Genomic DNA, 55990 nt, shown 5'->3' with positions numbered 1-55990 from the left:
CGGTACCGAAGGTCAGCGCGTACATGCCGGCATCCAGAGTCTCGGGTCCGAGGGCGAGCCGGCCGTCGGCGTCGGTGAAGCCCTGGGCGATGCCCTCAGTGCCGCCGCCCGGAAGATGCCGGGCGAGAGAGGCGACGACGTTCACGGCGGGGCTGCCCGTCGTCGCGTCCAGGACGTGGGTGGTCAGATGCGTCATGACGGCATTCTCGCGCTCGTCGGGTCGGCAGCGCTCGGCGTGATCGCCGATCGCAGCCTGAGCACGGCGATCTCGGCGAGCTGGCCGGCCGCTTCGATCGCCTCGGCGGCGTCTGGGTTGCCGAGCCGGCGCTCGAGTTCGGCGAGCATCTCTTCGGGCGAGCGCCCCGCGGCGCGAATCAAGAAGACCCGTCCGAACCGCTCCTCGTACGCGATGTTGCCGGCAGCCAGGCGCGCGGCGACGTCGTCGGTCGCGTCGGCCATCGACGATTGTTCGGATCGGGATGCTGCCGCCTCCGCCCCGGATCCTTCGACCTTCCCGCCGATCCGCGGGTGGTGCGCGAGGGCGATGTCGAGGTCGTCTCGCGTCCAGGCCTGCGCGAGTTCGGCCGCTTCAGCCGCGAGGGCATCGACCGAGGGATAGGGCCGACCGCCGACCACCCCGTCGATCCACGCGGGGATCGCCGCCCAGACGCCGACGAGTGCGGCCGCGGTCGCGGCATCCGCGGCATTGAAGTCGTCGAGCTCCATCAGCTCACGGTAGCGCCGCCGCATTTCCCCCCGGTTACGGCTGCCGCCCCGCGTGAGCCGGCGATGCCCGCGGAGATCTCGATACGCTCGCAAGCTCGCTACTCGATCACCGCAAAACGTAACCCGGCCGAAACGGTGATGAGCGAACCTAGAGGAACCGAGCAAGGGGAAGACCGTGGCATCCAGCGAGTCATTGACGATCATCCGCGCGGCGCGCACGTGGGTCGATGGCGCATTCCGCCCCGCCGCCGTGCTCATTCGAGACGGCCGGATCGCCGATGTGCTCGACGCACGGGCGAAGGTCTCGGGCGCCGAGAAGATCGATGTACCCGACGATGCCGTGCTGCTGCCCGGCCTCGTCGACTCGCACGTGCACGTGAACGAACCGGGCCGCACCGAGTGGGAGGGGTTCCGGTCGGCGACCCTGGCTGCTGCCGCCGGCGGCGTCACGACGATCGTCGACATGCCCCTGAATTCGCTGCCGCCCACCACGGCGGCCGAAGCGCTCGCGGTCAAGAGGGCCGCGGCCGCACCGTCGGCGTTCATCGACGTGGGCTTCTGGGGTGGGGCGGTGCCCGAGAACCTGGGCCGGCTCGCGCCCCTGCACGAGGCCGGGGTGTTCGGGTTCAAGTGCTTCTTGTCACCGTCAGGCGTCGACGAGTTCGGGCATCTCGACCGTGCGCAGCTCGGAGAGGCGATGGAGGAGATCGCCGCCCTCGGCTCGCGCATCATCGTGCACGCCGAAGACCCGGCGCTGCTCCACGACAACGGTGCACTCGGCCGCGGCTACGACGCTTTCCTGCAGTCGCGACCGGCCGAGAGCGAGGCATCCGCAATCCATTCGGTGATCGACGAGGCACGGCGCACCGGCACACGCGCGCACATCCTGCACCTCAGTGACGCGCACTCGCTGCCCGCGATCCGCGCCGCAAAGGCCGAGGGCATCGCGCTCACCGTCGAGACGTGCCCGCACTACCTGACGATCATCGCCGAAGAGATCCCCGACGGGGCGAGCGAGTTCAAGTGCTGCCCGCCGATCCGCGGCTCCGCCAACCGTCACCTGCTCTGGGAGGGCGTCGTCGACGGCACGATCGACGCGATCGTCAGCGATCACTCGCCCAGCACCGTCGACCTCAAGCGTGCGGGCGGCGGCGACTTCGGTCTGGCGTGGGGCGGGATCGCCGGACTCCAGGTCGGCCTCTCGGCGGTGTGGACCGAGGCGCGCGGTCGCGGCATCCCGCTCGAACGCATCCTGCCGCTTTTCACGACCGGACCAGCCGCCGTCGCCGGCATCGCCGGCGCCGGGGTCATCGAGATCGGCGCGCCCGCCCACCTCATGGCGTTCGGCATCGACGACCCGCTGCTGATCGACGCGAAGCGGCTGCTGCACAAGAACCCGATCACCGCGTACGACCACCGGCAGCTCACCGGTCGCGCCCGCCGCACCTGGCTGCACGGGCTGTCGATCTACGACATCGCATCATCTGAAGAGGCAGCACCTGGAGCGGCAGTGGGCGGCGCCGGCGAGGCCCCGCACTTCCGCGGCGCCCCCGGCGGGCGCCTCCTGTCGGCACAAGTGCCGGCGAGCGCATGATGTCCCGCAATGCACCCTCGACGTTCGCAATGCACCCTCGCCGAGGGTGCATTGCGAGAACCGAGGGTGCATTGCGGGAACCGAGGGTGCATTGCGGGAACCGAGGGTGCATTGCGAGAACCGAGGGTGCATTGCGAGAACCGAGGGTGCATTGCGAGAGCCGAGGGTGCACTGCGAAAACCGAGGGTGCACTCCACACCGCGACCCCGATGCACTTGGATGGGACCATGCCGACCGACTTCGCGATCCTGCAACCCGGCACCGGCGCGCTTCCGGGTGACCACTACCTCCCGTCGAGCACCGAGACGGTGATGTGGGGACGGCTGCCGTGTGGAGCGGATGCTCCGGCCCTCACGATCGCGTCCGGCCAGACCGTGACGATCGACACCGTGAGTCATGAGGGCATCCTCGAAGACCACGGCAAGGACCCGCTCGCGTACTTCACGTCACAGGGTGTGGACGCGGCATCCGTCCTCCGCGACGCGATCCAGATCGCCGCAGGGCTTTCGCGCGACCCGGCGACCGACGGCCCGCACGTCGTGACCGGGCCGATCTTCGTCGAGGGTGCGCAGCCCGGTGACCTGCTGAAGATCACGGTCGAGACGCTCGTGCCGCGGGTGCCGTACGGCGTGATCTCGAACCGGCACGGCCGCGGGGCGCTGAAGGGCGAACTGCCCCGCGGCGATTACCACGTGAGTGTGTTCACCCCCGTAGAGGAGCGCGACGGAGCCCTGTTCGGCCTGCTGCCGATCATCGACGACGGCGAGCGCGTCGTCGCGTTCCCGCTCGCGCCGTTCCTCGGCACGATGGGCGTCGCCGTGGCCGGTGACGAGCGCCCGCACTCGGTTCCGCCCGGCCCGCACGGCGGCAACATCGACATCAACCTGCTCGTCGAGGGCAGCATCCTCTACCTCCCCGTGCAGGTCGTGGGGGCCCTCGCCTATGTCGGCGATCCGCACTTCGCCCAGGGAGACGGCGAGGTCGCGCTCACGGCGCTCGAGGCATCCCTGCGCGCCACGCTGCGCTTCGAGGTCGTGCCTCGTGATGAGGCGCTCGCCGAGTTCGGCCCGCTCGTCGGCCCGCTCGTGCGCACCCCCGAATACCTCGTGCCCACGGGCCTCGACGAAGACCTCGACGAGGCAATGCGCAAGTGCGTGCGCGCAGCGCTGTCGCTCATCGAGGCCCGGTGGGGTCTGTCCGAGCACCTCGCCTACGCCTACCTCAGTGCCGCCACCGACTTCGACATCTCGCAGGTCGTCGACATCGTGTGCGGCGTGCACGCCCGCATCCGCGAGTCGGATTTCGCGGCCATCGACCGGGGTGCGGGCCGTGGCTGAACCCGAAGTGCGGGCGACGCCCGGCGCCGACGACATCCCGGCAGACCTGCGCGCCGCGTTCGAGGCGTACGAGCGCGCGATCATCGCGAACGATCTGGATGCTCTCGATGCGGCGTTCGCGCCGGGTGAGGGCACCCTCCGGGGTGACGCGGCAGGGCTGCTCATCGGTCACGAGCGCATCAGCGCGTTCCGCGGAGTGCGCGGGGGAGTGGCGCCGCGGGTCATCTCGCACATCGAGTACCGCCCGCTCGCCGACGACGCGGCTCTGCTGGTCTCGGTGTCGCGGTTCACCGGCGGGGGAACGGGCCTGCAGACCCAGCTCTGGCAGCGGATCGACGGCACATGGCTCATCACGGCGGCCCACGTGACTTCCCGCCCGCAGGCGCTGGATCGCTCCGTGTGGCGGACGGTCGGCGACCCGCTCTGGCAGGGCGCGTGGGAGGGGCCGCTGGCCGGACTCACCGTTGCGGTGAAAGACCTGTTCGCGATCCGGGGCTATCGAATCGGCGCGGGCAACCCGGCCTTCCTCGACGGCGCACGCGCCGAGAAGACGACCGCTCCCGCCGTGTCCGACCTCATGTCCGGCGGCGCGTCCCTGCGCGGCATCGCCCGCACCGACGAGTTCGCGTACTCGATCGCGGGCGACAACGTGCACTACGGCACCCCGCCCAACGGGGCCGTCCCCGGAGCGCTCCCGGGCGGATCCTCCAGCGGCCCCGCGTCGGCCGTCGCCACCGGCCAGGCCGAGGTCGGCCTGGCCACCGACACCGCCGGCTCGGTGCGGGTGCCGGCGTCGTACCAGGGCCTGTGGGGTCTGCGGACCACCCACGGTCTGGTCCCCCGGCAGGGGCTGCTCCCGCTCGCCCAGTCGTTCGACACGGTCGGCTGGCTCACCCGCGACGGGGCGACCATGCAGCGCGTCGTCGACTGGTGCCTGAGCTACGACGGGTCGGACTCCACCGAGAGCGTGCTTGGCGAGTCCGGCGCCGACCTGCCGTGGCGCTTCGTCGTGCCCGATGAGGTGCTCGCGCGCGTCGAGCCCGAGACGCGCGTGGCGTTCGGCGCCGTGCTCGCCGCCCTCGAGGCATCCGGCGGGGGCGGGGCGGCAGCATCCGTCTCGATCGGCGATCTCGACGGGTACTACGAGCCGTTCCGCATCGTGCAGGGCGCCGAGGCATGGCGCAACAACGGCGAGTGGATCAGCGCGCACCCCGGTGCGGTCGGCGCCGCAGTGGCCGAACGATTCCGTATCGCGGCCGCCGTCACGCCGGAGCAGGAGGCCGCAGCACGCGCCGAGCTCGTCGTGCTGCGCGCGCGCATGGAGACCGTCGTCGCCGACGCGGTGCTGATCATGCCGACGGTGCCGGGGCCGGCACCGATGCGCACGTCGCGGGGCGAGAGAGTGGATGCTGTCCGCCAGGCGACCCTGCGCATGACCACCCCCGCGGCGATCGGGGGTCTCCCGTCGATCTCGGTGCCGCTGATGACCGTCGACTCCAACCCCGGCGCGGCTCTGGTCGGCGCGACTCGGGGCGGCGCGGCCCCCGTCGGGCTGAGTCTCACCTCGCGCTCCGGCACCGACATCGCCCTCGTGCGCTTCGCGCGCCGCCTCCACGACCTTCTTCAGGAGCTGTCATGACGATTCCCGGGCCCATCGACCCGCCCGCACGCCTGCTGATGGGCCCGGGCCCGATCAACGCCGACCCGCGCGTGCTGCGCGCGATGTCGGCGCAGCTCGTCGGTCAGTACGACCCGGCGATGACCGACTACATGACCGAGACGCAGGAGCTCTACCGGGGGGTGTTCGCGACCCGGAACGACGCGACGGTGCTCATCGACGGCACGAGTCGTGCGGGCATCGAGGCGGCGATCGTCTCGCTCGTCCGCCCGGGCGACCGCGTGCTCGTGCCGATCTTCGGCCGGTTCGGCCATCTGCTCTCCGAGATCGCCGAGCGCGCGATGGCCGAGGTGCACACGATCGAGGTTCCGTGGGGGCAGGTGTTCCCGGCATCCGTCGTCGAAGAGGCGATCGCGCGCGTGAGGCCCACCCTGCTCGCCCTCGTGCAGGGCGACACCTCGACCACGATGAACCAGCCGCTCGACGAGATCGGCGAGATCTGCGCCCGCCACGGCGTGCTCTTGTACACCGACGCGACCGCCTCGCTCGGCGGCAACCCGTTCGAGGCCGACGCGTGGGGAGTGGATGCGGCGACAGCCGGCCTGCAGAAATGCCTCGCCGGCCCCTCGGGATCGGCGCCGATCACCCTGTCGGAGCGCGCGGTCGAGGTCATCTCATCGCGCAAGAAGGTCGAGGCGGGCATCCGCGAGCCCGGTGATGTCGACGCGCCCGACTTCGTGCGCTCGAACTACTTCGACCTCGGCATGATCCTGGACTACTGGGGCCCACGTCGCCTCAACCACCACACCGAAGCCACGACGATGCTCTATGGCGCCCGCGAGTGCGCGCGCATCCTCCTCGAAGAGGGGCGGGATGCCGTCATCGAGCGCCACCGCGTCGCCGGAGCCGCGATGCTGGCCGGCGTGCAGGGGCTCGGGCTCTCGGTCTTCGGCGACATCGCGCACAAGATGAACAACGTCGTCGCCGTGGAGATCCCGCACACGGTGGTCGGCGACGCGGTGCGCGCATCGATGCTGCTCGACTTCGGCATCGAGATCGGCACGTCGTTCGGACCCCTCCACGGCAAGGTCTGGCGCATCGGCACGATGGGCGTGAACGCCCGCAAGGATGCCGTGCTCCAGACCCTCGCCGCCCTGGAGTCGGCGCTGCGCCGTGGCGGAGCATCCGTTCCCACCGGTGGCGGAGTGGATGCCGCCATCGACGTCTACGGAGGCGTCGATGTCTAGGATCGCGTGATGGCGGTTCGGCTGCAGGGACTCGCGCCCGATCACTTCGCGATCGCGTCGCGTCGGGTGATGGCGCGCTGCGAAGAGCTCGCGCGGGTCACGGCGACGCCGGGCGAGATCGAGCGCGTGTACCTCTCTCCCGAGCACGCGCGCGTCAACCGCCTCGCGGCGGAGTGGATGCGCGAGGTCGGGATGACGACGAGACAGGATGCCGCGGGCAACCAGGTCGGCCGGCTCGATGCTTCTCTCCAGTCGTCGAGCGAGGCCGCGGAGTTCGAGGGACCGGCCCTGATGCTCGGCTCGCACCTCGACACCGTGCCCGACGCCGGTCGCTTCGACGGCATCGTCGGGGTGCTCATGGCCCTCGAGGTCGTGCGGATCCTCCGGCCGCTGATCGACACGCTGCCTTTCGCGATCGAGGTCGTCGCGTTCTCCGACGAGGAGGGCACCCGCTTTGGCAAGGCGCTGCTGGGCTCGTCGGCGGTCGCGGGATCGTGGAACGACGAGTGGTGGACCCTCGAAGACGCCGACGGCACCACTCTGCGTCAGGCCTTCCTCGAGTTCGGCCTCGACCCCGGCCGCATCGGCGAGGCCGCCCGGCGGCCCGATGAGCTGGTGGGCTACCTCGAGGCCCACATCGAACAGGGGCCCGAGCTCGACCGTCGCGGCGAATCGCTCGCGGTTGTCTCGTCGATCGCCAGCGCCCGGCGCTTCCAGCTGTCTATCGAGGGCGAGGCCCGCCACGCCGGCGGCACGCCGTACGACCTGCGGCATGACGCGCTGCTCGGGGCGAGCGAGGCGGCGCTCGCGGTCGAGCGCATCTGCCGCGCCGAGCACCACATCATCGGCACGGTCGGTCAGCTGGAGGCATTCCCCGGCGCCGTGAACATCATCCCCGGCGAAGCGCGGATGAGCCTGGACCTCCGCGGCGAATTCGATGGCGCGCGCGACCGCGTCTGGAACGAGATCGAGCGCGAGCTCGACGAGATCATGGGGCGCCGCGGCCTGCGCTGGCGCGCGCACGAGATCCACAATGCGCCCGCCGTGCTGTGCGCTCCGCTCCTGCAGGACGTCGTACGCGAGGGCATCGTCTCCACGCTTCCTCGGGGCGCCGCCGCGCCCGCGTCGATCTTCAGCCGCGCCGGGCACGACGGCATGGCGATCGGCGCGATCACCGACGTCGGGATGCTGTTCCTCCGCAACCCCGACGGCATCAGCCATCATCCAGACGAGTCGGTGAGTGCGGGCGACGTCGCGGTCGGCATCCGAGCCCTGGCCGAGTCGGTGCTGCACCTGGCTGCCGAGCCCGCCTGACCGGGGCTCGTGCCGCGGCGTACCCCGGCGGATCTCGATACGCTCGCTGGCGCTCGCTACTCGATCACCGCGGCAGTACGCTCGCTCTCGATCACCGCGGCTGAACACGGACCACCTTTTACGCCCAGGAAACATCCGGGCACGTGTTGGCGAAATCTCCGTCGCCTACCGTCAGGATCATCCGCTTCGCCGAGCCCCGCAGGCGTGCGCGCACATCCACCCGATGCATCACAGCTCCTGGAGACACCGCACATGACTCTTCCTTCCTCCCGGCGCACCAAGCGCCTCGCGACCGTCCTCGCGACCGTCGCTGTCGCCGCCATCGCCCTCGCGGGCTGCGCATCGGGCAGCAGCTCGAGCACCTCCGCATCCTCCGCCGGGGCATCCGCCGGCTTCGGCGACCTCACGGTCCAGCTCAGCTGGATCAAGAACGAAGAGTTCTCAGGCGAGTTCTTCGCCGATTCCGCGGGGTACTACAGCGACGCCGGCTTCGACTCGGTGACGCTCGTCCCCGGTCCGTCGACCGGTGCTGCCGAGCTCATCTCCGGGAGTGCGGATATCGCGCTGTCGGATGCTGTGTCCATCGGCTCCGTCGTCTCGTCCGAGGGTGCGCCGCTGAAGATCATCGGCACGACCTACCAGAAGAACCCGTTCACCGTGCTGTCACTGAAGGGCGGTGGCAACATCGCAACCCCCGCGGATCTGAAGGGCAAGAAGATCGGCGTGCAGGACTCGAACACGGCACTGTTCAAGGCGCTTCTGGCCGCGAACGGAATCGCCGAATCCGACCTCACGATCGTGCCGGTCCAGTACGACCCGGCGCCGCTCCTGAACGGTGAGGTCGACGGCTTCATCGCGTACCTGACCAACGAGGCCATCACGGTCGCCGCGTCCGGTGTCCAGACGACGAACCTGCCGTTCGCCGACAACGGCCTGCCCTTCGTCGCCGAGACGATCACGACCACCGACGACATGATCGCGAACAACCGCGACGCGCTCAAGGCGTTCCTGGTCGCCGAGATCAAGGGGTGGACCGACGCGGTCAAGGATCCGGCCGCCGGCGCGAAGCTCGCCGTCGACGTCTACGGCAAAGACCTCGATCTGAACCTGGACAACTCGACCGCCGGCGCCAAGGTGCAGGCAGAAGACCTCGTCACCTCGGATGAGACCAAGACCAATGGGCTCTTCACGATCTCGGACACGCTCCAGTCCGAGACGGTCAAGAGCCTCGCCGGTGCGGGGATCACGCTCAAGGCATCCGACCTGTTCGATCTTTCGCTCCTGGACGAGGTGTACCAGGAGAACCCCGATCTGGTCGCGTACGCGGGCTGATCGGATACCCGACGATGTCGCAGCCCACTCTCACGACGGGCTCTGCCCAGGGCGATGCCCTGGGCACCGGCCTGCAGATCTCGGGTCTGAACAAGGTCTTCACTTCAGGCCGCAAGAGCGTCGTCGCACTCAAAGACGCCGATCTGCACACCGAGCAGGGATCCTTCCTCGCCCTGCTCGGCCCGTCGGGCTGCGGCAAATCGACCATCCTCCGCATCCTCGCGGGCCTGGAGTCGGCCACGAGCGGTACCACGCGCGTCGACGGCAAAAGCCCGAAGGAACTCCGCAAGGCGAACAAGCTCGGCATCGCCTTCCAAGACTCGGCGCTCCTGCCGTGGCGGAGCGTGATGACCAACATCCGCCTTCCGTTCGAGATCGCCGGCCAGCCTGTCGACAAGCACTACGTCGACGACATGATCTCGCTGGTGGGTCTGAAAGGCTTCGAGAAGGCCAAGCCCGCCCAGCTCTCCGGAGGCATGCGCCAGCGCGTCTCGATCGCGCGGTCGCTCATCCTCAAGCCCGAGGTGCTGCTGTTCGACGAGCCGTTCGGCGCACTCGACGACATGACGCGGCAGAAGCTCAACCTCGAGCTGCTGCGCATCTGGACCGAGAAACCCGCGACGACCCTTCTGGTGACGCACGGCATCTCGGAGGCGATCTTCCTCTCCGACTATGTGGCGGTCATGAGCCCGCGTCCGGGCCGGATCAAGGAGGTCATGACGATCGACCTGCCGCGTCCGCGCACACCCGAGATGATGCGGACGCCGGAATTCCATGCGTATGTGGACCAGGCATCCGAACTGCTCTTCGGAGAGGGCGGAGCGGCGACCGATGACCACTGAGGTCGCGCCGGTCGCGCCGCCCGGCCAGGGTCCGGGGCCGCAGCGGCCGCGGACGATCGTCTGGCAAGACATCACGCTGCCCGCATGGGTCACGGGTGTCATCGGCGGCGTCCTGATCGTGCTCCTGTGGTGGGTGATCGCGGAAGTGTTCGTCACCTCGACGGGCGCGCATCCGATCCCCACCCCGCTCGCCGTCCTCATGACGTTCGTCGACAACGGATTCGCCTACTACTGGCGCAACTTCGTGGTGACCATCACCGAGGCCGGCATCGGTTACCTCTGGGGCAACGGCATCGCCCTCATCCTCGCGGCGGTGGTGCTGGTGGTGCCGCGCCTGGAGGGCCTCGCGATGCAGCTCGCGATCATCACGTACTGCATTCCGATCGTCGCGGTCGGGATGCTGGCGATCGTCGTGATCCCGGCACCCGGTGTCGGCCAGCCCAGCGGTACGGCCATCCTGCTGGCCGCTCTCTCGGTGTTCTTCACCACGGTCGTCGGGGCTCTCCTCGGGCTCAAATCCGCCGATCGCTCGAGCCTCGACCTCATCACCGTCTACGGCGGGAGCAGCTTCACGCAGCTCGTCAAGGTGCGCCTGATCGCGGCCCTGCCCGCCATCCTGAACGCGCTGCAGATCGCCGTGCCGGCCGCCTTCCTCGGGGCGGTGCTCGGCGAATTCTTCGGGAAGATCGAGGTCGGCGTCGGCATCGCGATGATCCTGGCGCAGCAGAACTCCAATGCGCCGCTCGTCTGGTCGCTCGCGCTCGCCAGCGGCGCGGTCGCCCTCGCCGGCTTCGCACTGATCGGGCTGGTCGCGCGCGGGATCGCGCCGTGGTCGAAGGGGCAGTCCGCATGACCACGTTGACCGCTGCCCACGAGATGCAACTGGCCGCTCCCGCCGCGGCCGATCTGAGCCGCGACGTGCGCAAGGCCGCGACCCGGGGTGTGCTGACGGCCCTGGGCTGGAGCGTACTCACCTTCGTCCTGACGCTGGTGGCCGCGACCGCCCTCTGGGTGGGCGTGCTCTGGGTCTTCCAGATCTCTCCGCTCATCGCCAAGGGGCCGATCGATGTCTGGCGCTACTTCTTCGTCGTGCCGGCGGCCGCGGAGAACCGCGCGCTGATCATGGGAAACCTCGCGGTCACGCTCGGCGACGCGGCGATCGGATTCATCGCGGGCCTGCTGGCCGCGCTCATCGGGGCCGCAGTGTTCCAGCTCAGCAAGGGCATCGAGAACGCGCTGATGCCGGTCGCGATGCTGCTGCGCTCGGTGCCGCTGATCGCGATGGCCCCGGTGATCATCATGATCTTCCAGCGCGGCTGGGTGACCGTCGCCGTAATCGGCGGCATCGTCGTGCTGTTCCCGGCCCTGGTGAACATCTCGTTCGGCCTCAAGTCGGCCTCGACGCAGATGAACGACCTTGTCGAGGTCTACGGCGGGGGGTCGTGGTCGAAGCTCAACAAGGTCGCGATGCCGTCATCGCTCCCGGCGTTCTTCGCCGCGGTGCGCATCTCTGTGCCCGGCGCGATCACCGGTGCGCTGCTGGCCGAATGGCTCGCGGTCGGCGGCGGCATCGGCGGGTCGATCGGCGGCTTCATCCCGCAGGCGCAGTTCACGGCGCTGTGGGCCTCGGTGGTCGTGGTCACCGCCACCTCGCTCATCCTCTACAACGTCATCCAGATCGTCGAGGACGTCGTGCTGGCCCGCATGGGCATGCACCCGCAGAAGAACCTGTAGCGGAGCGGGGTTGTTCGTCGGTCCGGGGGGTCTCGGTACGCTCGCTGGCGCTCGCTACTCGACCCCCGCGGTTCTGCGGTGATCGAGTAGGCGCGCCAGCGCCTGCCCCGGCGGTGATCGAGTAGGCGCGCCAGCGCCGTATCGAGATCCGGGCCCGCGTAGTACGTCGGTCCGGGGGGTCTCGGTACGCTCGCTGGCGCTCGCTACTCGACCTCCGCCGGGGGCGCTGGCGCTCGCTACTCGACCTCCGCCGGGTGCCGGGCGGCCGCGGCCCGCCACACGCGATCGCGCGAGAACGGCTGCTCGTACGGCCGTGCCCCGAGAGCGCGCGCGATCGCGTTGCCCAGCGCCGGAGCGACGGGGTTGTACGGCGATTCGCTCATCGACTTCGCGCCGAACGGACCGAGGTCGTCGCTCGTGTCGGCGAAGTACACCTCCGTGTCGGGGATGTCGGCGAACTGCGGCACGCGATACGTGCGGAAGACCGGGTTCAGCACCCGCCCGTCTCCGCCGATCATGACCTCTTCGTAGAGCGCGCTGCCGATTCCCTGCGCGACCCCGCCTTCGACCTGCCCGAGCGCCTGCGCGGGATTCATGACGAAGCCGGCGTCGGAGGCGTGGACGGACTGGAGGATGCGGACCGTGCCGGTCGCAGCATCCACCGCCACTCGGAACGCCTGCACGTCGAAGGCCAGCGATCGCAGGTCGCCGTACTCGCTGCCGTCGGCGGTCAGCCCGTTCCGGTCGATGAACTGGGGCGGGGCGGCGGCGACGATCTCGTCGAAGCCGACGAGGCGCACAGCCGTCCGGACGCCGTCGGCTTCCAGGCGCGCGTCCGCGGCGGGGGTGGCGGTGAGCGCGGCGGCGGTGTGCAGCATCCGCTCTCTCAGCACCAGGCATGCCGCGTGCAGTGCCTTGCCCGCGACCGTGATGCCGGCCGAGGCGAAGGCTCCGGTGTCGTGGCGGACGGCGTCGGTGTCGGCGTTGTGGAGTTCGAGCCGGTCGAACGAGGCGGAGAGGACGGATGCCGCGATCTGGCGGTGCACGGTCGAGGTGCCGTTGCCGAATTCTGCCGTGCCGACGCCGAGCAGGAACGTGCCGTCGGGGCGCAGGGTCGCGGTGGTGTGCGCGATGTGGCCGCGCGGAGCCATCGTCGCGATCATCGCCACCGCCATCCCCTCGCCGATCGCCCAGCCCGGCGGCGCCTCGACGCCGTTGCCGCGGCGCAGGGCCGCGTCGGCGAGGTCCAGGCACTGGTCGAGGCCGTAGCTGCCCCACACCAGGTCTTCCTCGTACTTGTCGTCCTCGTCGTGCAGCCGATCGCCCTCGCGTACGGCGTTGCGGCGCCGCAGTTCGAAGGGATCGATGCCGAGCTCTTCGGCCAGCATGTCCATGGCCGACTCGACGCCGAGGATCACCTGCCCGAGCCCGTATCCGCGGAACGCCCCGGACGGCACGTTGTTCGTGTAGACGGCTTCGGCGTCGATCCGGCGCACGGGGCAGCGGTACAGCATGGTCGATTCGGCGACGCCGTGGAACATCACGCCGATCGCATGGTTGCCGTAGGCGCCGGTGTCGCTCAGCACGTCGACCTTCATCGCGGTGAGGACTCCGTCGGTGGTTGCGCCGAGTGTGACGCTCACGCGCATCGGATGCCGCACCGACGCCCGCTGGAACTCTTCGGTGCGCGAGTACTCGAATGCCGCCGGGCGGCCGGTGCGGAGCACCGCGAGGGCCACGAGGTCTTCGGTGAAGATCTCCTGCTTGCCGCCGAAACCCCCGCCGACCCGCGCCGCGTACACGCGGACCTTCTCTCGATCGAGGTCGAAGATGCGGGCGATCTCGTCGCGGGTGAGGAACGGCACCTGGGTGCTCGAGCGGATGACGAGCCGCCCGTCGTCGTCGAGCCACCCGACCGAGCCGTGCGTCTCGAGCTGCGCATGCGAGACGCGCGAGGTCTGCCACGTGCCGCCGACCGTGACGGGGCTCGCACGGAGCGCGATGTCGATATCGCTGCCGTCGTCGGCCCCGTTGCCGTCATGGAGCATCGCGACGACGTTGCGGGATGCGTCGGCCACCCGATCTTCGGGAGTCCGGTCGGGGTGCAGCAGGGGTGCGCCGGGCGTGCGCGCAGCCTCGGGGTCGAAGACCCCCGGCAGCACCGTGTAGTCGATCTTGACCAGGCGCCCCGCCTCTTCTGCTGCCGCGGCGGTCTCGGCGACGATCGCCACGACGCGCTGACCGACGAAGCGGACCGTGTCATCGAGCATCCTCGTGTCGTCGGGATCGTCTTCCCGATGCTCGTGACGTCCGGTGGAGTAGCGCCCCGCGGGGACGTTCTCATGCGTGTAGATGTCGACGACCCCCGGCACGGCCCACGCGGCGGTCGTGTCGATGCTCGTCACACGCGCGTGCGCGTGCGGCGACCCGACGACGCGGATGATGAGGGCCCCGGGCACGGGCTCGTCGAACGTGTAGGGCTCGAGGCCCTGCACGATGCGGCGGGCCGCCGGGGGGGAAACCGATCGGCCGACGCCGTCGGCGTTCCCTGTTCCCGAGCCTGTCGCGGTCCCTGAGCCTGTCGCGGTCCCTGAGCCTGTCGCGGTCCCTGAGCCTGTCGAAGGGTCATATCCCTCGCCGGTCTCGCGCACCGGCCCGAGCACCGACTGCGTGATCGCCGCACGGATCGGCCGGTACCCGGTGCAGCGGCAGAGGTTTCCCTTCATCCGCCGATCGAGTCTCGGCAGGTCTTCGGCGCCGAGAGTCGAGGCCGTCACGCTGATGCCTGCCGTGCAGAAGCCGCACTGGAAGCCGAAGTGCGCGACCAGGGCCTCCTGCACCGGGTGCAGCTCGTCGGTGGGCGCGAGCCCTGCCGCTGTGGTCACCGAGCGCCCCTCGAGCCGCACGGCCGGGATGATGCACGAGTGCACCGGCTCGCCGTCCAGGAGCACCGAGCACGCTCCGCAGTCGCCGGCGTCACAGCCCTTCTTGACCTCGGTGTGCCCGTGCTCGCGGAGCAGTGTGCGCAGGCATTGGCCCGGCGCCGGCTCGGCCTCGACGGTTTCGCCGTTCACATCGAACCTCATGCCGAATCCTCGAGCTCTGTGCGCAGTGCCTCGGCCAGCGCGATGCTCACCGCGCGGCGCCAGTCGGCGGGACCGAGCGGATCGGTGTAGTAGCCGGATGCTCCGCCCACCGCGGCCGCCAGGGTCGCAGCATCCGGAATCCCGGCGAAGCGCAGCACCTGTGGGGTGAGGGTCGCGGCGGTGATGACGAACGTGGTGGCGCCGTCGTCGTCCTGACGGGCGGTGAGGACCGCGCCTGACCGGCCGAGCTCGGCGAGAGCGATCTTGCGGAGCCGGGCACGAGAGCGGAGCGCGGCGGCGGGCAGCTCGATGGCCCGGAGGGCTTCGCCGGGTGCGAGCACATTCGCGGCGTCGCCGGTGGGGAAGTCGGCGACATCGACACGGCGCTCGCTGCCGTCGGGGCACCAGATCACGGCCACTCCGTCGAGGCCGGCCGTCAGCGAGATCATCGCGCCGGCCGCGAACGTGCGGCACAGGTTGCCGCCGACCGTGGCGGTGTTCCAGATCTTGAACGATGCGAGCAGGGCATCGGCCGCGTCAGGGACGATGTCGAGGGCGATCCACTCGGCGGGGCGAGATGCAGCATCCCCCGTCTTTTCGCCCTTCGACCAGGCCAGGAGGCGGGCGATCGTGCACGTGGCGCCGATGCGGAGCCCGGCGTCGGAGACCTCGATGTCGGGCCAGCCGAGTGTCGTGAGGTCGACGAAGCCGGTGGTCGCGGGCTGCGGCTCGCTCATGAGCCACGTGCCGCCGGCGATGAACACCTCGCCCGGTGCGAGCGCGAGGTCGTCGCGCGTCCGCGCGGCGCGGAAGCTCGTCACGGTGTTGATGTCCATGCGTGCCTCCCTTCCGCCGCTCCAGTCAGTCAATCAAACCGCGGTTTCCGCGGTGTTTCGGCCGTTCGGCTCGGATCCCTGTGTCACAACTCCGCCTCAGAATCTGTCGCATCGACGCAGGCCCGCATGGTCTCGCCGATACGCACCCCCCGCAGACCGCGCCCAGGCGGAGTTGTGGCACAGTGCCCGCGCACACCCTGGTCGCAGCCCGGTCACAGTCGCGCGGCGAGCTCGCGCGACGCGGCGGCGACCTCTTCGGCCACGACCTGCTCTTCGGCGGTCACGAGTTCGGACTCGTGCACCACGACGCGCCCGTTCACGAACAGCCGGGCCAGCGGCGGCAAGGCGCCGAGCCCGAGGGCGGCGACCGGGTCGAGGATGCCGGCATGCTCGACAGTGTCGATCCGCCAGACGGCGATGTCGGCGAGCTTGCCGGGCTCGAGCGAGCCGATCTCGCGCTCGCGCCCCAGCACCCGGGCACCGCCCATCGTGGCGATGCGCAGGCCCGTGCGGACGCTGAACGAGTCCGACCCGGTCTTGAGCCGGCCCATCAGCACGGCCTCGCGGAGCTCGACCCCGAGCTGCCCCGACTCGTTCGACGCGGCCCCGTCGACTCCGAGCCCGACCGCGACCCCGGCGCGCAGCAGATCGCGCACCGGCGCGATTCCCGACGCGAGCCGGGCGTTGGACGACGGGCAGTGCGCGACGCCCGTACCGGTGGCGGCATATCTCGCGATCGCCGGCTCATCGAGGTGCACGCAGTGCGCCATCCAGACGTCCGAGCCGAGCCAGCCGAGGTCTTCCAGATACTGCGTCGGGCTCTTGTCGAATCGCTCGAGGCAGTACGCGTCCTCCTCCATCGTCTCGGACGCGTGGGTGTGCAGCCGGACGCCGAGCGAGCGGGCGAGCAGCGCCGACTCGCGCAGCAGATCGGCCGTGACCGAGAACGGGGAGCACGGCGCGAGCGCCACGCGGGCCATCGAGGCGAAGGACGGGTCGTGGTAGGTCTCGACGGCGACACGGGATGCCTCGAGGATCGCGTCGGTGCTCTCCACGGCGAAGTCGGGCGGGAGCCCGCCCTGCGACCGCCCGAGATCCATCGAGCCGCGCGTGGCGTGCAGCCGCAGGCCGATGCGCTCGGACGCCTCGACGATCGACCCGACGATATCGCCCGACCCCTTCGGGAAGATGTAGTGGTGGTCGCCCACGGTCGTGCAGCCCGATCGCGCCAGCACCGCCATCGCGCCGGCCGCGCCGGCGCCGGTCAGGCGCGCGTCGATCCGCGACCACAGCGGATACAGGGCGGTGAGCCAGTCGAACAGGATCGCATCCTGCGCGTAGCCGCGGGTGAGCCACTGGTACAGGTGGTGGTGGGTGTTGACCAGGCCCGGGGTGACGAGGCATCCGCGACCTTCCACGATTTCGGCGCCGTCGCGCCACTCGGCGGGCGCCGGCCCTGCACCCACGGCGGCGATCGTCTCGCCTTCGATGACGACATAGCCGGTCGGATGCTCGGACTCGGCCGCGTCGACCGTCGCGATGTAGGCGCCCGCGATGATCGTACGAGCCATGTCAGAGCTCTTGTTCGCTGCGCCAGAACCCTGCGTGCACGGCCACCGCTTCGGGCAGCGGCACCGGGCCGACGACGTCGATCGAGCGGCCGCCGCGTGCGAAGACCTCGCGGCACGGCAGCGCGAGGGTCGGGATGCCCTCCTGTGCGTCGACCATCTGGATCAGCTCGAACTCGGCCAGCGCGTAGACGACACGGCCGATGCCCGACCAGTAGATCGCTCCCGCGCACATCGCGCAGGGTTCGGTGCTCGTGTAGAGAGTGGATGCTGTCAGCACCGACGGCGCAAGCGCTGCGGCCGCGAGGCGCACCAGGTTCGTCTCGGCGTGGCCCGTCGGGTCGGTGGCGCTGACGACCGAGTTCAGGCCCTCGACGATCGTGCCGTCGGGAGTCACGACGATCGCGCCGAACGGGTGGTCGCCGCGTTCTCGTGCCGCGCCCGCGAGTGCGATGGCGTGGCGGAGATGCGCGCGATCGATCGCGGCCGATTCGACGGCGTGAGAGGTCATCGCAGGGCTTCAGGGGTGAGCGCCGAGTCGGGCGCGCACGAGCGGTCGACAGGCGTCGCGCGGTGCACGGCGCCCGACAGATCGCGGAGCGCGAGGCCGGTGCCGCGGTGACGTGCGGCGATGATCTCGGCGAGCACCGAGATCGCCGTCTCGTCGGGAGTCGTGCCCTGGAGGTCGAGGCCGAGCGGCGAGTGCAGGCGAGCGAGACCGGCGTCATCGACACCCGACTGCCGCAGCAGCTGTGCGCGTCTCGCGGCCGTTGCGCGCGACCCCATCGCCCCGACGAAGCCGATCGGCAGACTCAGCGCGATCCGCAGGGCGGGCACGTCGAGCCGCTCGTCATGGGTGAGCACGCACACCGCGGTGCGCTCGTCGAGCTCATCGAGGGGGATGCTGCGCAGATGCTCGTGCGGAAGGCCGGCGACGAGCCGGTCGGCGTCGGGGAAACGCTCGCGGGTGACGAGGAGCTCCCACGGATCGCATACCGTGACCGCGAATCCGGCGGCGGAGGCGACCCGGCAGAGGGCCGCGGCGTGGTCAGCGGCGCCGGCGATGATCAACCGCGGACGCGGCAGGTGGGCGATGACGACCACGTCGGATCCATCGTATGCCGCAAGAAGCATGCCGCCGGTGGCTACCGCTGATTCGTCGAGGGGGAGGCGCTCCGGCAGAACGAGTGAACCCGGGTTCGACCCGCTGCAGGTCACGCCGATCGTGATCCGCCGGTCGGCGGCGGCCAGTTCGAGGGTCGAGAGCGCCGCGGAATCGGCAGGATCGATCCGGTACACGACGACGTCGATCGAGCCGCCGCAGGCCAGCCCCGCGGCGTGCGCCGCTTCATCGCTGAACCCGAATCGTGCCGTGCGCCCGACGCCGTCGCGCAGCACGGCGTGCGACAGCAGCACGGCATCGCCCTCGACGCATCCTCCCGAGATCGAGCCGATCACGCGCCCGTCCGCCGCCACGGCCATCGATGCGCCCACCCCGCGCGGAGCGCTGCGCGGCACCGCGGTGATGGTCACGACGGCCACCGCGCTCCCGGCGCGCAGCACCGGGAGCAGTTCAGACGCGAGATCGAGCATCCCGTCACGTTACCCGGACCGTGTTTCCTGCGCGCTACGCGGGGATGATTCCTGGCCGCCACAACGGACCGCCGCGGGCCGTCACGGCTACGCTCGATGCTCGTGGAGGCTCCTCGGCTGTGCGGACTCGTGCTCGCCGCCGGGGCGGGCACGCGGTTCGGTGGGCCGAAGGCGCTCGCGCGGTCGGCGGACGGCACGCCGTGGGTGCATGCGGCCGTGCGGATGCTGCGCGCCGCCGGCTGCGCGGAGGTGCTGGTCGCTCTGGGTGCGGGTGGCGACGAGGCGGCCGCGCTCGTGCCCCCGGACGCGACGATCGTGCGGGTCGCGGACTGGGCCGATGGGCTCTCGGCAACCCTGCGTACAGGCCTCGCGGCGGCGGAGTCTTCGGCGGCGGACGCGGTGGTCATCACCCCGGTCGACACTCCCGCCGCACCCGCGGCGGCGGCGGTCCGGGTGATCAGCCTCGCCGGGGCGCGGGCAGGTCTCGCTCAGGCGATGTACGACGGCGAGCCGGGGCATCCGGTGTTCATCGGCCGCGACCACTTCGCCGCCGCGGCGGCGTCGCTCTCGGGCGACCGCGGGGCCGGGCCGTACCTGCGTGCGCACGGAGCGCTCGCGGTCGAGTGCGGCGACCTCTGGTCGGGCGCCGACATCGACCACGACCCCGGTCTCAACCGCCGATGACGACGTTCAGCGGCGGCTCACCCGCCAGCGCCCGCTCGATCTGGGTACGCACGAGGCGCGCGATGCGCGGCCGCATGGCGGTGGATGCTCCACCGACGTGCGGGGCGATGAGCACCCCAGGGAGGCTCCAGAGCGGGTGGCCGGCCGGGAGCGGCTCGGGATCGGTGACATCGAGCGCGGCGCGGATCCGGCCCCGCTCGATGTGTGCGACGAGGGCATCGGTGTCGATGAGCGAGCCGCGGCCGACGTTGACCACGAGTGCGCCGTCGGGGAGGGCGCTGAGCGCGGCGTCGTCGATGATGTGCGCGGTGGCGTCGCCGCCCGGCAGGCTGACGATCAGGATCTCGGCCGCCCCCAGCAGGTCGGGCAGCTCGTCGACGGCGTGCACCCGCATCCCGTCCTCGTCGCGTGCGCGAGAAGCGACCGCCGTGAGCTCGACCTCGAAGGGCGCCAGGCGCGCGGCGATCGCCTTGCCGACGCCGCCGTAGCCGAGCAGCAGCACCCGGCGGTCGGCGAGGCTGGTCGCGAAGTCCGGCGCCCAGCGGCCCTCGTCCTGCGCGTGGACGTAGTCGGGCAAGTGGCGCTGCGAGGCCAAGGTCAGGGCCACCGCCAGCTCGGCCGTCGAGGTCTCGTGCACCGTCGCGGCGTTGGCGAACACCGTCCCGTCCGGAAGGGCCGCCTCAACGCCTTCGTACCCGATCGACTGGCTCTGCACGAACCCGACGTCGACACCGGCCAGGCGCGAGACGGCGGTGCTCATGCTCATGTACGGCGGCACCACGATGTCGATGCGATCGCGGGGCGCGGGGCCCTCGAGGGCCCACACGTGCAGCTCGACGCCGTCGGGCAGAGCACCGAGGTCGGAGGCGAGCTCTTCGGTGGGGACGGATACGACGAGTTTCGGGATGCCGGAGGTCACCCTTTCACGCTACCCGCGACTGGCGAAGGTCAGGCGGCGGCGCCCACCACCGCGGCGATCGCCGAGGTGAAGAACCCCAGCCCGTCGGTGCCCGAGCGCATCGCGGCGGCCGTGTCGGGCCCGAAGCCTTCTTCCACCGCGTGCTCGGGGTGCGGCATGAGTCCCACGACGTTGCCGCGCTCGTTGGTGAGCCCGGCGATGTCGTCGAGCGACCCATTCGGGTTGACGCCCACGTACCTGAAGGCGACGAGGCCTTCGGCTTCCACGCGGGCCAGGGTCTCGGCATCCGCGATGTAGCCGCCGTCGGCGTTCTTCAACGGAACCACGATCTCTTGACCGACCTCGAACTCCGAGGTCCAGGCGGTCGAGGCGTTCTCGACGCGAAGCCGCTGGTCGCGGCGGATGAACTGCTGATGGGCATTGCGGATCAGGCCGCCCGGGAGCAGATGTGCCTCGACGAGCATCTGGAAGCCGTTGCAGATCCCGAGGATCGGCATGCCCTTGGCCGCAGCATCTTTCACTTCGCTCATGATCGGCGCGAGGGCGGCGATCGCGCCGGCCCGGAGGTAGTCGCCGTAGCTGAAGCCGCCGGGCAGCACGAGGGCATCGACGCCGTCGAGGTCGTGCGCGCCGTGCCAGAGGGCGACGGGTTCGGCGCCGCCGATGCGGATCGCGCGCTGCGCGTCGCGGTCATCGAGCGACCCGGGGAAGGTGATGACGCCGATACGGGCGGTCACTCCACGACCTCGATGCCGATCACGTCTTCGATCACCGCGTTGGAGAGGATCTCGTCGGCGATCTCGCGGGCCTTGGCGAGGGTGTCTTCGCCGACGGGGCCGTCGACGGTGAGCTCGAAGCGCTTGCCGATGCGGACGGAGGTGAACTGGTCGACTCCGAGCCGCGCGAGCGCCCCAGAGACCGCCTTGCCCTGGGGGTCGAGCAGCTCGGCCTTGGGCATGACGTCGACGACGATGGTGGCCATGAGAACGCTCCGGATGTCGCGGGCAAGGGGTGTCCGTCCATCCTACGGCCGCGCCCCCGGCACGCCCCGACCATCCTTCGAGATGTTCACGAGGGGACGTGACCGAACCGTGACCCCGCTCGTGAGAGCGCTTCCTTGACTTCATGGGAGCGATCCCATAGCGTGACTGCTCGTCCGGTGAGAGCGCTCCCATGCCTAGGTCGAGGTCCTCGATCGAAGCACAGCGCGATGCACGGGGCGCACCGCACCACCCCCACACCACAAAGGAGTGACCGTGAAATCACGCGCACTGCAACGGACCGCCATGGTGGCGGCCGTCGCATCCATTTCCGCCCTCGTCCTCGCGGGCTGCGCCTCCGGCGGCAGCTCGACCCCGACGGCCGACCCGAACAAGCCGGTCACCCTGACCGTCTCCACCTTCAACGACTTCGGTTACACGCAGGAACTCGTCGACCAGTACACGAAGCTCCACCCGAATGTGACCGTCGAGCTCACCAAGGCGGCCACGTCCAACGACGCCCGCGCGAACTACTTCCAGAAGCTCGGCAAGTCGGGCCTGGCCGACATCGAGGCCATCGAGGTCGACTGGCTGCCCGAGGTCATGAAGTACTCCGACCTCCTGGCCCCCGTGCCCGCAGACCTGAAGAGCCGCTGGCTCGACTGGAAGACCGCCGCTGCCACCGACACGGCCGGCAACCTCATCGGCTACGGCACCGACATCGGGCCCGAGGGCATCTGCTACCGCTCCGACCTGCTCGCGGCCGCCGGCCTGCCGAGCGACCGCGACTCGGTCGCGAAGCTCTTCGAGGGCGACTGGTCGAAGTACTTCGAGGTGGGCGACAAGTACACCGCCGCCACCGGCAAGGCCTTCTTCGACTCCGCCGGAGGCACTTACCAGGGCATGATCAACCAGGTCGAGGCCGCGTACGAAGACCCCAAGACAGGCGACATCACCGCCACGACCAACCCCGAGGTCAAGGACATCTACGACCAGGTGCTCAAGGCCAGCGCGACGCAGTCGGCACACCTCGGCCAGTGGTCGGACGACTGGATGGCGGGTCTGTCCAACGGCGCCTTCGCCACGATGCTCTGCCCCGGCTGGATGCTCGGCGTCATCTCGGGCAACGCCAAGGACGTCACCACGTGGGACATCGCGAACGTGTTCCCCAACGGCGGCGGTAACTGGGGCGGTTCGTACCTGACCGTCCCCGCCAACGGCGCGAACGTCGCGGCCGCGCAGGAGCTGGCCGACTGGCTGACCGCCCCCGCGCAGCAGATCACGGCGTTCACCAACGCGGGCACGTTCCCGAGCCAGAACGACGCACTCACCGACCCCACGCTGCTGGATTCGACCAACGCGTACTTCAACAACGCCCCGGTCGGCCAGATCCTCTCCGACCGCGCGAACGCGGTCACGGTTGCTCCGTTCAAGGGTGCGTTCTACTTCCAGATCAACGACGCCATGCAGAAGGCCCTGACCCGTGTCGAAGACGGCACGCAGGACGCCACTGCTTCGTGGGACCAGTGGGTCTCTGAGGTCGGAACGATCAAGTAGCAGATCGGATGCCGCGGGCCTGGGCCTCTCCGGGCCCGCGGCGTCCTTCTGCGTTTTGAGCGAGCGAAGCGAGACGGAACGAAGCCCGTGCGCGACAAGCGAGGAACCCCGTGACAACGACAATGCAACCGCCCGCCGCGAGGGCGGCGACTCCCGATCAGGCCCCTCGCCGGCCCAAGCGGATCGGCTTCAGCCAGCGCCGCAGTGCGTGGGACTTCAAGCTCGCGCCCTACCTGTACATCTCGCCGTTCTTCCTCCTCTTCATCGTGATCGGGCTGTTCCCGATCGCGTACACCGCGGTCATCTCGTTCATGGACTGGGACCTCGTCCGCGGCCGCGGCACCTTCATCGGGTTCGACCAGTACATCTACGTGCTGACCAACCCCAAGTTCTGGATCGCGCTGCGCAACACGTTCAGCATCTTCCTGCTGTCCACGATCCCGCAGCTGATCCTGGCCATCTTCATCGCCGCGATGCTCGACCAGAACATCCGCGCCAAGACGTTCTGGCGCATGGGCGTCCTCGTCCCCTACGTCATGGCGCCCGTCGCAGTGGCCCTCATCTTCAGCAACATGTTCGGCGACCAGTACGGGATCGTGAACACGTGGCTCGGTGACATCGGGCTCGGCCCGGTCAAGTGGCACAGCGACGCTTTCGCGAGCCACATCGCCATCGCCACGATGGTCAACTTCCGCTGGACGGGTTACAACACCCTGATCCTCCTCGCCGCGATGCAGGCGATCCCGCGCGACTACTACGAGGCCGCGGCGATCGACGGGGCGAACAAGTTCCGCCAGTTCCTCTCGATCACCGTCCCGAGCCTGCGTCCCACCCTCATCTTCGTGATCGTCACCTCGACCATCGGCGGGTTGCAGATCTTCGACGAGCCCCGCATGTACGACCAGTACGGCACCGGCGGCGCCGATTCGCAGTGGCTGACGATCACCCTCTGGCTCTACAACATCGGCTGGGGCGAGTGGAACTTCGGCCGGGCTGCGGCCCTGGCCTGGATCCTGTTCCTGATCATCCTGGTCATCGGAGTCATCAACCTGTTCGTCACGCGCGGGCTCGTCCGCGATGAGGGCACCCGAGGGGCGCACCTCTCGCGCCGCGACCGAAGGGCGGCGGCGCGCAGAGCGCAGGAGTCCGTGGCAGCGGATGCCGCGGCATCCGCTCACCGAAACCGAGAGGAGGCGGCGCGATGAGCTCCGTCACCCGCGTTCCGTTGCACGTCGACGACGATCAGATTCCCGGCGAAGAGAAGCGCCGGTCGCGCAGGATCAAAGGCAGCCGCCCCGGCTGGTTCGTGTACGGCTCGCTCGGCGTCGTCCTCGCCGCCGCGCTCTTCCCCTTCTACTGGTCGTTCCTGATCGGGTCGGGCGACTCGTCGACGATCCGCGACCCCAACATGTCGTGGCTTCCCGGCGGCAACTTCATCGCGAACGCCGTGTCGGTCATGAACGACCCGGCCGTGAACTTCTGGCCGGCACTGTGGAATTCGATCTACAGCTCCGCGCTCATCGCACTGTCGGTCGTCTTCTTCTCGACGCTGGCCGGCTGGGCGTTCGCCAAGCTGCGCTTCCGCGGCAGCCGCTGGCTGCTGGTGTTCGTCGTCGCGACGATGGCCGTGCCGATGCAGCTGGGTGTCGTGCCGCTGTACATCCTGTTCAGCGACCTCGGCTGGACCGGCCAGATCGGCGCGATCATCGTGCCCGCCCTGACGAGCGCCTTCGGCGTCTTCTGGATGACCCAGTACCTGCAGCAGGCCGTTCCTGACGAGCTCCTCGAGGCGGCCCGCGTCGACGGGGCGAGCGCCTTCCGTACGTTCTGGACGGTCGGCGTCACCGCCGCGCGACCCGCGGCCGCGATGCTGGGTCTGTTCACCTTCGTCTCGGCATGGAACAACTTCTTCTGGCCGTTCATCGTGCTCGACCGCTCCAACCCGACACTGCCGGTGGCGCTGTCTCTTCTGCAGTCGAACTACTTCGTCGACTACTCGATCGTGCTGGCCGGCGTGCTGCTGGCCACCATCCCCCTCCTCATCCTGTTCGTCTTCGTCGGCAAGCAGCTCGTCAGCGGGATCATGGCCGGGGCGGTGAAGGGATGACCTCGATCGCCGGCGCGCTGCAGACCGTGACCGAAAGGACGACCTCCGTCGCGCCATCCTCGCCGCGCTCGTTCCCGCCCGGATTCCTGTTCGGCGCGGCGACCGCCGCGTACCAGATCGAAGGCGCCGCGCACGAGGACGGCCGCCGCGACTCGATCTGGGATGCATTCAGCCGGGTGCCGGGCGCCGTGATCAACGGCGACAACGGCGACGTCGCGTGCGATCACTACCACCTGTACCGAGACGATGTCGCGCTCATGAAGAGCATGGGCCTGCAGACCTACCGGTTCTCGACCTCGTGGTCGCGCGTGCGGCCGGACGGCGGGCGGATCAACCCCGCCGGGATCGACTTCTACAAGCGCCTGACCGACGAGTTGCTGGATGCCGGCATCCTGCCCTGGCTCACGCTCTACCACTGGGACCTCCCGCAGGCGCTCCAGGAGCGCGGCGGCTGGACCAACCGCGAAACCGCCGAGCTGTTCACCGAGTACGCCCTCGACATGCACGATGCTCTCGGCGACCGCGTCAACGTGTGGACGACGCTGAACGAGCCGTGGTGCTCGTCGTTCCTCAGCTACACCGCCGGCGTCCATGCGCCCGGTCACTACAGCACCACCGAGGGGATGCTCGCCGCCCACCACCTGCTGCTCGGTCACGGCCAGACGGTCACGGAGCTGCGCGCGCGCGACTCGTCGCTCGAGCTGGGCATCACGCTCAATCTCACGGTGGCCGACCCCGCCGACCCGACCGATCCCGCCGACGTCGCCGCAGCGCGCAAGATCGACGGGCGCTTCAACCGATGGTTCCTCGACCCCGTGTTCCGCGGCGAGTACCCCGCCGACGTCATCGACGAGATCAGGGCGGTGGATGCTGCGGCCGTCGATGCTCTGGAAGCCGCCGTCCACCCCGGCGACCTCGAGGTCATCTCGACCCACATCGACGCCCTCGGCGTGAACTACTACCACGGCGAGCTCGTCGGCGCCCGGCCGCCGGCCACCCCCGCCCGCAGCGGTGAAGCTCCGACCGACCGGGCCACAGCATCCCCGTTCCCGGCATCCGACGGCATCCACTCGTACGATCGCGGGCTCGCTCAGACGGCGATGCACTGGGACGTTCAGCCCGAAGGACTCACGCGCCTGCTCAGCCGGGTGTGGGAGGAGTACGCAGCCCCGGCCGGCACCGTCCTGCTCGTCACCGAGAACGGCGCCGCGTACGACGACGAGCTCGTCATCGAGGACGGCGAGAAGCGGGTCCACGATGCGGATCGCACCGACTTCCTGCGGGCGCATCTGGGAGCGATCCTGGATGCCGTCGACGCCGGCGTCGATGTGCGCGGTTACTTCTACTGGTCGCTGCTGGACAACTACGAGTGGGCGTGGGGGTACGAGAAGCGGTTCGGCATCGTCCGAGTCGACTATGAAACTCAGGAGCGCACGCTCAAAGACAGCGGGCGCGAGTATCGTCGCATCATCACGGATCGGGCGCTGAATGTGAGCCCGACCTCGGCGAGGTAGAGCCCTTGGGGGCGGCAATGAGCACTGAGGGGCTTCAGCGCGCCATCACGATCGAAGAGGTGGCCGCCGCATCGGGCGTGTCGCGCTCGACCGTGTCGCGCGTCGTGAACGGATCGACGGCGGTGAGCCCGAGCGCGCTCGCGGCCGTGCAGCAGGCGATCGCCGACCTCAACTACGTGCCGAATCGCGCCGCGCGGTCACTCGCGAGCCGCCACACCCACGCCGTCGCGCTCGTCGTACCGGAAGACACGACCCGGTTCTTCGGCGACCCGTTCTTCGCATCGGTCGTCTCGGGGATCAACACGGTGCTCAGCCGCTCGGACTACGTGCTGAACCTCTTCATCGCGAACGATGACCCGGGCGACAAGACGACGAGCTACGTGCGCAGCGGCAGCATCGACGGCGCGTTCATCATCTCGCACCACACCAGCGACACCTTCATCGACCGCATCGCATCGTCGGTGCCCGTCGTCTACGGCGGCCGGCCTCTGCGCGAGCGCGACAACGACTATTACGTCGACGTCGACAACGTCGCCGCCGCACGGGATGCCACGGCCTACCTCATCGAGAAGGGACACCGCCGGATCGCGACCATCGCAGGGCCGCTCAACATGGCGGCGGGTATCGACCGTCTGCAGGGCTATCGCGACGCGCTCGCCGCCGCCGGCCTCGCCGAGGACGGGATCGAGGAGGGCGGCTTCACGAGCGGCGGCGGAGCGGACGCGATGCGACGCATCCTGCAGCGGGGCGAGGCGCCCGATGCCCTGTTCATCGCGAGCGACCTGATGGCGCGCGGCGCCCTGGCGGCGCTGGCCGCGGCGGGCCTTCGCGTGCCGCACGACGTGGCGATCGCGGGGTTCGACGACTCGCCGGTGGCGACCTCCGTCATCCCCCATCTCACGACGATGCGTCAGCCGTCGTTCGAGCAGGGCGCGAAGATGGCCGGCGTGCTGCTCGACCTTCTCGCGGGCCGCGAGCCGCAGCGCGTCACGATCCTCGACACGGAGCTGATCGTCCGCGACAGCGTCTGACCGCGCGCTCCGCGGTGATCGAGTAGCGAGCTTGCGACCCCCCCTGCGGTGATCGAGTAGCGAGCTTGCGAGCCCCACCGCGGTGATCGAGTAGCGAGCGCCAGCGAGCGTATCGAGATCCGCCGAACCGACGTAGTACGCGGGCCCTGATCTCGATACGGCGCTGGCGCGCCTACTCGATTACCGCGGCATACGGCGCTGGCGCGCCTACTCGATCACCGCGGGATACGGCGCTGGCGCGCCTACTCGACCTCCGCGCCACAGCGGCGCCTACTGCGGGTCGCCGCCCAACTGGCCGATCACCGGCAGCGGCCCGCCGTCGTCGGCGCCGGTCTTGCGCCAGCGGGCGATCGCGTTGCCGAGGTGGTAGATCAGCAGTGCAGCCGCGGCGCCGAGCACGATCGCCCCGAGCTGGAAGTCGCCCCACTGCATCGTGAAGCCCGCGATGGCGATGACCAGGGCGACCGCGCCGGTGTACTGGTTGACGGGCCGCGAGAAGTCGACGCGATTGTCGACCCAGATCTTGATGCCGATGATGCCGATGAGCCCATACAGGGCCGTGGTCACCCCTCCGAGCACACCGGCGGGGATCGTGTTGAACACCGCTCCGATCTTGGGTGAGAGGCTCAGCACTATCGCCGTGGCGCCCGCGACCCAGTACGCCGCCGTCGAATAGACGCGGGTCGCGGCCATGACGCCGATGTTCTCGCCGTACGTGGTGGTGCCCGAGCCGCCGAACGCGCCCGCGAGCGTCGTGGCGACGCCGTCGGCGATCAGCGCCCGGCCGGTCTGCCTGTTGACGGATGCTCCGGTCATGGTCGCGACGCCCCGCACATGTCCGACGTTCTCGGCGATGAGCACGAGCACGACGGGCAGGAACATCGCGATGACGCTCCACGTGCCCGGCGACGCGAAGTTCGCGAGGTGGAACTCGGGCAGGCCGATCCACGGTGCCGCCTCGATCGCCGAGTAGTCGAGCTGGCCGACGATCGCGGCGAAGACATAGCCGACGATCACGCCGAGGAAGATCGAGATCCGGCCGAGGAACCCGCGGAACAGCACGCTGAACAGGATCACCGCGCACAGGGTCACCGTGCCGGTGACGGGCGCCTGCTGGAAGTTCGTCCAGGCGACGGGCGCGAGGTTGAACCCGATGAGGGCGACGATCGCCCCCGCCACGACCGGGGGCATGAGCCGGTCGATCCAGCCCAGGCCGGCCAGCTGCACGATGACGCCGACGGCGACGAGCAGCACGCCGACCGCGACGATGCCGGCCAGGGCCGAGCCCATCCCCTGGCTGGCTGTCGCCGCGGTCACCGGCGCGATGAACGCGAACGACGAGCCGAGGTAGCTGGGGAGCTTGTTGCGCGTGACGATGAGGAACAGCAGCGTCCCGATGCCGGAGAACAGCAGGGTCGTCGAGACCGGGAAACCGGTCAGCACCGGCACGAGGAAGGTCGCGCCGAACATCGCGATGACGTGCTGCACGCCCACCGCGACCGTGGCGGGCCAGCTCAGCCGTTCGTCGGGCGCGACGACTTCGCCGGGCGCGACGGTGCGGCCGTTTCCGTGCAGCTTCCAGATCGGCATGGGCGCTCCTTCGTGTCGGTCCCGCCGCGCGGGGGAGTGGGCGATGAATCGTTGCTCACGATAGCGACAGGGTGAGCGGATGCTCCGCAGCACCGTGTACGCGCGTTTTGCGCCCGAGGGGCTTCGTCCGCGAGTGTGTAGGGAGCGTTCCCGCAGAACGGGGCGTGAGCGTCCGCAGGACGACGCAACGATCCGATGGAGACGATGTGACCGACAGTCAGCCGCACCCGCAGCCCCCACCGGCCGCCCCCGCACCCGACGCGGCCCTCCAGCTCGATGGCCTCGTCAAGCGCTTCGGCGACAAGGTCGCCGTCGCCGGCATCAGTCTCACCGTTCCCTCCGGCTCGTTCTACGGCTTGGTAGGACCCAACGGCGCAGGAAAGACGACCTCGCTGTCGATGGCGACGGGTCTGCTGGTGCCCGACGCCGGCCGCGCGCTCATCCACGGCGTCGACGTCTGGCGCGAGCCCGTGAAGGCCAAGGCGATGCTCGGCAACCTGGCCGACGGCGTGAAGCTCTTCGACCGGCTCACGGGTGAGCAGCTGGTCACCTACAACGGCCTGCTGTTCGGCATCCCGCACGACGAGATCGCGCGCCGCACCGCCGACCTGCTCGCCCTCATGGATATGACGGATGCTGCGGGCAAGCTGGTCGTGGACTACTCGGCCGGCATGACCAAGAAGATCGCGCTGGCGTGCGCCCTCGTGCACGCCCCGCGGGTGCTCGTGCTCGACGAGCCCTTCGAGTCGGTCGATCCCGTCTCGGCTGCCAACATCCAGGACGTGCTGACCGGGTACGTCGGCAACGGCGGGACGGTCATCGTCTCGAGCCACTCGATGGACCTCGTGCAGCGGCTGTGCGACCACGTCGCCGTGATCTCGGCCGGCCGCCTCGTGGTCGCCGGCACGGTCGACGAGGTCCGCGCTGGCCAGTCGCTGCAGGACAGGTTCGTCGACCTCGTCGGGGGCCGCCGCCACTCGGAGGGGCCGGAATGGTTGCGACACTCCTGAGACTGCGGTTCCGCGTCCTCGGCAACCAGCTCGCGCGGAGCCCCTGGCAGCTCGTCGGATTCCTGTTCGGCGTGCTCTACGGACTCGGCGTGCTCGTCGCGGCCGTCATCGGTCTCGTCTGGCTCGGCTCGGCGCCCCAAGACGTCGCTGCGGCCGTGATCGTGGGCGTCGGCAGCCTCGTCACGATCGGCTGGGTGCTGGGTCCGCTCATCGCATTCGGCGTGGACACGACACTCGACCCCGAGCACCTGGTCGTGTTCCCGATGTCGCTGCGCCGCATGATGGTGGCGCTCACGCTCGCGGGAGTATGCGGCATCCCGGGCATCGTCACCTCGGTCGCGGCGCTCGCGACCCTCGCGACGTGGGTGCACTGGCCGGCGGCCGCCGCCGCAGCGGTGGTCGCGATCCCGATCGCGGTGCTCACCGCCGTGATCGCGTCGCGGACGATGGCCTCGCTGGCCTCCGGCGCGGGTGGCAGGCGGCGCCTGCGCGAGGCATCCGGCATCCTCCTCGTCATCCCGCTGATCCTGGCCGGCCCGATCATCGCGGGCATCGCCACCGGATTCGCGGTGAGCCTCGACGCGCTTGGCGTGGTCGTCCGCGTCCTCAGCTGGACGCCGGTCGGGGCGGCGTGGGCCGTGCCCGCCGACGTCGCCGCGGGCGACTGGGCCGCCGCGCTCGCGAAGCTCGTCATCGCCCTTGCGACGCTGGGACTGCTCTGGATGCTGTGGGGCTGGTCGCTGCGCAACGCGCTGGCGCGCCCTCGCCAGGAGTCGGCCGCGACCGTTCGCCCCGGACGCATCGGCTGGTTCGGGCGCGTGCCCGCGACCCCTGCCGGCGCGGTGTTCGCGCGCTCGCTCACCTATTGGATCCGCGACCCGCGGTACCTGCGCCAGCTGATCGGCGTGCCGCTGGTGCCGGTGATTCTCTGGTTCTACCTGCGTAACGGGGATGTGGGGGCCGGTCTCACCTTCACGGCTCCGCTGATCGCGCTGGTGATCGGCATCATCCCCTACGCCGACATCTCGTTCGACGGCACCGCGTTCGCCTCCGAGCTCGCGGTCGGTGCCACGGGTCTCGCTGACCGGAGGGGCCGGACCCTCGCCGCGGCGGCCCTTGCAGTTCCGCTCGTGGTGATCGCGGCGGTCGTGCCGTTCGTGTTCTCGGGCCGATGGGACCAGTTGCCCGCCATCCTCGGAATGTCGCTCGGCATCCTCCTCACCTCGTACGGGGTCTGCGCCACCACCTCCGCTCAGCTGGTCATCCCCGTCGCCGGCTCGGGCGACAACCCGTTCAAGCGCGTGCCGGGGACGACGTTCCTGCAGGGGATGTCGTTCCTGCTCATCTGGCTCGTCGCGATCGTCTTGTCATCGCCGTCGATCGTGATGGGCATGATCGCGTTCTTCACCGGCAACGTGACCCTCGGGGTGATCGGCGGGGCGGTCGGGCTCGTCCTCGGCATCGTCTTCGTCGTGGTCGGCATCCGAGTGGGCGGACGGATGCTGGATCGCACCGGTCCGCTCCTGCTGAGCCGCCTCAAGGCCATGAAGAACGCCTGACCCGGCGGCGCTCGAATCCCTCAGCCCGAGGTGAGGCGCTCGAGCAACTCGAGGTAGCGGGCGGCCGTGCGCTCCACGATCTCTGCCGGCAAAGCAGGCGGCGTGCCCTGTTTATCCCAATGCGCGGCCAGCCAGTCGCGCACGATCTGCTTGTCGAAGCTCGCCATGCGCTCGGCCGGAGTGGTGCCGGCGGCCCAGGCCGCAGCATCCCAATATCGTGACGAGTCGCTCGTGAGCACCTCATCGGCGAGGGTCAGCGTGCCGTTGTCGTCGGTGCCGAACTCGAACTTCGTGTCGGCCAGGATCAGCCCGTGCTTCTCGGCGAGAGCCGCCGCGCGGCGGTAGATCTCGAGCGATGCGTCGCGGAGGGCGGCCGCGGCATCCGCACCCACCAGCTCGATCGTGCGCTCGTACGAGATGTTCTCGTCGTGCTCGCCCATCGGCGCCTTGTAGGCAGGGGTGTAGAGCGGCTCGGGAAGGCGGTCGCCGTCGTCGAGACCCGCAGGAAGGGGGATGCCGCATACCGTGCCGCTCTCGCGGTACTCGACCCACCCCGAGCCGGTGAGATAGCCCCGCACGACGCACTCGATCGGGTACATCTCGAGGCTCCGCACGAGCATCGCGCGGCTGATGACCTCGGCCGGGATCAGCTCGCGCACGGTGTCGTCGGCGGTGAGCTCGTGATCGGCCACGAGATGGTTCGGGATGCGCGCCCCGCCGTCGGCGCCCGCCAGCTGGTCGAACCACCACAGGCTGAGCGTCGTGAGCAGCTCGCCCTTGCCGGGGATACCCGGCTCGAGCACGTGGTCGAACGCGCTCACGCGATCACTCGCCACCACCAGCATCCGATCGCCGTCTCCGCTGCCCGCCGGCACGTAGAGGTCGCGCACCTTGCCCGAGTAGACGTGCCGCCAGCCTGGAAGGTCGAGGGGGGTGCTCACCCGCCCATTATCGCGGAGGCACTCGGCCCCCCGAACAACTTTGACAGTGTCGCCTCAGCGTCGTATATTCCATGTGGACTAACCCACCCCGAACACATCTGGATGCCGATGAAAGACGCCGTCGACCGGCTGACTCCGCTGGGGCTCATGGTGCTCGCTCTGCTGAACGAGGGCGACATGCACCCCTACGAGATGATGCGGCTCATGCGCCAGCGGCACGACGACCGGCTCGTGACCATCACGAACGGCACGCTGTACCACACGGTCGGGCGCCTCGTCAGGGCCGAACTGCTCGCCGAGGTCGGCGTCGACCGCGAGGGCAACCGCCCCGAGCGCACGACCTACTCCCTCACCGCCGACGGACGTGACGCGGTCGGCGAGTGGGTGCGCCGCGAGCTGCCTCGCACCGACCACCCCGCGGAATTCCGCATCGCCCTCGCCGAGGCCCACAACCTCGAGCGCACCGAGGTCATCGACCTGCTCCACGCGCGCCGTGCCAACCTGACCGGCGAGCACCTGATGCACAGCGGCGGTCGCCGGAAGGCGCTGGATCGCGGAGTCCCCGAGCAGTTCCTCCTCGAGATCGAGCGGTCCGAGATCCTCCTCGAGGTCGAACTCCGCTGGACCGACGCCCTCATCGACCGCCTCGAACTGCACGCCTTCCCCTGGGGCGCGGACGAACTCTTCCCGCTCTCCGAGCGTTACCTCACCGATCGAAAGGCCGCACGGCAATGACCGATGCTTCGACAAGTTCAGCAACCGACGGGCGGCGGGCCGCAGCATCCGCCGACCGCGACAAGAAGACCACCGAACGCAATCCGTGGCCGGCCCTGTGGGCCCTGGTCATCGGATTCTTCATGATCCTGGTCGATACGACGATCGTCTCGGTCGCCAACCCGGCCATCAAAGAGGCGCTCGACCCGGCCACCAACAATCTCGACAACGTCGTGTGGGTGACCTCGGCCTACCTGCTCGCCTACGCGGTGCCGCTGCTGGTCACCGGCCGCCTCGGCGACCGGTTCGGCCCGAAGAACATCTACCTCATCGGGCTCACGGTCTTCACGCTCGCGTCGCTGTGGTGCGGCTTCTCGACCACGCTCGGGATGCTGGTGGCCGCCCGCGCGGCGCAGGGTCTCGGCGCCGCACTGCTCGCGCCGCAGACGATGGCGATCATCACCCGTACGTTCCCGCCGAACCGCCGCGGGGCGGCGATGGGCCTGTGGGGGGCGACCGCGGGTGTCGCGACGCTCGTCGGCCCGCTCGCCGGCGGCCTGCTGGTCGACGGCCTGGGCTGGGAGTGGATCTTCTTCGTCAACATCCCGGTCGGCATCATCGGGTTCGTGCTCGCGATGATCTTCGTGCCCAAGCTCGAGACGCACGCGCACACCTTCGACATTCCCGGCGTGCTGCTGAGCGGCGTGGCGCTGTTCCTCATCGTGTTCGGACTGCAGGAGGGCGAGACCTACGACTGGGGAGTGATCTGGGGTCCGATCTCGGTGTGGAGCATGATCATCACCGGCGTCGTGCTGCTCGCCCTGTTCATCTGGCTGCAGAGCCGCACCAAGCGCGAACCGCTCGTGCCGCTCGTGCTGTTCCGCGACCGCAACTTCTCGGTCTCCAACATCGGCATCTCGGTCGTCGGCTTCGCGGTCACCAGCATGTCTCTTCCGCTGATGTTCTTCATCCAGCTCGCCCGCGGACTCACGCCCACCGAGTCGGCGCTCCTGCTGATCCCGATGGCCGTGCTCACGGGCGTGCTCTCGCCGCTCAGTGGGCGGCTGCTGGATCGCGTCGACCCCCGCGTCATCCTCGTGCCCGGCCTGGTGCTCTACACCCTGTCGCTCGTCTGGTACTCGACGCTGATGGACGCGTCCACGCCGATCTGGATGTTCCTGCTGCCGTCGGCCCTCACGGGCATCGCAAGCGCCGGGATGTGGGGGCCGCTGGCCACCACCGCGAACCGCAACCTGCCCGTGCAGCTGGCCGGTGCGGGCTCGGGTATCTACAACACGATGCGCACGGTGGGATCGGTCATCGGCTCGGCGGCGATCGCCGCGTTCATGCAGTCGCGCCTGAACGCGAATCTGCCGGGCGCCGATGCGGCGTCGGGCGGATTCGGCGGTGGCCAGTTGCCGCCGCAGGTCGTCGACGGGTTCTCGGAGGCAATGGCCCAGACACTGCTGCTGCCTGCCGCCGTGATGCTGATCGCGATCGTCGCGGTGATGTTCATGCGCCCCACGCAGGCGTCGGCGAACGCGGAGTGGAAGGCTTCTGCCGACGCGCAGTAGCGCCGCCGCCGCGCTGCCCTGGCGATCTGCTCAGGGGGCCGCCACGCGTGCGGCGATATCGGTGCGGAACTGCCCGCCCTCCAGGCCGATGGCCCCGAGGGCTCGGTAGGCCCGCTCGCGCGCCTCGCCGAACGAGTCCGCGACGGCGACGACGCTCAGCACGCGCCCGCCCGTGGCAACCAGGCCATCGCCTCCGCGCGCGGTCGCCGCGTGCGCGATGTGCACTCCGTCGACGGATGCTGCAGCATCCAGTCCTTCGATGGTGCGGCCGGTCAGCGGCGCTTCGGGATACCCCTCGCTCGCAAGCACCACGGTGATGGCCGTGGCGTCGGAGAACGTCGGCTTCGCGTGGTCCTCGAGCGTCCCGACCGCTGCCGCCAGCAGCAGCGCCGAGAGCGGGTCGACGAGCCGCGGGAGCACGACCTGCGTCTCGGGGTCGCCGAAGCGTGCGTTGAACTCGATGACCTTGACGCCGCCGTCGGTGAGGATCAGGCCCGCGTACAGCAGTCCGATGAACGGCGTGCCTTCGGCATCCAGCTGCCGGATGACCGGTTCGGCGATCTCGCGGGTGACGAGGTCGACGAACTCGGCCTCGCTGCCGTACCGGTCGGCGAGCCAGGGGAGCGGCGAGTAGGCGCCCATCCCTCCGGTGTTGGGGCCGGCGTCGCCGTCTGCGAGGCGCTTGAAGTCCTGCGCCGGGCTCAGGGGGAGCACGCGGTCGCCGTCGCTCAGGAAGAAGAGCGACACCTCGGGGCCGGAGAGGAACTCCTCGATCAGGATCGCGCCGCCGGCGAGGTACGCGTCGGCATGGGCGAGCGCCGCGTCGCGATCCGGGGTGACGATCACGCCTTTCCCGGCGGCCAGCCCGTCCGCCTTCACGACATAGGGCGCGCCGATCTCGTCGAGCGCCGCCTCGACCTCGGCGCGGGTGTGGGCGCGCAGGGCGCGGCCGGTGGGCACGCCCGCGGCATCCATGATCCGCTTCGCGAACGACTTCGAACCCTCCAGCTGCGCTGCCGCCCTGCCCGGACCGAAGACCGGGATGCCGCGTGCCCGCAGCACATCGGCGACGCCGGCGACCAAGGGCGCCTCGGGGCCGATGATGACGAGGTCGATCCCTTCGTCCTGCGCGTAGGTCTCGACGGCCGCGGGGTCGTTCGGATCGAGCACGACGAGCGTCGCATCGTGGGCGATGCCGGCGTTGCCGGGTGCCGCGAACAGCTCGTGGCCGACGTGCTCGGACTGCAGCGCGAGGATGATGGCGTGCTCGCGCGCGCCCGAGCCGAGGACCAGGATTCTCACCCGGCCAGCCTATCCGGGGGGCCTTTCGTCTCGCTCCGCTCGCCGGGCGACAGGGGTGTCGTATCGCGCGTGCCGCAACTCCTCCTCGAGTGATCGGAGATTTCCGCCAGCCCGCGGAACGCCGCCGCGCGCCCCCCGCGCGCGACAAACTGAGGCGGAGTTGTGGCACACCTACCGCGCGACCCGCCACTCCCCGGTCGTCGGGTGACGAGCGCAGCGAGGAGGCGAAACGCGCACGAGGCGTACGGTGAGGGCATGGCGCGGAAGATCTCGACCGACGAAGGCCGCGACGCGCTCGCCGCGGTCGCGGCGGCGGCCGCGGCCGCCGCCGCTCCTGCCCGCACCGACCTCGCGACCGCTGTGCGCTACCTCCTGCAGCTGCTCGCCGAGAAGGCACCGGGGCACTCGGTCGAAGTGCGGGTGCCGCCGTTCGGCGCCGTCCAGGTGATCGAAGGCCCGCGGCATACGCGCGGCACGCCGCCGAACGTCACCGAGACCGACGCCCTGACATGGATTGCCCTTGCGACGGGGGCGGAGCAGTGGGGAGACGCGGCGACCGCAGGCCGCATCCTCGCCTCGGGCACCCGGTCGGACATCTCCGACCTCCTGCCGCTGCGGCCGTAGGCCCCGCCCCCGGGCGACGGTGCGACAATGGAGGCATGACCGATCACGTGGAACCCGCGGGTGAGCGGGATGCTGCAGCATCCGTTCCTTCGACGGTCGTCGTCGACGAGGAGCTCGTCACCGTGCGGCGTTCGCCGAAGTACTCGGTGTTCCTCCTCTTCGGAGCTGTGCTCGGGGCGTTCGTCGCGCTGGTCCTCACGCTCGCATTCCACGGCACCGACAGTCAGAGCCCCAACACCGCGATCGTCTACGCGCAGTGGCAGGTGTTCGGCTTCCTCGCGCTGATCGGCGCTATCGTGGGCGTGCTCGTCGGCGGCGTCGCCGCGCTGATCTTCGATCGGGCGCTCGGCCGCCGCACGCACCGGATCGTCGTCGATCGCGAGCACACCACCGCGATCTGAGGCCCAGAGCTACGCGAGCTCGGCGATGATCGGATGGATGGCCGCGTCGAACGCGACCACGTCGCCGCGGAGTCCGTCGGTGACCGCAATCGTGAGCGACCCGATCCACCACACGCCCCGCTGGGCCAGCGGAAGCACCTGCACGTTCAGTTCGAACGAGTGCGCGCGCCGCCCGACCTGGCGCTCGTGCTCGGCGATCGCACTCGCGTACGCGCGATACGAGACGCCCGGCTTGGCCGTGGCTTCCTTCCGATACCTCTCGTAGGCCGACTGCGAGAACGCGAGCGCCTCGACCGCATGGGGCCCGATCGCGGATCGCAGTTCGCTCGAACCGTCGGCGGGGAGTGCGATGAGCGTCTCGAACCCGTCGACCAGGTCCAGCGGCACAGGCGACGGGTGCGCCTGCGGCTCGACCGTCATGGCCCAGTATTCGCGCCACTGCCGTTCGAGGAGGGCCTGATCGGCTTCGGCGCGATCGTTCGCGCGCGGGGGGATGCCGCGCAGATGCGGCAGCTCGTCGGGCGAGCGGATGCCGAGCACCTGCCGGAGGTAGAGCGCGAGCAGCACGGGCCGACCCGCATCCTCGCGGATCACCCACTCCGGAGACCCCGTCCCGCCCATGCGGCTTATTGTACGGCCGGGGTCGCCGCGCGGCCCGGCTGGTTTCGCCAGCGGCGCGGGCTTCGCCCGGCGTCCGGCACCGCCGCCCGCCGGTAGGCTGGGCAAGTGGCTCCCGCATCCACCAATCCCTACACCGAAGCCGGCGTCGATACGGCTGCCGGTGACCTCGCCGTAGAGCTCATGAAGTCGGCCGTGCGCCGCACTCATGGCCCCGAGGTGCTCGGTGGTGTCGGCGGATTCGCCGGCCTTTTCGACGCGAGCGCGCTGCGCGCGTACCGCCGGCCCCTGCTGGCGACGAGCACCGACGGCGTCGGCACCAAGGTCGCGATCGCCCAGGCGATCGACAAGCACGACACGATCGGGATCGACCTGGTCGGCATGGTCGTCGACGACATCGCCGTGGTGGGCGCCAAACCCCTCTTCATGACCGACTACATCGCGTGCGGCAAGGTCTACCCCGAGCGCATCGCCGACATCGTCGCCGGCATCGCGCGCGGCTGCGCCGAGACGGGCACCGCCCTCGTCGGCGGCGAGACCGCCGAGCACCCCGGACTCCTCGGGCTCGGCGACTACGACGTCGCGGGTGCCGCGACCGGCGTCGTCGAAGCGGATCGGATGCTGGGAGCACAGCACGTCCGCGAGGCCGATGTGGTCCTGGCTCTGGCATCGAGCGGCCTGCACTCGAACGGGTACTCGCTGGTCCGCCACATCGTCGCCGGCTCCGGCATCGGGTACGGCGACCGTGCTCCCGACCTCGGTGCGCCCGGCACGACGTGGGGCGAGGCGCTGCTGGAGCCCACTCGTCTCTACACCGCTCCGCTGCTGCGCCTGATCTCGGCCCTGGACGGCGAGTTCCACGGCGACCTCGACGGCGACGAGCGCAGCGTGCATGCCCTGAGTCATGTGACCGGCGGTGGCATCGCGGCCAATCTTGCCCGCGTTCTCCCGCAGCAGACGTGGGTCGAGGTCGACCGCTCGACGTGGTCGCCGCCGCCGGTGTTCCGCGTGCTCGCCGACCTCGGCGATCTCGATCTCGGCAGCACCGAGGGCACCTGGAACCTCGGCATCGGGTTCATCGCCGTCGTTTCGCCCGCCGTGGCCGATGCAGCCGTGGCCGCCCTCGCCGCCGACGGCATCGCCGCGTGGCGGGTCGGCACCGTGAACGGCGGCGACCGGCCCGCAGGAGACTTCGAGCAGGGTGCCAAGGGGGTCGACGGAGGTGCCGTCCGACTCGTCGGGGCCTTCGCGGACGGGAGCTAGACGCATCCATGTGCGGAATCGTCGGCATGGTGGGCCGTGGGCCCGTCAACCAGGAGATCTACGACGCGCTCCTGCTCCTCCAGCACCGAGGGCAGGACTCGACGGGCATCGCCACGGCCGAGTCCAACGGCACGTTCCACCTCGCCAAGGCCAAGGGCCAGGTGCGCGAGGCGTTCCGCACGCGCGACATGCGCGCGCTCCTCGGCGAGATCGGCCTGGGGCACGTCCGCTACGCGACCCAGGGCACCGCTGCCAACGAGGAGGAGGCGCAGCCGTTTTACGTCAACGCGCCCTACGGCATCGTGCTGGTGCACAACGGCAACCTCACCAACACCCGCGAGCTGACCGATGAGCTGTTCCACACCGACCGCCGGCATCTGAACACCACTTCCGACACCGAGCTTCTCGTCAACGTCCTCGCCAACGAGCTCCAGTCCGAGATCGCGGGGCTCGAGCTCGACCCCGAGCAGGTCTTCCAGGCGGTTGCGCGCGTCCACGGGCGGGTCGAGGGCTCGTACGCGGCCATTGCGCTGATCGCGGGCTACGGCCTCCTCGCGTTCCGCGATCCGTTCGGCATCCGGCCCCTGATCCTCGGTACGAGGCACGCGCCCGAGGGCGGGTACGAGTGGATCGTGGCATCCGAATCCCTCGTCCTCGAGAACGCCGGGTTCGACATCGTCCGCGACGTCATGCCGGGCGAGGCGGTCTTCATCGACCTCGACGGGCACCTCCACACGAAGCAGTGCGCGAAGAACCCGATGCTCGTGCCGTGCTCGTTCGAGTACGTGTACCTCGCCCGCCCCGACTCCGAGATGAACGGCGTCTCGGTGTACGAGGCCCGCCTGCGCATGGGCGAGCGCCTCGCCGACACCATCGCGAAGTACACGCCCGAGGGCTCGATCGACGTGGTCATGCCGATCCCCGACTCTTCGCGGCCGGCCGCGATGCAGGTGGCCCGCAAGCTGGGGCTCGAGTACCGCGAGGGGTTCTACAAGAACCGCTACATCGGCCGGACGTTCATCATGCCCGGGCAGGCGGTGCGCAAGAAGAGCGTGCGCCAGAAGCTCAATGCCATGTCGAGCGAGTTCAAGGGCAAGAACGTCCTGCTGATCGACGACTCGATCGTGCGCGGCACCACCAGCAAAGAGATCATCCAGATGGCGCGGGATGCCGGGGCCAAGAGCGTCACATTCGCCTCCGCCGCTCCGCCCGTGCGCTACCCGCACGTCTACGGCATCAACATGCCGTCGCGCCACGAGCTCGTCGCGCATGGCCGCACGATCCCCGAGATCGCCGAAGAGCTCGGCGCCGACTACCTCGTGTATCAGGAGGTCGCAGATCTCAAGGCGGCGATCCTCGAGGGCTCCGACCTCGATGACCTCGACATGAGCTGCTTCGACGGCCGGTACATCACCGGCACGGTCAGCGAAGAGTACCTGGCCTGGGTCGAGGGCTCGCAGGAGTCCTGACCCGATCGCGAGCGGTGACCGACGATGGTCAGTCGCGGAAGCGATCGGCGAAGCGGGGGTCATCGAGCCACCACAGACCTTGACCCTCGGCCGGGCTGGGCTCAGTGGTCGTGCGCGTCGTCGCGGGCTGCGGGCGCCCCGTCTCGATCTCCGGTTCCATCGACCCGTGGCCGGCCGGACGACCGGTCACCGCGTCCCGAGCATCCAGCTCGGCATCGATCTCGCGCTGCTCCTGGGCATCGGCGCGCACCCATATGACGACGGTGGCCGCGATCATCGGGATTCCGATGACCTCGGCGATCGCGAGCAGGGCGCCGCCTGAGTACTTGTTGACGAGGAGCATCATCACGAGCCCTGGAATCGCGTCGAACAGCCCGTCCGCGAAGGCCACGAGCGTCTTGACCGCCGGTGTGGCCCATTCGGGCATGAGGTCGTCGCTGAGGATCGGCAGGTTCACCGTTAGACCCGTGACGAACGCGGTGAGCAGCAGCAGCGCCCAGGGCAGCGGCTCGGTCAGCGCTGCCTGGTACCACTGCGAGGTGATGGCGTAGGTCAGCACGATGGCGCTCACCAGCGACGCCACGCCCGGGAACATGACCACCCGGGCGATCCGTCCGCGCGCCCACCTGATGCGCTGACCGCGCAGCAGTTCGATCAGCTTCACCGGATCGCCCAGCGCGACACCGAGCGGCAGAACGGCGGCAGACATGCCGATCGAGACGCCGTCCATCCATGGGTTCACATCGCGGAGGGCCTGCGGGGGGCCGGCGAAGGTCCACGCGGCCAGCGCGCAGGTCACCATCCAGATCGCGACGCGCCAGACGGGCCAGGGGATGCCGCGGCCCCGCGCGATCGCCACGCTCACCGCATACGCGATTGCGGCGAGAACCGGCAGGCCTAGGCCCACCACGCTCGGCGCCCAGGGGCTCAACAGCGCATCCACGCGTGAAGGCTCGCTCATCCGTCGATGAATCGGCTGAGCGGTGCCACCCTCCCGCCTGCTACGCGTGCCACCGCCGGAAGTCGGCTGCGCTGATCGTGCTCATGACCGCTCCGCTCCCTCGCCCGCTCCGTTTGCGACGTTCTCACCGTAGAGGCGGGGAGTGGTGTTACCTTCATGCCGTGAGTCTTGGGGGCAGGGATACCGCGAGCGCACCTTTCGTGGTGACTCTCGTCGTCGACATGCCCATCACGAAGCTCGACGCCCTGGAGGTCATCGCCTTCGTCTCGGACGGCGCGGTGCAGAACGCCGGAACGGCGTTTCCGCGCGTGCCCGTCGGGCCGAACGCATGGGCAGAAGTGCAGATCCCGCGTTTCGCCGATCCTCCGCCGGTCGCGATCGATGTGTGCTCGGATGCCTCGATCGAGGTCGCGCGCGTCGCGGCCATCCGCCTCTCGGATGCGCTCGAACGCGTCGGCTGGGCGGTGCGTGGCCCGCGCGCAAACGAGATCTGAGTAGACGCGATCTGAATAGACGAGATTTGACCGGGCTACGCGGCGCGTGGGTGCGCGCCGTCGGCGGCGACATTCTTCGAGATCCACGCGATGGCACGTTCGACCTCGCCGTAGAGGAGCGGGCCTGCGTATCCATGGACTCTGAACGTCTGCTGCATCACCGTGGTGTCGAAGCCGAGGTCGTGCAGTTGATGGCGCGCGGCCTTCGCCGCGGATCCGGGAAGCCGAGGCTCGTCGACTTGCGTGTCGAAGACCAGGGTCGGAGTGTCCGCTGTCGGTCGATGGAGCCCGCCCACCCACTCCCGGACGCCCTTGACCGGTTCGTGGGGGGCGGAGTGGGATGCCACGGCATCCGCCCTCGTCGACGGGCGTGACATCGAGAACGCGTGAGTGGGTGCGCCGACCACGAGGAGGTCGTATCCGTCGGTCGTCGATGGCGCAGCATCCGTATCGAAGATGTCGACGGCTCCCCGGGAGGAGAGCGCATCGGCGATCGCGCGGGCGACCTTTTCGGTGTTGCCCCACAGGCTTTCATAGACCACAAGTGCACGCATCTCCTCCCCGTTCGTGACGATCGGCGGCGAGCGGACCTGTCGCAACCATAAGCCCGATGACGGTGCAGAGCCAGAGCCCGGTCGTGTGGCTCGGCCGCTGCACGGCCGTCGCATCAGGAGTTCGAGGCCTCCGGCCGTCAGCGCCCCTGGCGCTTCTTGAACGGCTTGGGCTGCCCTTTCACAGCGGGCGCCCGACCTTTGCCCTTCGATGCCTTCGCCTTCCCGCCGGCCGGGACGGTGGGTTTCGGCGGTGGGGGAGGTGCCGCGGCGAGCTCCTGCTCCGCATCGGCGAGCAGGAGCGCTCCGGCCGGGGTCAGCCGGGTCGGACCGTCGCCACGTGTGAGCAGTTGCTGCCCGACCTCTTCCTCGAGCTTGTCGATCGACGAGTAGAGCGAAGCCAGGGGGATGCCGAGGCTCTGGGCGGCGCGGGGGAAGTGCAGCTCCCCCGCCACCGCGACGAAGCGCACAAGCAGAGTGGTGTTCACGAGCGCCCTTTCGTCTTCCTCCTCACGATAGGCGCGTTCAGACCCCGAGGCCGTCCATGGCCCGGCGTCTAGGCTGGGTCGGTGCCGTCCGAATCGATTCGCGCACTGTGGCAGGGCAGGGCACTCGCCCTGGTGGGCATCGTGCTGTACGCGTTCGCGCTGCGCGTGGCCGTGGCATCCCTGTCTCCCGTGATCGACCACATCACCGCCGATTTCCCGATGTCGCCCGGCGTGATCGGCCTCATCGGCACCGCGCCCCCCGTCTGCTACGCGATATTCGGGCTGCTGACTCCGCAGCTCGAGCGTCGGTTCGGCCTCGAGCGGCTCGCGCTCGTCGCGACCGCCGTCGTCGCCGTCGGGCTCGTGGTGCGGATGCTCGCGTGGGATTCGGTGTCGCTGCTGCTCGCGACGACCCTGATCTTCGCCGCGGTCGGCGTCGGCAATGTCACGCTCCCTCCGCTGGTGAAGACGTACTTCCCCGATCGCATCGGGCTCATGACGACCGTCTACACGACGACGATGGCGATCGCGACGTTCGTACCTCCGCTGGTCGCGGTGCCCGTCGCCGACTCAGCCGGCTGGCGCATCTCGCTGGGGATGTGGGCGGTCTTCGCCGTCGCCGGCATCGTGCCGTGGATCGCTCTGCTGGTCCGGCGCGGTGCGGCGACAGCGGGCGACGCTGAGACGGACGCCGTCGAGGTGCCGAATCCCCGTGTATTCGGCAGGATGTGGCGCCTTCCGCTCGCGTGGGCGACGACCGGTCTCATGGCGGTGTCGAGCATCACCGCGTATTCGTGCTTCGCTTGGCTGCCTACGATCCTCATCGACACGGCCGGTGTCACGCCTGCCACCGCGGGCGCGCTCCTCTCGCTGTTCGCACTGATCGGGCTGCCCTGCTCCCTGATCGTGCCGATGCTCGTCGCGCGCTACCGGCTCGTGCGACCGCTCGTCGCTCTGGCCGTCGCCTCTGGCCTGGCCGGTGCTGCGGGGCTGTTGTGGGCCCTGGCAACCGCGACGTGGCTGTGGGTCGTGCTGATCGGAACGGTGCCGCTGCTGTTCCCGCTGGTGCTGGTTCTGCTGAGCCTGCGCACACGCACGCACGAGGCGTCCGTAGCTCTCAGCGGCTTCACGCAGAGCTTCGGCTATGCGATCGCGGCGATCTTCCCGGTCTCGTTCGGGATCCTCCACAGCGCTACCGGATCGTGGAGCGCGCCGCTGATCCTGCTGATGCTCGTCTTCGCCTCAGCGATTCCGAGCGGCATCGTCATCTCGCGGCCGCGCACCGTCGAAGACGAGTGGGAGCGCAGGTACGGCGCGTGGTGAGTCAGCGAGGCGGGCGAGCGTCGCGAAGGGCTCAGGCCTTTTCGTCCTCGAGCTCGTCTTCGTACTCGTCGGACCACTTGTCGACGTAGAGGTCGCCGTCACCCGTGGGGTGCAGTTCGCGCTCCAGTGCGCCGTAGTTCACGGTCGGACTGTACGACTTGAGTTCACGGGCGATCTTGGTGTGCTTTGCCTTTTGACGGCCACGACCCATGCGAGACCCCCTCATTTCTGAGATGCGGGCTCTGCATGCCCGCCGCATTCACGAAAACCGGCCCGAAGCCGGTAAGAGTAGAATTCAGGATATCACGGAGCATCCCCGCGACCGGTTGCGCGGGTGCCGATGCAGAAGGGCCGTTGCAGGCATGTCGCAAGAGGCATCCATCCCGCTCGATGGTGAGCAGACTCCCGCTCCCGACCCGGCGCACGGCGCGGTGATCGTCGGCGTCATCCCCGATCAGCCCACTCGGGTTCTCAAGGAAGCGGCGCGCTATGCGCGGCTGCTCGGCGCGCCGCTCCTCGTCGTCTACGTCGACGTGACGCGGTTCGTGACGTACGAAGACCCCGACGGCTACGTGCACGCAACGCCGATCGACGTCACCCTCGCGGTCGGCGAGGGCGAGTTCTCCGACGTGAAGGCGGCCGCTGCTGCCGTGCTCGATGGGCACGGCATCGACTGGAGCGCCCGTCAGCTGATCGGCGACCCGGCGCTGGCCATCAAGCATCTTGCCGATGAGATCGACGCGAAGCTGCTCGTCGTGGGCACCCGCAGGCGGGGTCTCGGCGAATCCATCCGCGAGTTCTTCACCGGCGCGGTCGCGGCGCGGCTCGCGCACCGGCAGCCGCGGCCGATCCTGGTCGTTCCGCTCGGCGAGCCGGTGCCAGACGATCAAGACATCTGGCCCGACCAGGTCTGAGCCGCCGCGCACCCGCAATGCACCCTCGCCGAGGGTGCATTGCGCTCGCCCAGGGTGCATTGCGAACGCCGAGGGTGCATTGCGAACGCCGAGGGTGCATTGCGAACGCCGAGGGTGCATTGCGGGGGAGGTTCAGCCGCGGAGCGCCCGCGTGAGCTCGCGACCCGCGGTGTCGAGCGCCGTTGTCAGGGAATCGACCACGGATGCCTCCAGCACACCGCCGCGCGCGACGTACGTGCGCATGTCGGCTCGCACGCGGGCACGGAACTCGCTCACCGCCGTATCGGCACGCGAGAGTTGCTCGCGGCTGGCGATGCGCGGCGACTCGTCCTCCGAGCCGCTCTGGGGGGTGTTCGCGTGCTCCTCGCGCGACGCCGCCGCCAGATCGGCCCGCAGGCTCTTCATGGCATCGCGCACGCTGCCGCGCACTTCATCGGCGATGAGTCGGATGCTGTCGGTCAGCCCGGCTTCGATTCCTTCGAGGTCGCCGCTGCGCGAGGCCACCTCGGCGCGCCCGGCATCGGTGATCTCGTAGACGGTCTTGCGGCCGTCGACGGTCTTGGTGACCAGACCCTCTTCTTCGAGCTTCGCCAAACGCGGATAGATCGTGCCCGCACTCGGCGTGTAAGTGCCGCCCGTGCGATCCGACAGCGCCGTCATGATGTCGTAGCCGTGCCGCGGCCCCTCGTCGAGCAGGCTCAGCAGGTACAGGCGCAGGTCGCCGTGCGAGAAGACGGGGCTCACGACCGCTCCTCCGTGCCGAATCCGCTCGCGAAGCCGGCGCCGAAGTCGCCGGATTCGACGTGCTCGCCCTGGGGAGCGGCACCCACGGCCGGATCGCCCACGGCCAGCTCGACGCGGTCGGCGGATGCAGCTTCCACTCCTCGACGCAGCACCGTGACGTCGCCCGACACCGAGTTCGCGCGCACATCGACGAACGAGCCGCTGAGCTCGCCCACCGACCCGGAGAAGTTCGTGGTCGGGCCGCCGGAGGTGCGCGTGCGCACGACGCCGTCGACCTGCACGCGCCCGCTCACACTGCGCATGACGTAGTTGGCCGGGTGCCCCTCATCGAGCCGGATCGTGATGTTGCCGCTCACCGTGTTCAGAGCGACGGAGCTGACCGGTCCGGTCGAATCGACGAGCATGGCGCCCGAGACGGTGTCGATCGTCGCCTTGCGCAGCTCGCCGGTCACAGCGACATCGCCCGACACCGAGTTCGCGCTCAGGCCACCGACGACCTGGCGCGCCTGGACGTCGCCCGAGACCGCGTTGACGCTGAGGTCGCCGATGAGCCCGTCGACGATGATGTCGCCCGAGACGGTGTTGAGCTTCGCGTCGTTGCGGATGCCCGAGACCAGGGCGCTCGCGCTGACCACACCGAGCGTGAGGGCTACCGCACGGGGAACGGCCACGCTGATCTCGGCCTTCGGGCCGCCCGAGCCGAAGTTGCGGAACACCTCGAGGAAGTTGTCCCACCGCAGCTGCGGGTGGTCGATCTCGACCACGTCGCCGGTCACCTCGATCCGAAGATCTTTGATCGTGACGCCGTGCACCTCGATGCGCGCGCCCGGCTCGTCGTGGGCGATGACGTCGATCTGTCCGCCGATGAGGCCGACCTTGAGCTTGCGCACGTCTTCGATGTCGATGACGCGCGTCTCGCCCGGGTGGATGATCCACTTCTCAAGGGTCATGACTGCTCCTGTCGCTAGAGGTCTACTCGCGATATATCGCGTATGAAGAGACTAACACGATATATCGCGAGTTTGTCAACGATGAGTCGGATGCTGGTACTTGACCTTGACGCAGCGTCAACGTTTAGCGTGGTGGACGACAGGGAGGAGCCCGATGGACTGGTCCATCCAAGAAGTTGCGAGGCTCGCCGGCACGACGAGCCGCACGCTGCGGCACTACGACGACATCGGCCTGCTCGCCCCGTCCGGCATCGGGGCGAACGGATATCGCCGCTACGACGGCGAGGCGCTGGTGAGACTGCAGCGGATCCTGCTGCTGCGCGAGCTCGGCCTCGGGCTGCCGCAGATCGCCGACGTGCTCGATCGTGAGACCACCCAGGAGGACGCCCTGACCAGCCATCTCGCGTGGCTGCATCAGGAGAACGACAGGCTGGCGCGCCAGATCGCGTCGGTCGAATCGACCATGGAGGCATTGAGAGGAGGTGAACGACTCATGGCAGAGAACATGTTCGACGGCTTCGACCACACCCGGTACAAGGGGGAGGTGCAGGAGCGCTGGGGGAAGGATGCGTACGCCCGGAGCGATGCGTGGTGGCGCGACATGTCCGCCGACGAGAAGGAGGCGTGGCAGCAGCGTGTCACCGACCTCCACGCCGCCTGGCGTGACGCGGCCGAGCGCGGTATCGCGCCCGACGCCGTCGAGGCGCAAGCGCTCGCGAAGCGGCACGTGGACTGGCTGACCGGCATCCCCGGGACGCCGGCATCCGTCCCCGGTGGTGACGTGAAGGCCTACGTCATCGGCCTCGGCGAGATGTATGTCGCCGACCCGCGCTTCGGCGCCAACTACGGCGGCGAGACGGGTGCGACCTTCGTCCGCGACGCACTCCGCGCCTACGCCGGCGCGAACCTCTAGGTGAAAGACAGAAGGATGCCGCGGCCCGAACGGGCCGCGGCATCCTTCTGCGTGTATGGGGGGCTACGCGCGGTTACGTCCGCTGATCACGCGGAACAGGAACGCGATGAGCGCAATGACCCCGACGATGAGGGCGACCCACAGCAGCCAGTTGAGCGCGGAGCTGAGACCGCCGACGATCGCGAGGACGATTGCGACGACGATGATGATGATCAGGGCAATGTTCATGGGAGGATCTCCTTCTCCAAAGCCGCGTACAAGGGGGTTTTGCACGCGGGCGCCTCGTGGGCACGCAAGGACTGTGCCACTGCCCGAGGCGTGGGGGTATGGGCTTGACGACGTGACGCGCACGGTGCTATCCGGCGGATCGGGGATACCCGCCTCGATCGCCGCTGTCAAGACCGCTACGGCCGAGGCGATCCGGTTCTAACGTCGGCGGTGCGCCGCACCCGGCGCGGAGGGAGGAGCATCATGCCCAAGGGGAAAGGGTCACGCGGACGAGGGTCGAACAGCCTGAAGAATCCCGACCTCTACGAAGAGCTGCGTGACCAGGGCGACTCGAAGGAGAAGGCGGCGCGCATCTCGAACGCGGTCGCCCGTGACGGGAGCAAGGCCGTCGGAAAGCGCGGCGGCACGTCGGGCGACTACGACGACTGGACGGTGCCCAAGCTCCGCGCTCGCGCGAAAGAGCTCGGTATCACCGGATACTCCGGCAAGAAGAAGTCCGAGCTCATCTCGATGCTCCGTAATCATTAGCGGATGCCGCGCCTCAGACGGGTCGTCCCGTTCATCGACCCCGGGTACACCCGTGTCAGGGTCGGCAAAGATGTGCGCTTCGTGACCCCGCGGGGGCGGGAGGCGCCCAAGAAGGACCGGGAGCGCATCCGCGCCCTGGTCATCCCTCCCGCGTGGTCGCAGGTGTGGATCAGCGCCCGCCCGGACGGTCACATCCAGGTCGTCGGCACCGATGCTGCGGGGCGCAAGCAGTACCTCTACCACCCGCAATGGAGCGCGCGCCGCGACAAGGGCAAGTTCGCCCGCGCTCTCGCTCTCGCCGAGGCGCTCCCCCGTGCCCGCGCCCGGGTGACGCAAGACCTCCGGTCGGAAGGGCTCACCCGCCGGCGGGTGCTCGCGGTCGCCTTCCGGCTGCTCGATCAGGCGGCGCCGCGAGTCGGCTCGACCGCCTACCTGAAGGCCAACGGAAGCCGCGGACTCTCGACGCTGCAACGACGGGATGCCTCGGTAGAAGGATCGGTCGTCACCCTCTCGTTCCCCGCCAAGAGCGGCAAGCGGGCGCTTCTGAAGGTCGACGACGCCGATCTTGCCGCCGCCGTCGGCGAACTGGTCGGCGGGCGCCCGGGTGCCCCGCTTCTCTCGCCTCGGCGTGGACGCAAGCGCGTCGCGCTGAGCGCGGGTGACATCAACGAGTACCTCCGGACCGTGACGGGCGGCGCGTTCACGGCGAAGGACTTCCGGACGCTCAGAGGCACGGTGCTCGCCGCCGAGGCGCTCGCACGGATCGGGCCGGTCGATTCGAAGAAGGATCGCGCCCGCGCCGAGGTGCTCGCCGTGGCCGCCACAGCCCAGGGCCTCGGCAACACCCCGGCGGTCGCCCGCAGCTCGTACATCGACCCGCGGGTCTTCCAGCGCTACCGCGAAGGACGGATGCTGTCGCTCGACGGATCGCGCGACAACGCGATCCGCGCGTTGCTCGCCGGCGCCGGCCCGCGGTGATCGAGTAGCGAGCTTGCGAGCCCGCCTGCGGTGATCGAGTAGCGAGCGTGCGAGCCCCCTGCGGTGATCGAGTAGCGAGCTTGCGAGCGTATCGAGATCTCCGCCGGGGACCGCGCTACGAGGGCTAACGTGTAGCCGTGACTTCGACCCCCGTGTTCTCGTGGCGCATCCTGGGACTCGTCGTTCTCGGCGGCATGCTCGGAGTCGCCGCCCGCGCGGCACTCGTGTGGCCGATCGACATCGCCGCCGTTCCCGTCGTCACCGCGGCGATCAACATCGTGGGCGCGTGCGCGCTGGGCGTCGTCGTCGGAGTGCTCGGGACGCAGCATCCCTCCGCGCGTGCGTTCCTCGGCACCGGCATCCTCGGCGGCTTCACGACGTACTCCGCGTTCGCCGTGCAGGTCGCGACCCTGGCCCCGACCGCCCCCTGGCTCGCCGCACTGCTCGGGGCCTTCTCGCTCGTCGCGGGCATCGCGGCTGCCGGTCTCGGACTGTGGGTCGGACGCAGGCTCGCCCACCGCTCCGCCGCCGACGATGCGCCGGAGGAGGCGGAATGAGCCCGCTCACGTTCCTGCTCGCCGTGGTCGCCGGCGGTGTGGGTGCCGGGCTCCGGTATGCGGTCGATGTCGGGGTGGCGTCGATCGCGCGAGGACGCTTCCCATGGGGCATCTTCGTCGTGAACGTCTCGGGTTCGCTCGCCCTGGGGCTCTTGACGGGGGCGGCACCGGCATCCGAACTCTCCTGGATCTTCGGCGTCGGCCTCTTGGGCGGCTACACGACCTTCTCGACCGTCGCCGTGGAGACGTGGCTCCTCGGCGAGAAGCGCGACGCGCGCGTGTTCTGGGCCAATGAGCTCGGCACCGCGATCGCGTGCATCATCGCCGCCGGAATCGGGGTCGCCGCGACCACCGCGCTGCGCATGGGATGACAGCAAAAGGTCAGGAATGACCATGGGATACTGGCATCCGATACATCTCCGTATCCGCGCCGGACCGTCCCTGTTCGCGCGACTCTGCAGCTCTCCGCCCAGAAGGCCGATCCGTGTCCAATCTTGCCGTCCTGAGCCTGCGCAACCGCGCTCTCATCGCCCTCGTCACGATCGTGGTCGCGATCTTCGGCGGAATCGCCCTGACGAGCCTCAAGCAGGAGCTCATCCCGTCGATCGAGTTCCCCCAGCTCGCGATCGTCTCGACCTACCCCGGTGCCTCGCCCGAGGTCGTCTCCAACGATGTGTCGACGCCCATCGAGAATGCGATCCAGGGTGTGGCGGGGCTCGAGTCCAGCAGCTCGACGAGCACGACGAACGCCTCGATCGTGCAGGTCTCCTTCGTCTACGGCACCGATCTCGCGACCGCCGAGCAGAAGCTCACTCAGGCGATCAACCGCATCAAATCCACGCTGCCCAGCGGCGTGGAGCCCAACGTCATCTCGGCGAGTTTCGATGACTTCCCCGTCATCCAGGTCGCCGTCACCGGCTATACGGATCAGGCGGCGATCCAGCAGCAGCTGGAGAACTCCGCCATCCCGGACCTGAAGGAAGTCGACGGTGTCAACGACGCCCAGATCGTCGGCGGCCAGGGCTCACGGGTGACGATCACGCCGGATCCGGCGAAGCTCGCGGCCGCCGGTTACACCCAGAAGGCGATCACCGACGCGCTCGATCAGAACGGCGTGCTCTTCCCGGGCGGGAGCATCACCGAGAACGACCAGACCCTCACGGTGCAGACCGGTCTGAAGATCACGAGCATCGACGAGCTGGCGGCGCTTCCGCTCGTGCCGTCGACCCCCGCGCAGTTCGCGGCCGGGACGACGACGATCGCCTCGGTCGCGACCGTCGCGGAAGCCACCGATCCGGTGACCACCATCTCGCGGGTCGACGGCGAACCCGCCCTGACCATCGCGATCACGAAGCTGCCCTCCGCCAATACGGTCGACGTCTCCAAGGGCGTGACCGCCGCGCTCCCCGGGATCGAAGACTCCCTCGGCGGAGCCACCTTCACCGTCGTATTCGACCAGGCTCCCTACATCCAGCAGTCGATCGATTCGCTCGCTCAGGAGGGGCTGCTCGGCCTGCTGTTCGCGGTCATCATCATCCTGATCTTCCTGGGCTCGGTGCGCTCGACGCTCGTGACGGCGATCTCGATTCCCACGAGCGTGCTCATCACCTTCATCGGCATCCAGGCGTTCGGATACTCGCTGAACATCCTGACGCTCGGGGCGCTCACGATCGCGATCGGACGAGTGGTGGATGACTCGATCGTCGTGATCGAGAACATCAAACGCCACTATGTCGGCAAGGCCGACAAGATGGCCTCGATCCTGCGCGCCGTCAAGGAAGTGGCATCCGCGGTCACCGCGTCGACGATCACGACCGTCGCGGTGTTCCTCCCGATCGCGTTCGTCGGCGATGTGACCGGCGAGCTGTTCCGGCCGTTCGCGCTCACCGTGACGATCGCGATGGTCGCCTCGCTGTTCGTCGCCCTCACGATCGTGCCGGTGCTGGCCTACTGGTTCCTGCGCCCCGGCAAGCCGCTGCTCGACGCCGACGGCAACGAGATCGACCCCGAGTCTGCGGCGGCCCCGCCCACCCGCCTGCAGCGCGGGTACCTCCCGATCCTGCACTGGACGCTCAAGCACTCGTGGGTGACGCTGCTCCTCGCGGTGCTGGTGCTCGCCGGCACCGTGGCCGTGGCTCCGCTCATGAAGACCAACTTCCTCGGTGACTCGGGGCAGAACACGTTCACCATGACGCAGGACATCGGCCCCGCGCCGAGCCTGGACGCCGAAGACCAGGCCTCGCAGCAGGTCGAAGACGTGCTGCTCGGCATCGACGGTATCAAGACCGTCCAGGTGTCGATCGGCTCGAGTGGGTCGGCGCTGCGCGACGCGTTCTCCGGCGGCGGCTCGGGCATCACGTACTCGATCTCGACCGACTCCGGTGTCGATCAGGTCGCCCTGCGCGAAGAGGTGCAGACCGCCGTCGGCGAGCTGCAGAACGCGGGCACCTTCACGGTCGCGGGCGGCGGTGGCGGGTTCGGGTCGACCGACGTCGCGGTGGATGTCACCGCCCCCGATCAGACGACTCTCCAGACGGCGACGGATGCTGTCGTCACATCCGTCACCGGACAGCCGGGCATCGGACAGGTCACGAGCAACCTCGCGGCATCCCTGCCGTACATCGCCGTGGAGGTCGACCGCGACAAGGCGGCCTCGCTCGGCTTGTCGGAGGTCACCGTGGGCGCGCTCGTGTCGAACACGATGCAGCCGAAGCAGATCGGCACCGTCGAGATCAACGGCACGGGACTCACCGTGTATCTCGCGGCCTCGCAGACCCCGGCGACGATCGATCAGCTCAAGCAGCTGACCGTCCCGTCGGCGACCGGACCGATCGAGCTGCAGACCATCGCGAACGTCACGCAGAGCGAAGGCCCGACGACGATCACGACCCAGCGCGGCGAGCGCACGTCGACCGTGACAGTGACCCCCGCGACCGACAACCTGAACGAGGCGTCGGCCTCGGTCAACGCCGCGCTGAAGACGGTAGAACTGCCCACCGGCGCGAGCGCCTCCGTCGGCGGAGTCGTGACCAGCCAGCAGGACGCGTTCCAGCAGCTCGGACTCGCGCTGCTGGCGGCGATCCTGATCGTCTACATCGTGATGGTCGCGACCTTCAAGTCACTCCGCCAGCCGCTGCTGCTGCTCATCTCGGTGCCGTTCGCCGCGACCGGCGCGATCCTGTTGCAGATCATCACGGGCGTGCCCCTCGGTGTCGCATCGCTGATCGGCGTCCTGATGCTGATCGGCATCGTCGTGACGAACGCGATCGTGCTCGTCGACCTCGTGAATCAGTACCGGATCAAGGGGATGACCGCTCACGATGCGGTGGTCGCCGGAGGTTCCCGCCGACTCCGCCCCATCCTGATGACGGCCCTCGCCACGATCTTCGCCCTCACCCCGATGGCGCTGGGCATCACCGGGCATGGCGGGTTCATCTCGCAGCCGCTCGCGATCGTCGTGATCGGCGGCCTGATCTCATCGACGATCCTCACGCTCGTCGTGCTGCCGACGCTCTACAACCTCGTCGAAGGTGCGCGCGAGCGCAGGCGCGCGCGGAAGGGTCAGACGGATGCCGGTGGCTCGGCACGAGTCCGAGAGCCCGAGCTCGCTCTGGCCGGCACTGCCGGCGCCGGAGGATTCGAGACGCGTCGTGAGCGCCGCGAGCGCGAGGCGGGCGAGGCTCCTGCCGCCGAGGCTCCCGGTGATGAGGCGCCTGTCGAGCCGGTGGATCCGTCCGAGCCGGTCGACTCGTCAGATCCCGACGAGCCGCATCGATCCGAAGACTGAGGTCAGTCGCTGGGTCCGGCGTGTTGACGCGCCGGGCCGGCAGCTGTCGTGCGCACACGGCGCACCAGCCGGCGGGGAGCCATGCTGCGCTGAGCCGTCTCGATGACGTAGGGCGCTGCATCCGGAGCGAAGTTCCGAACGGGCTGCGCGCCGGCGGAATACGTCCAGGGAAGTGAAGAACGGCCGAGCACCGTCGGACACCCGACATTGTCGCGCGCCCAGAGGATTCCCTCGTGAGCCGAGACGAACGTGAACTGACGGTCGGCGGTGCGCAGCTGTGCTCGACGCTGCGTGGATGCCCGACGTCGGCGTGAAGGCGCGATGTGCGGAGTCGCAGGGCGCGGAGCAGCAGGGCGCGGAGCGGCGAGCTCGGCACGAGCGTGATTGGTTTCATGCCGACCGAGGCATGCGACGAACAAGAGCACCCAAGTGAACATGACTGCGAAGCCGAGAAGCTCGTAGAAGGCGAGGTTGATGATGCCCATGACCATCGAGACTCCGCCGCCGACGAGCAGGACGATCGCGGGGAAGGTGATCGCGGCGAGCGCGCGGCCGAGTCCCCGAAGCAACGACGGCACGACGATCAGGATCGCGAGGAACGAGAAGACCATGCCCTGTGCGCCACGGTCGTGGATGAAGGTCACGGTGTTCACTGGGACGCCGCCGACGAAGGCGAGGTGCAGGCCGAGCGAACCGAACAGGGTCGAGACGACCCGCGGTGAGCCGCGCCACGAACCCGAGCGCGCGACGTGCTTGATCAGTTCGTGGCGGAAATAGCGCGCAAAGGCGACGATGGAGGCGCCGGTGAGGATGAGAGTGCCGTTGAAGACGTAGCTCGAGAACGCCTCGAACGTGCCCAGCTCGCTGAAGTGCAGCTGCCACCAGAGGGGGTCGGGGGTGGTGAGCATCGCGATGAGGATGCCGATCATGATGAAGATCATGATCGCGGCGACCCGGTGAGTGGGGCTCGCGCGGGCGAGCTGCTTCTGCGTGGCCGCGCGTCGTGCGCTCTGGCTCGAAAGGACGCTGCGCACCCTCGTGCCGGCACGCGACAGGTCGATCGTCGTCGGCGAGGGGGTCAGAATTTCAAGTATGGTCATGTAGGGCCCGCTGGATTCGCTTCGGAGAGCAACCCAACCGAGGGCCCCAGGACGTCGCCGCCATTCCCACGGTCGGGAGCGCATTTCGGCAGCCGTTCCCAGTCGACTCGTTGGGCTGATCGTACCCTGGCAACGTTACTAGGCGTAAACCCCTGGAAGCTGAAAACAAAACCCGGGTCGGTTTGCTGCTCTCAGCGTCGGCGCAGGCGAGTGCGCTAGCCTGAAGCCAGTCGGCTCTGGACACCGCGATGGATCGCGGATGGGTTTGTGAGTCCAAGGGGCCGATGGTGGGGATGAATCCATCCCGACGACCATCCAGTGAATGGCCCCCGGCCGACAGTGTCCGGGTTACTCCCGCTTCTGCCTGAAGAAGCACGCCGCGCGAGCGCGGCAGCAGTTCCGCATGTCGCGGAGCGCTCTGGAGTGCTGTTCTCGCATCGAGACAACCCAGGAAGACACGAAATGCCCAAGAGCAAGAAGCCCGCCGGAGGACGACCGGCCAAGAACTTCGAGCCGCGCTACGGCGAGAAGAAGACCTCGTTCCAGGATCGTCAGCACCGCCCGGCGACCGGAGCACCCAAGGCCGGCAGCCGGAGCGCAGGCCACCGCGGATTCCGCGCGCCCGAAGAAGGCGCCGCGGCGCCGAAGGCGCGCTGGAGCGCCACACAGCGAGCCGGCCGCGACGAATCGCGCAGCATCCGCTCGTCGCGTGACGAACGCCCCTACTCGGACCGCCCGGCGCGTTCGAACGACTCGCGTCCTGCCCGTTCGTACGACAGCCGCCCCCCGC

General features: G+C 69.4%; 54 protein-coding genes and 1 pseudogene (1 of these 55 cut by a window edge). 33 read left to right on the top strand and 22 right to left on the bottom strand.

From position 1 onward, the window contains the following. A protein-coding gene (gene uraH / locus ACFE6Z_RS15800) for a hydroxyisourate hydrolase (RefSeq protein WP_375386662.1) crosses the window boundary here: on the bottom strand, positions 1–196 show its 5' portion. 140 nt of this gene lie to the left of the window's left edge; only the first 196 of its 336 coding nucleotides appear in the window; the start codon lies at positions 194–196; its stop codon lies beyond the left edge, outside the window. Then, positions 193–726 carry a 2-oxo-4-hydroxy-4-carboxy-5-ureidoimidazoline decarboxylase gene (gene uraD / locus ACFE6Z_RS15795; protein ID WP_375386661.1) on the bottom strand — a complete coding sequence of 178 codons (534 nt, stop codon included), beginning with the start codon at positions 724–726 and terminating at the stop codon, positions 193–195. Before uraD ends, uraH begins: the two co-directional genes overlap by 4 nt. A gap of 175 nt (positions 727–901) precedes the next feature. Here uraD and allB point away from each other — a divergent pair, with 175 nt between their 5' ends. The 9 genes from allB (at position 902) to ACFE6Z_RS15750 (ending at position 11744) form a co-directional block, all read left to right on the top strand. After that, positions 902–2320, top strand: a complete 1419-nt coding sequence (gene allB, locus ACFE6Z_RS15790) for an allantoinase AllB (RefSeq protein WP_375386660.1) — start codon at positions 902–904, stop codon at positions 2318–2320. A gap of 227 nt (positions 2321–2547) precedes the next feature. Continuing rightward, positions 2548–3657, top strand: a complete 1110-nt coding sequence (locus ACFE6Z_RS15785) for an acetamidase/formamidase family protein (protein WP_375386659.1) — start codon at positions 2548–2550, stop codon at positions 3655–3657. Beyond that, a complete protein-coding gene (locus ACFE6Z_RS15780; RefSeq protein ID WP_375386658.1) occupies positions 3650–5296 on the top strand; it encodes an AtzH-like domain-containing protein in 1647 nt (548 codons plus the stop codon). The genes ACFE6Z_RS15785 and ACFE6Z_RS15780 overlap by 8 nt, the downstream gene beginning before the upstream one ends. Next, complete coding sequence (locus ACFE6Z_RS15775; protein ID WP_375386657.1) at positions 5293–6522, top strand: pyridoxal-phosphate-dependent aminotransferase family protein; 1230 nt, start codon at positions 5293–5295, stop codon at positions 6520–6522. The genes ACFE6Z_RS15780 and ACFE6Z_RS15775 overlap by 4 nt, the downstream gene beginning before the upstream one ends. A 9-nt stretch (positions 6523–6531) precedes the next feature. Further along, positions 6532–7836: an allantoate amidohydrolase gene (locus tag ACFE6Z_RS15770; protein ID WP_375386656.1), complete on the top strand. Its 1305-nt coding sequence runs from the start codon at positions 6532–6534 to the stop codon at positions 7834–7836. 252 nt (positions 7837–8088) lie between these two features. Next, positions 8089–9168, top strand: coding sequence for an ABC transporter substrate-binding protein (locus tag ACFE6Z_RS15765; protein ID WP_375386655.1), 1080 nt, complete (start codon positions 8089–8091; stop codon positions 9166–9168). Between the two features lie 14 nt (positions 9169–9182). Continuing rightward, positions 9183–10010, top strand: coding sequence for an ABC transporter ATP-binding protein (locus tag ACFE6Z_RS15760; protein WP_375386654.1), 828 nt, complete (start codon positions 9183–9185; stop codon positions 10008–10010). Continuing rightward, a complete protein-coding gene (locus ACFE6Z_RS15755) occupies positions 10000–10863 on the top strand; it encodes an ABC transporter permease (protein WP_375386653.1) in 864 nt (287 codons plus the stop codon). The genes ACFE6Z_RS15760 and ACFE6Z_RS15755 overlap by 11 nt, the downstream gene beginning before the upstream one ends. Then, positions 10860–11744, top strand: coding sequence for an ABC transporter permease (locus ACFE6Z_RS15750; RefSeq protein WP_375386652.1), 885 nt, complete (start codon positions 10860–10862; stop codon positions 11742–11744). The genes ACFE6Z_RS15755 and ACFE6Z_RS15750 overlap by 4 nt, the downstream gene beginning before the upstream one ends. A 236-nt stretch (positions 11745–11980) precedes the next feature. Here ACFE6Z_RS15750 and ACFE6Z_RS15745 read toward each other — a convergent pair whose 3' ends face one another. The 5 genes from ACFE6Z_RS15745 to ACFE6Z_RS15725 all read right to left on the bottom strand — a co-directional run bounded on the left by ACFE6Z_RS15745 (position 11981) and on the right by ACFE6Z_RS15725 (position 18827). Further along, a complete protein-coding gene (locus ACFE6Z_RS15745) occupies positions 11981–14830 on the bottom strand; it encodes a molybdopterin-dependent oxidoreductase (RefSeq protein ID WP_375386651.1) in 2850 nt (949 codons plus the stop codon). Beyond that, positions 14827–15666, bottom strand: coding sequence for an FAD binding domain-containing protein (locus ACFE6Z_RS15740; protein ID WP_375386650.1), 840 nt, complete (start codon positions 15664–15666; stop codon positions 14827–14829). Before ACFE6Z_RS15740 ends, ACFE6Z_RS15745 begins: the two co-directional genes overlap by 4 nt. 212 nt (positions 15667–15878) lie before the next feature. Next, positions 15879–17237 carry an 8-oxoguanine deaminase gene (locus ACFE6Z_RS15735; RefSeq protein WP_375386649.1) on the bottom strand — a complete coding sequence of 453 codons (1359 nt, stop codon included), beginning with the start codon at positions 17235–17237 and terminating at the stop codon, positions 15879–15881. A gap of 1 nt (position 17238) precedes the next feature. Beyond that, entirely contained in the window at positions 17239–17745 is a 507-nt protein-coding gene (locus ACFE6Z_RS15730; protein ID WP_375386648.1) for a nucleoside deaminase, read from the bottom strand. After that, the gene (locus tag ACFE6Z_RS15725; RefSeq protein WP_375386647.1) at positions 17742–18827 is read right to left on the bottom strand and encodes an XdhC family protein; all 1086 of its coding nucleotides are present in this window, start codon (positions 18825–18827) and stop codon (positions 17742–17744) included. The genes ACFE6Z_RS15730 and ACFE6Z_RS15725 overlap by 4 nt, the downstream gene beginning before the upstream one ends. A gap of 102 nt (positions 18828–18929) precedes the next feature. On the opposite strand from ACFE6Z_RS15725, the gene ACFE6Z_RS15720 reads away from it, so the two are divergent. Continuing rightward, positions 18930–19511: an NTP transferase domain-containing protein gene (locus ACFE6Z_RS15720; RefSeq protein ID WP_375386646.1), complete on the top strand. Its 582-nt coding sequence runs from the start codon at positions 18930–18932 to the stop codon at positions 19509–19511. Here ACFE6Z_RS15720 and ACFE6Z_RS15715 read toward each other — a convergent pair. Genes ACFE6Z_RS15715 through purS form a run of 3 tightly spaced genes read right to left on the bottom strand, consistent with a single transcriptional unit; the run spans position 19498 to position 21412 of the window. Continuing rightward, complete coding sequence (locus ACFE6Z_RS15715) at positions 19498–20430, bottom strand: 2-hydroxyacid dehydrogenase (protein ID WP_375386645.1); 933 nt, start codon at positions 20428–20430, stop codon at positions 19498–19500. The genes ACFE6Z_RS15720 and ACFE6Z_RS15715 overlap by 14 nt on opposite strands. 29 nt (positions 20431–20459) lie before the next feature. Continuing rightward, on the bottom strand, positions 20460–21167 hold the full coding sequence (purQ, locus tag ACFE6Z_RS15710; RefSeq protein WP_375386644.1) for a phosphoribosylformylglycinamidine synthase subunit PurQ: 708 nt from the start codon (positions 21165–21167) through the stop codon (positions 20460–20462). Beyond that, positions 21164–21412, bottom strand: a complete 249-nt coding sequence (gene purS, locus ACFE6Z_RS15705) for a phosphoribosylformylglycinamidine synthase subunit PurS (RefSeq protein ID WP_375386643.1) — start codon at positions 21410–21412, stop codon at positions 21164–21166. Before purS ends, purQ begins: the two co-directional genes overlap by 4 nt. Positions 21413–21686: 274 nt before the next feature. On the opposite strand from purS, the gene ACFE6Z_RS15700 reads away from it, so the two are divergent. From ACFE6Z_RS15700 to ACFE6Z_RS15680, 5 genes are all read left to right on the top strand, one after another. After that, positions 21687–22967 (top strand): ABC transporter substrate-binding protein, encoded by a 1281-nt coding sequence (locus ACFE6Z_RS15700; RefSeq protein WP_375386642.1) that lies wholly within the window; start codon positions 21687–21689, stop codon positions 22965–22967. Positions 22968–23077: 110 nt separating this feature from the next. Then, positions 23078–24172 carry a carbohydrate ABC transporter permease gene (locus ACFE6Z_RS15695; protein WP_375386641.1) on the top strand — a complete coding sequence of 365 codons (1095 nt, stop codon included), beginning with the start codon at positions 23078–23080 and terminating at the stop codon, positions 24170–24172. After that, complete coding sequence (locus ACFE6Z_RS15690) at positions 24169–25074, top strand: carbohydrate ABC transporter permease (protein ID WP_375386640.1); 906 nt, start codon at positions 24169–24171, stop codon at positions 25072–25074. Before ACFE6Z_RS15695 ends, ACFE6Z_RS15690 begins: the two co-directional genes overlap by 4 nt. Continuing rightward, a complete protein-coding gene (locus ACFE6Z_RS15685) occupies positions 25071–26588 on the top strand; it encodes a GH1 family beta-glucosidase (RefSeq protein WP_375386639.1) in 1518 nt (505 codons plus the stop codon). Before ACFE6Z_RS15690 ends, ACFE6Z_RS15685 begins: the two co-directional genes overlap by 4 nt. 17 nt (positions 26589–26605) lie before the next feature. Next, positions 26606–27619, top strand: a complete 1014-nt coding sequence (locus ACFE6Z_RS15680; RefSeq protein WP_375386638.1) for a LacI family DNA-binding transcriptional regulator — start codon at positions 26606–26608, stop codon at positions 27617–27619. Between the two features lie 270 nt (positions 27620–27889). Here the strand turns inward: ACFE6Z_RS15680 and ACFE6Z_RS15675 are convergent, their stop codons facing one another. Next, positions 27890–29209: a uracil-xanthine permease family protein gene (locus ACFE6Z_RS15675; RefSeq protein ID WP_375386637.1), complete on the bottom strand. Its 1320-nt coding sequence runs from the start codon at positions 29207–29209 to the stop codon at positions 27890–27892. Between the two features lie 206 nt (positions 29210–29415). Between ACFE6Z_RS15675 and ACFE6Z_RS15670 the strand changes: the two genes are divergently transcribed. Both ACFE6Z_RS15670 and ACFE6Z_RS15665 read left to right on the top strand, forming a co-directional pair. Then, positions 29416–30219: an ABC transporter ATP-binding protein gene (locus ACFE6Z_RS15670; RefSeq protein WP_375386636.1), complete on the top strand. Its 804-nt coding sequence runs from the start codon at positions 29416–29418 to the stop codon at positions 30217–30219. Then, positions 30201–31778, top strand: a complete 1578-nt coding sequence (locus tag ACFE6Z_RS15665; protein WP_375386635.1) for a hypothetical protein — start codon at positions 30201–30203, stop codon at positions 31776–31778. The genes ACFE6Z_RS15670 and ACFE6Z_RS15665 overlap by 19 nt, the downstream gene beginning before the upstream one ends. A gap of 20 nt (positions 31779–31798) precedes the next feature. Here ACFE6Z_RS15665 and ACFE6Z_RS15660 read toward each other — a convergent pair whose 3' ends face one another. Beyond that, positions 31799–32719: a phosphoribosylaminoimidazolesuccinocarboxamide synthase gene (locus ACFE6Z_RS15660; protein ID WP_375386634.1), complete on the bottom strand. Its 921-nt coding sequence runs from the start codon at positions 32717–32719 to the stop codon at positions 31799–31801. A gap of 102 nt (positions 32720–32821) precedes the next feature. Between ACFE6Z_RS15660 and ACFE6Z_RS15655 the strand changes: the two genes are divergently transcribed. Both ACFE6Z_RS15655 and ACFE6Z_RS15650 read left to right on the top strand, forming a co-directional pair. Continuing rightward, a complete protein-coding gene (locus tag ACFE6Z_RS15655; RefSeq protein ID WP_375386633.1) occupies positions 32822–33454 on the top strand; it encodes a PadR family transcriptional regulator in 633 nt (210 codons plus the stop codon). Then, entirely contained in the window at positions 33451–35007 is a 1557-nt protein-coding gene (locus ACFE6Z_RS15650) for an MFS transporter (RefSeq protein WP_375386632.1), read from the top strand. Before ACFE6Z_RS15655 ends, ACFE6Z_RS15650 begins: the two co-directional genes overlap by 4 nt. A 30-nt stretch (positions 35008–35037) precedes the next feature. Here ACFE6Z_RS15650 and purD read toward each other — a convergent pair whose 3' ends face one another. Then, positions 35038–36309, bottom strand: coding sequence for a phosphoribosylamine--glycine ligase (purD, locus tag ACFE6Z_RS15645; protein WP_375386631.1), 1272 nt, complete (start codon positions 36307–36309; stop codon positions 35038–35040). 255 nt (positions 36310–36564) lie between these two features. Here purD and ACFE6Z_RS15640 point away from each other — a divergent pair, with 255 nt between their 5' ends. After that, complete coding sequence (locus ACFE6Z_RS15640) at positions 36565–36933, top strand: sterol carrier family protein (protein WP_375386630.1); 369 nt, start codon at positions 36565–36567, stop codon at positions 36931–36933. A gap of 35 nt (positions 36934–36968) precedes the next feature. Then, on the top strand, positions 36969–37334 hold the full coding sequence (locus ACFE6Z_RS15635) for a potassium transporter Trk (RefSeq protein WP_375386629.1): 366 nt from the start codon (positions 36969–36971) through the stop codon (positions 37332–37334). A gap of 9 nt (positions 37335–37343) precedes the next feature. Here ACFE6Z_RS15635 and ACFE6Z_RS15630 read toward each other — a convergent pair whose 3' ends face one another. Continuing rightward, positions 37344–37955: a zinc-binding alcohol dehydrogenase gene (locus ACFE6Z_RS15630; RefSeq protein ID WP_375386628.1), complete on the bottom strand. Its 612-nt coding sequence runs from the start codon at positions 37953–37955 to the stop codon at positions 37344–37346. Positions 37956–38060: 105 nt separating this feature from the next. Between ACFE6Z_RS15630 and purM the strand changes: the two genes are divergently transcribed. Further along, a complete protein-coding gene (gene purM, locus ACFE6Z_RS15625; protein ID WP_375386627.1) occupies positions 38061–39215 on the top strand; it encodes a phosphoribosylformylglycinamidine cyclo-ligase in 1155 nt (384 codons plus the stop codon). Positions 39216–39223: 8 nt separating this feature from the next. Then, positions 39224–40684 carry an amidophosphoribosyltransferase gene (gene purF, locus ACFE6Z_RS15620; protein WP_375386626.1) on the top strand — a complete coding sequence of 487 codons (1461 nt, stop codon included), beginning with the start codon at positions 39224–39226 and terminating at the stop codon, positions 40682–40684. 28 nt (positions 40685–40712) lie between these two features. Here the strand turns inward: purF and ACFE6Z_RS15615 are convergent, their stop codons facing one another. Beyond that, positions 40713–41645 carry a cytochrome c oxidase assembly protein gene (locus ACFE6Z_RS15615; RefSeq protein WP_375386625.1) on the bottom strand — a complete coding sequence of 311 codons (933 nt, stop codon included), beginning with the start codon at positions 41643–41645 and terminating at the stop codon, positions 40713–40715. Between the two features lie 221 nt (positions 41646–41866). On the opposite strand from ACFE6Z_RS15615, the gene ACFE6Z_RS15610 reads away from it, so the two are divergent. Then, positions 41867–42139 (top strand): hypothetical protein, encoded by a 273-nt coding sequence (locus ACFE6Z_RS15610; protein WP_375386624.1) that lies wholly within the window; start codon positions 41867–41869, stop codon positions 42137–42139. Positions 42140–42174: 35 nt separating this feature from the next. Here ACFE6Z_RS15610 and ACFE6Z_RS15605 read toward each other — a convergent pair whose 3' ends face one another. Together ACFE6Z_RS15605 and ACFE6Z_RS15600 are read right to left on the bottom strand one after the other, a co-directional pair. Then, positions 42175–42693: a flavodoxin family protein gene (locus ACFE6Z_RS15605; RefSeq protein ID WP_375386623.1), complete on the bottom strand. Its 519-nt coding sequence runs from the start codon at positions 42691–42693 to the stop codon at positions 42175–42177. A 137-nt stretch (positions 42694–42830) separates the two neighbouring features. Beyond that, on the bottom strand, positions 42831–43178 hold the full coding sequence (locus tag ACFE6Z_RS15600; protein ID WP_375386622.1) for a LysR family transcriptional regulator: 348 nt from the start codon (positions 43176–43178) through the stop codon (positions 42831–42833). Between the two features lie 81 nt (positions 43179–43259). Here ACFE6Z_RS15600 and ACFE6Z_RS15595 point away from each other — a divergent pair, with 81 nt between their 5' ends. Then, positions 43260–44501: an MFS transporter gene (locus tag ACFE6Z_RS15595; protein WP_375386621.1), complete on the top strand. Its 1242-nt coding sequence runs from the start codon at positions 43260–43262 to the stop codon at positions 44499–44501. Between the two features lie 31 nt (positions 44502–44532). Here the strand turns inward: ACFE6Z_RS15595 and ACFE6Z_RS15590 are convergent, their stop codons facing one another. Next, a complete protein-coding gene (locus ACFE6Z_RS15590) occupies positions 44533–44712 on the bottom strand; it encodes a DUF3073 domain-containing protein (protein ID WP_375386620.1) in 180 nt (59 codons plus the stop codon). Between the two features lie 151 nt (positions 44713–44863). On the opposite strand from ACFE6Z_RS15590, the gene ACFE6Z_RS15585 reads away from it, so the two are divergent. Continuing rightward, a complete protein-coding gene (locus tag ACFE6Z_RS15585) occupies positions 44864–45415 on the top strand; it encodes a universal stress protein (protein ID WP_375386619.1) in 552 nt (183 codons plus the stop codon). Positions 45416–45547: 132 nt separating this feature from the next. Here ACFE6Z_RS15585 and ACFE6Z_RS15580 read toward each other — a convergent pair whose 3' ends face one another. Continuing rightward, a complete protein-coding gene (locus ACFE6Z_RS15580; protein ID WP_375386618.1) occupies positions 45548–46159 on the bottom strand; it encodes a PadR family transcriptional regulator in 612 nt (203 codons plus the stop codon). Then, on the bottom strand, positions 46156–47109 hold the full coding sequence (locus tag ACFE6Z_RS15575) for a DUF4097 family beta strand repeat-containing protein (protein WP_375386617.1): 954 nt from the start codon (positions 47107–47109) through the stop codon (positions 46156–46158). The genes ACFE6Z_RS15580 and ACFE6Z_RS15575 overlap by 4 nt, the downstream gene beginning before the upstream one ends. Before the next feature lie 154 nt (positions 47110–47263). Here ACFE6Z_RS15575 and ACFE6Z_RS15570 point away from each other — a divergent pair, with 154 nt between their 5' ends. Then, on the top strand, positions 47264–48022 hold the full coding sequence (locus tag ACFE6Z_RS15570) for a MerR family transcriptional regulator (protein WP_375386616.1): 759 nt from the start codon (positions 47264–47266) through the stop codon (positions 48020–48022). Positions 48023–48085: 63 nt separating this feature from the next. Here the strand turns inward: ACFE6Z_RS15570 and ACFE6Z_RS15565 are convergent, their stop codons facing one another. Then, a complete protein-coding gene (locus ACFE6Z_RS15565; protein WP_375386615.1) occupies positions 48086–48250 on the bottom strand; it encodes a hypothetical protein in 165 nt (54 codons plus the stop codon). Positions 48251–48493: 243 nt separating this feature from the next. Between ACFE6Z_RS15565 and ACFE6Z_RS15560 the strand changes: the two genes are divergently transcribed. The 5 genes from ACFE6Z_RS15560 (at position 48494) to ACFE6Z_RS15540 (ending at position 54100) form a co-directional block, all read left to right on the top strand. Then, complete coding sequence (locus ACFE6Z_RS15560; RefSeq protein WP_375386614.1) at positions 48494–48778, top strand: Rho termination factor N-terminal domain-containing protein; 285 nt, start codon at positions 48494–48496, stop codon at positions 48776–48778. A 3-nt stretch (positions 48779–48781) separates the two neighbouring features. Beyond that, positions 48782–49756, top strand: a complete 975-nt coding sequence (locus ACFE6Z_RS15555) for a DNA topoisomerase IB (RefSeq protein WP_375386613.1) — start codon at positions 48782–48784, stop codon at positions 49754–49756. Positions 49757–49893: 137 nt separating this feature from the next. Beyond that, complete coding sequence (locus ACFE6Z_RS15550; protein ID WP_375386612.1) at positions 49894–50313, top strand: fluoride efflux transporter FluC; 420 nt, start codon at positions 49894–49896, stop codon at positions 50311–50313. Then, positions 50310–50684, top strand: coding sequence for a fluoride efflux transporter FluC (locus ACFE6Z_RS15545; RefSeq protein WP_375386611.1), 375 nt, complete (start codon positions 50310–50312; stop codon positions 50682–50684). The genes ACFE6Z_RS15550 and ACFE6Z_RS15545 overlap by 4 nt, the downstream gene beginning before the upstream one ends. A gap of 113 nt (positions 50685–50797) precedes the next feature. After that, positions 50798–54100 (top strand): efflux RND transporter permease subunit, encoded by a 3303-nt coding sequence (locus tag ACFE6Z_RS15540; RefSeq protein WP_375386610.1) that lies wholly within the window; start codon positions 50798–50800, stop codon positions 54098–54100. A gap of 2 nt (positions 54101–54102) precedes the next feature. Here ACFE6Z_RS15540 and ACFE6Z_RS15535 read toward each other — a convergent pair whose 3' ends face one another. Beyond that, positions 54103–55200: a DUF998 domain-containing protein gene (locus ACFE6Z_RS15535; RefSeq protein WP_375386609.1), complete on the bottom strand. Its 1098-nt coding sequence runs from the start codon at positions 55198–55200 to the stop codon at positions 54103–54105. 462 nt (positions 55201–55662) lie between these two features. Here ACFE6Z_RS15535 and ACFE6Z_RS15530 point away from each other — a divergent pair. Continuing rightward, positions 55663–55990 (top strand): annotated as a pseudogene (locus tag ACFE6Z_RS15530) (ATP-dependent helicase); the annotation flags it as partial.

Source organism: uncultured Microbacterium sp. (assembly GCF_964244775.1).
In the GTDB taxonomy this organism is placed as follows: domain Bacteria; phylum Actinomycetota; class Actinomycetes; order Actinomycetales; family Microbacteriaceae; genus Microbacterium.
Note: the sequence above shows the minus strand (reverse complement) of the source record. Positions and strands in the feature narration are given on the sequence as shown.

Bases quoted from the DNA above. Each gene is read 5' to 3' on its own strand.
- ACFE6Z_RS15750 (WP_375386652.1), top strand. From the start codon at position 10,860: ATGACCACGTTGACCGCTGCCCACGAGATGCAACTGGCCGCTCCCGCC.
- ACFE6Z_RS15635 (WP_375386629.1), top strand. From the start codon at position 36,969: ATGACCGATCACGTGGAACCCGCGGGTGAGCGGGATGCTGCAGCATCC.
- ACFE6Z_RS15755 (WP_375386653.1), top strand. From the start codon at position 10,000: ATGACCACTGAGGTCGCGCCGGTCGCGCCGCCCGGCCAGGGTCCGGGG.
- purS (WP_375386643.1), bottom strand. From the start codon at position 21,412: ATGGCCACCATCGTCGTCGACGTCATGCCCAAGGCCGAGCTGCTCGAC.
- ACFE6Z_RS15605 (WP_375386623.1), bottom strand. From the start codon at position 42,693: ATGCGTGCACTTGTGGTCTATGAAAGCCTGTGGGGCAACACCGAAAAG.
- ACFE6Z_RS15665 (WP_375386635.1), top strand. From the start codon at position 30,201: ATGGTTGCGACACTCCTGAGACTGCGGTTCCGCGTCCTCGGCAACCAG.
- ACFE6Z_RS15760 (WP_375386654.1), top strand. From the start codon at position 9,183: ATGTCGCAGCCCACTCTCACGACGGGCTCTGCCCAGGGCGATGCCCTG.
- ACFE6Z_RS15545 (WP_375386611.1), top strand. From the start codon at position 50,310: ATGAGCCCGCTCACGTTCCTGCTCGCCGTGGTCGCCGGCGGTGTGGGT.
- ACFE6Z_RS15690 (WP_375386640.1), top strand. From the start codon at position 24,169: ATGAGCTCCGTCACCCGCGTTCCGTTGCACGTCGACGACGATCAGATT.
- ACFE6Z_RS15565 (WP_375386615.1), bottom strand. From the start codon at position 48,250: ATGAACATTGCCCTGATCATCATCATCGTCGTCGCAATCGTCCTCGCG.
- ACFE6Z_RS15765 (WP_375386655.1), top strand. From the start codon at position 8,089: ATGACTCTTCCTTCCTCCCGGCGCACCAAGCGCCTCGCGACCGTCCTC.
- ACFE6Z_RS15610 (WP_375386624.1), top strand. From the start codon at position 41,867: ATGCCCATCACGAAGCTCGACGCCCTGGAGGTCATCGCCTTCGTCTCG.
- uraD (WP_375386661.1), bottom strand. From the start codon at position 726: ATGGAGCTCGACGACTTCAATGCCGCGGATGCCGCGACCGCGGCCGCA.
- ACFE6Z_RS15535 (WP_375386609.1), bottom strand. From the start codon at position 55,200: ATGACCATACTTGAAATTCTGACCCCCTCGCCGACGACGATCGACCTG.
- ACFE6Z_RS15745 (WP_375386651.1), bottom strand. From the start codon at position 14,830: ATGAGGTTCGATGTGAACGGCGAAACCGTCGAGGCCGAGCCGGCGCCG.
- ACFE6Z_RS15775 (WP_375386657.1), top strand. From the start codon at position 5,293: ATGACGATTCCCGGGCCCATCGACCCGCCCGCACGCCTGCTGATGGGC.
- ACFE6Z_RS15575 (WP_375386617.1), bottom strand. From the start codon at position 47,109: ATGACCCTTGAGAAGTGGATCATCCACCCGGGCGAGACGCGCGTCATC.
- ACFE6Z_RS15735 (WP_375386649.1), bottom strand. From the start codon at position 17,237: ATGGCTCGTACGATCATCGCGGGCGCCTACATCGCGACGGTCGACGCG.
- ACFE6Z_RS15585 (WP_375386619.1), top strand. From the start codon at position 44,864: ATGTCGCAAGAGGCATCCATCCCGCTCGATGGTGAGCAGACTCCCGCT.
- ACFE6Z_RS15570 (WP_375386616.1), top strand. From the start codon at position 47,264: ATGGACTGGTCCATCCAAGAAGTTGCGAGGCTCGCCGGCACGACGAGC.
- ACFE6Z_RS15685 (WP_375386639.1), top strand. From the start codon at position 25,071: ATGACCTCGATCGCCGGCGCGCTGCAGACCGTGACCGAAAGGACGACC.
- purF (WP_375386626.1), top strand. From the start codon at position 39,224: ATGTGCGGAATCGTCGGCATGGTGGGCCGTGGGCCCGTCAACCAGGAG.
- ACFE6Z_RS15555 (WP_375386613.1), top strand. From the start codon at position 48,782: ATGCCGCGCCTCAGACGGGTCGTCCCGTTCATCGACCCCGGGTACACC.
- ACFE6Z_RS15680 (WP_375386638.1), top strand. From the start codon at position 26,606: ATGAGCACTGAGGGGCTTCAGCGCGCCATCACGATCGAAGAGGTGGCC.
- ACFE6Z_RS15770 (WP_375386656.1), top strand. From the start codon at position 6,532: ATGGCGGTTCGGCTGCAGGGACTCGCGCCCGATCACTTCGCGATCGCG.
- ACFE6Z_RS15590 (WP_375386620.1), bottom strand. From the start codon at position 44,712: ATGGGTCGTGGCCGTCAAAAGGCAAAGCACACCAAGATCGCCCGTGAA.
- ACFE6Z_RS15655 (WP_375386633.1), top strand. From the start codon at position 32,822: ATGCCGATGAAAGACGCCGTCGACCGGCTGACTCCGCTGGGGCTCATG.
- ACFE6Z_RS15725 (WP_375386647.1), bottom strand. From the start codon at position 18,827: ATGCTCGATCTCGCGTCTGAACTGCTCCCGGTGCTGCGCGCCGGGAGC.
- ACFE6Z_RS15560 (WP_375386614.1), top strand. From the start codon at position 48,494: ATGCCCAAGGGGAAAGGGTCACGCGGACGAGGGTCGAACAGCCTGAAG.
- ACFE6Z_RS15650 (WP_375386632.1), top strand. From the start codon at position 33,451: ATGACCGATGCTTCGACAAGTTCAGCAACCGACGGGCGGCGGGCCGCA.
- ACFE6Z_RS15675 (WP_375386637.1), bottom strand. From the start codon at position 29,209: ATGCCGATCTGGAAGCTGCACGGAAACGGCCGCACCGTCGCGCCCGGC.
- ACFE6Z_RS15615 (WP_375386625.1), bottom strand. From the start codon at position 41,645: ATGAGCGAGCCTTCACGCGTGGATGCGCTGTTGAGCCCCTGGGCGCCG.
- ACFE6Z_RS15730 (WP_375386648.1), bottom strand. From the start codon at position 17,745: ATGACCTCTCACGCCGTCGAATCGGCCGCGATCGATCGCGCGCATCTC.
- ACFE6Z_RS15740 (WP_375386650.1), bottom strand. From the start codon at position 15,666: ATGGACATCAACACCGTGACGAGCTTCCGCGCCGCGCGGACGCGCGAC.
- ACFE6Z_RS15640 (WP_375386630.1), top strand. From the start codon at position 36,565: ATGGCGCGGAAGATCTCGACCGACGAAGGCCGCGACGCGCTCGCCGCG.
- ACFE6Z_RS15785 (WP_375386659.1), top strand. From the start codon at position 2,548: ATGCCGACCGACTTCGCGATCCTGCAACCCGGCACCGGCGCGCTTCCG.
- ACFE6Z_RS15630 (WP_375386628.1), bottom strand. From the start codon at position 37,955: ATGGGCGGGACGGGGTCTCCGGAGTGGGTGATCCGCGAGGATGCGGGT.